At 68.6% G+C, this 44,106-nt stretch carries 39 protein-coding genes (1 of these 39 running past the window's edge); 7 read left to right on the plus strand and 32 right to left on the minus strand.

The genetic code is table 11. From position 1 onward, the window contains the following. The 6 genes from ABJF88_08495 to ABJF88_08520 all read right to left on the minus strand — a co-directional run. Nucleotides 1-295, minus strand: partial view of a mechanosensitive ion channel family protein gene (locus tag ABJF88_08495; GenBank protein MEP0546957.1) — the 5' portion only. The gene continues 878 nt to the left of window position 1, outside the view; 295 of the gene's 1,173 nt are visible here — the first part of the coding sequence; its start codon is at nt 293-295; the stop codon falls past the left edge of the window. Between the two features lie 67 nt (nt 296-362). Continuing rightward, complete coding sequence (gene uraH / locus ABJF88_08500; GenBank protein MEP0546958.1) at nt 363-803, minus strand: hydroxyisourate hydrolase; 441 nt, start codon at nt 801-803, stop codon at nt 363-365. Nucleotides 804-891: 88 nt separating this feature from the next. After that, nucleotides 892-1,665 carry a glucose 1-dehydrogenase gene (locus tag ABJF88_08505; protein ID MEP0546959.1) on the minus strand — a complete coding sequence of 258 codons (774 nt, stop codon included), beginning with the start codon at nt 1,663-1,665 and terminating at the stop codon, nt 892-894. Nucleotides 1,666-1,667: 2 nt separating this feature from the next. After that, nucleotides 1,668-2,939, minus strand: coding sequence for a serine hydrolase (locus ABJF88_08510; GenBank protein MEP0546960.1), 1,272 nt, complete (start codon nt 2,937-2,939; stop codon nt 1,668-1,670). A 95-nt stretch (nt 2,940-3,034) separates the two neighbouring features. Continuing rightward, nucleotides 3,035-3,640 (minus strand): MliC family protein, encoded by a 606-nt coding sequence (locus tag ABJF88_08515; protein ID MEP0546961.1) that lies wholly within the window; start codon nt 3,638-3,640, stop codon nt 3,035-3,037. Between the two features lie 21 nt (nt 3,641-3,661). Next, entirely contained in the window at nt 3,662-4,774 is a 1,113-nt protein-coding gene (locus tag ABJF88_08520) for an META domain-containing protein (protein MEP0546962.1), read from the minus strand. A 120-nt stretch (nt 4,775-4,894) separates the two neighbouring features. On the opposite strand from ABJF88_08520, the gene ABJF88_08525 reads away from it, so the two are divergent. Further along, nucleotides 4,895-5,776 (plus strand): LysR family transcriptional regulator, encoded by an 882-nt coding sequence (locus tag ABJF88_08525; protein MEP0546963.1) that lies wholly within the window; start codon nt 4,895-4,897, stop codon nt 5,774-5,776. Between the two features lie 165 nt (nt 5,777-5,941). Beyond that, nucleotides 5,942-8,968, plus strand: a complete 3,027-nt coding sequence (locus ABJF88_08530) for a hypothetical protein (protein MEP0546964.1) — start codon at nt 5,942-5,944, stop codon at nt 8,966-8,968. Nucleotides 8,969-9,032: 64 nt separating this feature from the next. On the opposite strand, the gene ABJF88_08535 is transcribed toward ABJF88_08530, so the two are convergent. From ABJF88_08535 to ABJF88_08570, 8 genes are all read right to left on the minus strand, one after another. After that, nucleotides 9,033-9,698 (minus strand): phosphatase PAP2 family protein, encoded by a 666-nt coding sequence (locus ABJF88_08535; GenBank protein MEP0546965.1) that lies wholly within the window; start codon nt 9,696-9,698, stop codon nt 9,033-9,035. A gap of 167 nt (nt 9,699-9,865) precedes the next feature. Beyond that, on the minus strand, nt 9,866-10,915 hold the full coding sequence (locus ABJF88_08540; GenBank protein ID MEP0546966.1) for a hypothetical protein: 1,050 nt from the start codon (nt 10,913-10,915) through the stop codon (nt 9,866-9,868). Continuing rightward, a complete protein-coding gene (locus ABJF88_08545; GenBank protein ID MEP0546967.1) occupies nt 10,912-11,352 on the minus strand; it encodes an NUDIX hydrolase in 441 nt (146 codons plus the stop codon). Before ABJF88_08545 ends, ABJF88_08540 begins: the two co-directional genes overlap by 4 nt. A 20-nt stretch (nt 11,353-11,372) precedes the next feature. After that, complete coding sequence (locus tag ABJF88_08550) at nt 11,373-12,263, minus strand: SdiA-regulated domain-containing protein (protein MEP0546968.1); 891 nt, start codon at nt 12,261-12,263, stop codon at nt 11,373-11,375. Nucleotides 12,264-12,380: 117 nt separating this feature from the next. After that, on the minus strand, nt 12,381-12,785 hold the full coding sequence (locus ABJF88_08555) for a PepSY domain-containing protein (protein ID MEP0546969.1): 405 nt from the start codon (nt 12,783-12,785) through the stop codon (nt 12,381-12,383). A 118-nt stretch (nt 12,786-12,903) separates the two neighbouring features. Next, nucleotides 12,904-14,400, minus strand: a complete 1,497-nt coding sequence (locus tag ABJF88_08560; protein MEP0546970.1) for a HAMP domain-containing sensor histidine kinase — start codon at nt 14,398-14,400, stop codon at nt 12,904-12,906. Further along, nucleotides 14,381-15,055: a response regulator transcription factor gene (locus ABJF88_08565; GenBank protein MEP0546971.1), complete on the minus strand. Its 675-nt coding sequence runs from the start codon at nt 15,053-15,055 to the stop codon at nt 14,381-14,383. Before ABJF88_08565 ends, ABJF88_08560 begins: the two co-directional genes overlap by 20 nt. Nucleotides 15,056-15,345: 290 nt before the next feature. Beyond that, complete coding sequence (locus ABJF88_08570; GenBank protein ID MEP0546972.1) at nt 15,346-16,722, minus strand: replication initiation protein; 1,377 nt, start codon at nt 16,720-16,722, stop codon at nt 15,346-15,348. A gap of 757 nt (nt 16,723-17,479) precedes the next feature. Here ABJF88_08570 and ABJF88_08575 point away from each other — a divergent pair. From ABJF88_08575 to ABJF88_08585, 3 genes are all read left to right on the plus strand, one after another. Next, on the plus strand, nt 17,480-17,761 hold the full coding sequence (locus ABJF88_08575) for a helix-turn-helix transcriptional regulator (GenBank protein ID MEP0546973.1): 282 nt from the start codon (nt 17,480-17,482) through the stop codon (nt 17,759-17,761). Between the two features lie 64 nt (nt 17,762-17,825). Next, on the plus strand, nt 17,826-18,146 hold the full coding sequence (locus ABJF88_08580; GenBank protein ID MEP0546974.1) for a HipA N-terminal domain-containing protein: 321 nt from the start codon (nt 17,826-17,828) through the stop codon (nt 18,144-18,146). Continuing rightward, nucleotides 18,146-19,096: a HipA domain-containing protein gene (locus ABJF88_08585; GenBank protein ID MEP0546975.1), complete on the plus strand. Its 951-nt coding sequence runs from the start codon at nt 18,146-18,148 to the stop codon at nt 19,094-19,096. The genes ABJF88_08580 and ABJF88_08585 overlap by 1 nt, the downstream gene beginning before the upstream one ends. Before the next feature lie 26 nt (nt 19,097-19,122). Here ABJF88_08585 and ABJF88_08590 read toward each other — a convergent pair whose 3' ends face one another. The 14 genes from ABJF88_08590 to ABJF88_08655 form a co-directional block, all read right to left on the minus strand. Further along, nucleotides 19,123-21,129 (minus strand): type IV secretory system conjugative DNA transfer family protein, encoded by a 2,007-nt coding sequence (locus ABJF88_08590; GenBank protein MEP0546976.1) that lies wholly within the window; start codon nt 21,127-21,129, stop codon nt 19,123-19,125. 269 nt (nt 21,130-21,398) lie between these two features. Continuing rightward, complete coding sequence (locus ABJF88_08595; GenBank protein MEP0546977.1) at nt 21,399-23,051, minus strand: TrbI/VirB10 family protein; 1,653 nt, start codon at nt 23,049-23,051, stop codon at nt 21,399-21,401. A 48-nt stretch (nt 23,052-23,099) separates the two neighbouring features. After that, nucleotides 23,100-24,242, minus strand: a complete 1,143-nt coding sequence (locus ABJF88_08600; GenBank protein ID MEP0546978.1) for a TrbG/VirB9 family P-type conjugative transfer protein — start codon at nt 24,240-24,242, stop codon at nt 23,100-23,102. Nucleotides 24,243-24,286: 44 nt separating this feature from the next. After that, nucleotides 24,287-25,189, minus strand: coding sequence for a type IV secretion system protein (locus ABJF88_08605; protein MEP0546979.1), 903 nt, complete (start codon nt 25,187-25,189; stop codon nt 24,287-24,289). Nucleotides 25,190-25,234: 45 nt separating this feature from the next. Next, nucleotides 25,235-26,095, minus strand: coding sequence for a P-type conjugative transfer protein TrbL (trbL, locus tag ABJF88_08610; GenBank protein MEP0546980.1), 861 nt, complete (start codon nt 26,093-26,095; stop codon nt 25,235-25,237). A gap of 174 nt (nt 26,096-26,269) precedes the next feature. After that, nucleotides 26,270-26,677 (minus strand): hypothetical protein, encoded by a 408-nt coding sequence (locus ABJF88_08615; protein MEP0546981.1) that lies wholly within the window; start codon nt 26,675-26,677, stop codon nt 26,270-26,272. Nucleotides 26,678-26,706: 29 nt separating this feature from the next. After that, entirely contained in the window at nt 26,707-27,408 is a 702-nt protein-coding gene (locus tag ABJF88_08620; protein ID MEP0546982.1) for a hypothetical protein, read from the minus strand. A 112-nt stretch (nt 27,409-27,520) separates the two neighbouring features. Next, complete coding sequence (locus ABJF88_08625; protein ID MEP0546983.1) at nt 27,521-30,178, minus strand: hypothetical protein; 2,658 nt, start codon at nt 30,176-30,178, stop codon at nt 27,521-27,523. Nucleotides 30,179-30,220: 42 nt separating this feature from the next. Continuing rightward, nucleotides 30,221-30,517: a VirB3 family type IV secretion system protein gene (locus ABJF88_08630; GenBank protein MEP0546984.1), complete on the minus strand. Its 297-nt coding sequence runs from the start codon at nt 30,515-30,517 to the stop codon at nt 30,221-30,223. Nucleotides 30,518-30,594: 77 nt separating this feature from the next. Further along, nucleotides 30,595-30,954: a TrbC/VirB2 family protein gene (locus ABJF88_08635; GenBank protein ID MEP0546985.1), complete on the minus strand. Its 360-nt coding sequence runs from the start codon at nt 30,952-30,954 to the stop codon at nt 30,595-30,597. A 160-nt stretch (nt 30,955-31,114) separates the two neighbouring features. Further along, nucleotides 31,115-32,098 carry a P-type conjugative transfer ATPase TrbB gene (trbB, locus tag ABJF88_08640; protein MEP0546986.1) on the minus strand — a complete coding sequence of 328 codons (984 nt, stop codon included), beginning with the start codon at nt 32,096-32,098 and terminating at the stop codon, nt 31,115-31,117. A 352-nt stretch (nt 32,099-32,450) separates the two neighbouring features. Further along, nucleotides 32,451-32,984 carry a conjugative transfer signal peptidase TraF gene (traF, locus tag ABJF88_08645; GenBank protein ID MEP0546987.1) on the minus strand — a complete coding sequence of 178 codons (534 nt, stop codon included), beginning with the start codon at nt 32,982-32,984 and terminating at the stop codon, nt 32,451-32,453. Nucleotides 32,985-33,038: 54 nt separating this feature from the next. Further along, nucleotides 33,039-33,452 carry a hypothetical protein gene (locus ABJF88_08650; protein ID MEP0546988.1) on the minus strand — a complete coding sequence of 138 codons (414 nt, stop codon included), beginning with the start codon at nt 33,450-33,452 and terminating at the stop codon, nt 33,039-33,041. 32 nt (nt 33,453-33,484) lie between these two features. Further along, nucleotides 33,485-34,336, minus strand: coding sequence for a ParA family protein (locus tag ABJF88_08655; protein MEP0546989.1), 852 nt, complete (start codon nt 34,334-34,336; stop codon nt 33,485-33,487). Between the two features lie 387 nt (nt 34,337-34,723). On the opposite strand from ABJF88_08655, the gene ABJF88_08660 reads away from it, so the two are divergent. Both ABJF88_08660 and ABJF88_08665 read left to right on the plus strand, forming a co-directional pair. Further along, complete coding sequence (locus tag ABJF88_08660; protein MEP0546990.1) at nt 34,724-39,073, plus strand: strawberry notch-like NTP hydrolase domain-containing protein; 4,350 nt, start codon at nt 34,724-34,726, stop codon at nt 39,071-39,073. A gap of 774 nt (nt 39,074-39,847) precedes the next feature. Then, nucleotides 39,848-40,279 carry a DUF6166 domain-containing protein gene (locus ABJF88_08665; protein ID MEP0546991.1) on the plus strand — a complete coding sequence of 144 codons (432 nt, stop codon included), beginning with the start codon at nt 39,848-39,850 and terminating at the stop codon, nt 40,277-40,279. A gap of 214 nt (nt 40,280-40,493) precedes the next feature. On the opposite strand, the gene ABJF88_08670 is transcribed toward ABJF88_08665, so the two are convergent. The 4 genes from ABJF88_08670 to ABJF88_08685 form a co-directional block, all read right to left on the minus strand. Beyond that, nucleotides 40,494-41,402 carry a nucleotidyl transferase AbiEii/AbiGii toxin family protein gene (locus ABJF88_08670; protein MEP0546992.1) on the minus strand — a complete coding sequence of 303 codons (909 nt, stop codon included), beginning with the start codon at nt 41,400-41,402 and terminating at the stop codon, nt 40,494-40,496. Next, entirely contained in the window at nt 41,399-41,995 is a 597-nt protein-coding gene (locus ABJF88_08675) for a type IV toxin-antitoxin system AbiEi family antitoxin domain-containing protein (protein MEP0546993.1), read from the minus strand. The genes ABJF88_08670 and ABJF88_08675 overlap by 4 nt, the downstream gene beginning before the upstream one ends. A gap of 401 nt (nt 41,996-42,396) precedes the next feature. Next, entirely contained in the window at nt 42,397-43,116 is a 720-nt protein-coding gene (locus ABJF88_08680; protein MEP0546994.1) for a hypothetical protein, read from the minus strand. Next, nucleotides 43,113-43,559 carry a helix-turn-helix transcriptional regulator gene (locus ABJF88_08685; protein ID MEP0546995.1) on the minus strand — a complete coding sequence of 149 codons (447 nt, stop codon included), beginning with the start codon at nt 43,557-43,559 and terminating at the stop codon, nt 43,113-43,115. Before ABJF88_08685 ends, ABJF88_08680 begins: the two co-directional genes overlap by 4 nt. Nucleotides 43,560-44,106: the final 547 nt, after the last annotated feature.

Consider the following 44,106-nt stretch of genomic DNA (forward strand, 5'->3'; position numbering starts at 1 on the left):
ACGCCAGCCCGCGCTCGTCCCATCCGGTAATGCGGGCGGCGAGGTAGAGCGCGAGCGCGAAGAGGAAATACCCCCGCGTGCGCACCAAGACGTTCGTGATGACCTGCTCGACCCAGAGCGTCTCGCGGTCAGACGTGCGGCGGATGCGCCAGTGGATCAGCGCCCGTGCCCCGAGCATCAGGAGTGCCGTGACGACGAGCGCGGCGACGAGCAGCAGCCACTCCTCGACCGTCGCGCCGAGCACGGAGCGGGCGAGGAGTTCGTCGTCGAGGTATCGGTGCAGGAGCGCGCGCATGGGGTGACCGACGCAAAGGCGGGTGCTGATGAGAGCGAAGGGTTACCGGACAGCTTAGGCCGCCGTCTCAGTTCCCGCGGTACGTGCTGTACCCGTACGGGCTCACCACGACGGGCACGTGGGTGTGCACCGAGGGGTCGTCCAGACGAAACACGACGACGATCTCGGGGAAGAACGGCAGGGCCGGACCCGCGGAGTCCTCCGGGGCCTCGGACGCGAAGGATGACCAGTAGCCCTCCATGTCGAACGTGAGCCGGTACCACCCCGCGCTAGGCGCGCCGGGCGCCGACGGCGTGCGGTCGAACGACTCGACGCGCCCGTTTTCGGCCGATACGGCGCGGCCGATCTCGGTCCAGGCATCGCCCTGCTTGACCTCGAGCATGACGGGGACGCCGCTGCCGCCGACACCTCGGGCGAGGTCGAGCACGTGCGTGGAGAGGTCTTGCGAGGACGCGAGTGGTGCGGTGAGGAGGGCGCAGAGGGCAGCGAGGAATAGACGGATGGACATGGCGCGTACGGTTGGTTTGGGATCTGAAAGGGGAACCCTTCTGAAAGGGAATTACTTTGGGGAGACGGGGTAGCGGCTCATCGAGCGGTCAATCCAGCGTCTGCACGCCGCCGCCGTTGACGAAGAGCACCTGCCCGCTCACCCACGACGAGATCGGGGCGGCGAAGTAGAGCACGGCCCCAGCGATGTCCTCGACCTCGCCGAGCCGCTCCAGCGGCGTGTGCGCCAGCATCCGGCGCTCGATCTCGGGCGTGAGGACGGAGGCGAGCGCATCGGTCCGCACCGCGCCGGGGGCGACGGCGTTGACGCGGACCGTGGGGCCGTAGTCGAAGGCGAGGTTCGCCGTCATGTGGTTGACGGCAGCCTTCGACGAGGCGTAGGCGCTGATGGCCGGGCTGTGGTTGACCGACGCCATCGAGGAGATGTTGACGATGGAGCCGGTCCCCGCCCGCTTCATGTGGGGCGCACAGAGCTGCGCCAGCCGCCACCCGCTGAACACGTTGAGCGCGAAGACCGAGGCGAACTGCTCGACCGAAATATCCGTCGGGCTCTCGCGTCCCGCTCCCCCGCCACCCGCGTTGTTGACGAGGACGTGGACGCCACCGAACTCGGCGACGGCCCGTTCCACCAGACCCGTCCGGTCCGCATCGTCGGTCACGTCGCAGCGGACGGCCAGGGCTCGGCCTCCATCCCCCCGAATCCCCTCAGCCACGGCTTCGGCATCGGACAGGTCGAGGTCGGCCACGGCGACGGCGGCCCCGTAGTCGGCCAGCATCCGGCAGCAGGCGCGGCCGATCCCGTTGCCGCCGCCGGTTACGATGGCGACATGGTCTTTCAGGTTGAAGTGCTCAGTCGGTTTCATCGTCACTCTTCGTCTTGGGCCATGAGGTACTCGGCGATGGCGTGGTAGGCGGGCAGCGAGGTCGCATCGTTCGCAGCGTTCCCGGCAACGGGATGCGAGGCGAAGCGGACGATCACCATTTCGGCTGTCGGGTCGATGTAGATCGTTTGCCCGTGGACGCCTCGTGCGGCGAACGCTCCTTGCTCGTTGTGGGTGATCCACCACATGTTGCGGTAGGACCAGCCTGGGAGGGCCGGGTGATCCGAGGCCGCGAACGCCTCTTTACTTCCGCCCTGCCGGATGTCGGCGATCGCGAGGCGGGGCAGTACCTGCTCGCCGCGCCACATCCCTTCGTTCCGAACGAGCTCGCCGAAGCGGCCCATGTCCCGGAGCCCGGCGCTGAATCCGCCCCCAGCCACAGGCGTGCCCTGAGCGTCCACCTGGAAGTAGGCCGACTGCTCCATCCCGAGACGGCTCCATGCCCGCTCTGAGAGGAGATCGGCCACGGACTTCCCGGAGGCGCGCTTGACGATCCACCCGAGCGCGTCCGCGTTGGGCGTCTTGTAGGCGAAGACTCGACCGGGCTCCCCGTGTGGCTCGAGGGTCTGGAGGTAACTCAGGGTCCCGACCGGACCCGTGTACCCGGCGGGTTGGGGAAGCGGGTTGCTGGCGACGGCGTACTGCCAGACTTCGGCGTTGGGGTCTGCGTAATCCTCGCTGTAGTCGAGCGCCGTGGTCATATCCATGACCTCGCGGACCGTGGCCTCGCCGAACGCCGAGCCTTCGAGTTCGGGAACGTAGGCGGTCACCGGCTCGGACGGATCGAGGATGCCCTCGGCGGCGAGCGTGGCCGCCATCATTCCGGTGAGCGACTTCGTGACAGACATCGCCGCGTGCTGTCCTTCCGCTGTGAGCGCGGCGAAGTACCGCTCGTAGACGATCCGCCCCCGGTGGAGGACCAGGATGCCGTCGGTGTAGTTCTCCCACAGCGAGGCCTCCCACGTCATCGGCTCGTCAGCCCCCCAGGGCATGAACGTGACGGCGTCGATGCTACCGTCGAGGGCGTACGCTAGGGGGACCGGCGCACCCAGCCCTCGCGACACGTCGACGGTGGGCAGGAACTGCCGCATGTGGGCTACGCTCCACCGCAGTGCCGGGAACTCGAAGAACGACCCGTCGGCCGCGCTCAGAAGCTTGTCGGCGGGCGGAGGGGAACCCTGCATCCACCCCATCTCCAGCGGATCGCTGTCACGGGCGGAGAGGGGCGCGTCTTGGGCACGGGTGGACGTGGACATGGCGAGGAGGGCCAGGAGGAAGAGGAGTTGTTTCATGATAGGCTCGGGAATCGTGAGAGGTGGAGCGGGGAAGCGGGTGCCCTCAGTCCAGTGAGTCAGCGCAGCGAGCGTCCGCAGCCGCGGAACGTCTCACCATCGAGCTCGACCACGACGGTCGCTAGGAGGCGCTCGCCGCTCATCGTGTCGGTGCACGGATCGGTGGTGATGGTGACGGTGAGGTCGTGCGCCTCGGTCTCGGCGTGGTAGACGGTCGCATCGCTCGTCCGCTCCGGTTCCGGCGCAGGCATGATGGCGCTGCGGTCGCCATAGGCGTAGACGAACGTGATGCGTTCGCCTTCGCGGATTTCGAGGTGCCAGCCCGGCTCCTGCCCGATGGCGCGGAAGTCCACGCCGAGGCGCTCCGCCTCCACCCACGGCTCACGCTGCGCGTTGCGACGGCAGCTCAGGAATTCCTCCCCGTCGACTTCGAGCAGGGCCTCATCAAGCCCCTTCGTCCAGACCGTCACAGGACCGTCCTGGTACTTCACGCCGCTCGCCGCGCGGACCTGGCCGAGCACGCGGTACGTCCCGCGGGGGCCCTCGAAGCGCTCCGGCAGCCAGATCGCGATCTCCCCCGGCCCGGTGCGGATGCGGAAGGTGAAGGGGCCGTCGGGGCTGTCGCAGCGGTAGGTGTAGTCGCGGAGGGTCTCCTGGGGTGGCATCTCGCCCACGTCCTGAGCCCTTCACTGGAACACGAGCGCGCCGCCCTCGGGGCTGCTGAGCGTCAGACGCCCGTCGGCCAGGGTGTAGCGGCTCGCGCTGTTGAAGACGCCGAAGAAGTCCTGCGAGACGGACGGGTTGGGGCACGCGGCGAGCGTCGAGAGTCCCTGGGAGAGGCGGAGCGTCCCCCCGGGCGTGGCCTCGAACGTGCCGCCGTACTGGTTGCAGTCGGCTTGCCCGTTGTACCGGCCGTCGGCCCCGAAGGAGAGCGTGAACGGGGCCTCACCCTCGTACGAGATCGTGACGCCGCTCGGCTCCCGGATCTCGGCGAGCCGCCACGTCCGGCTGACGAGCCCGCCGATGTCCGCCTCGGTCACCTGGGTCAGCACAATCTCAATTTCGCTCTTGGGCGCGCCCTGGGTCACGACGGGGTACGCCGTGTCGGTCGTCCAGAGGAGCACGCCGTCGGCGTCGAAGATCTCCGCCCTCACGACGTAGCGGTTGCGTGGATGGACATCGGCCGAATCGTAGTCGAGCGAGAACGGGAGGGGGACCTGGCTCCCGGCCGTCTCGAGGCGCTCCTCGGCGAGCGTGACCGACGGCGCGTCGGCGCGGCTGACGTCGAGCAGGCGTACGGAGAGGACGGCATTGGAGGGAAGCGCGATGCGGGGGCGGTAGGTGACCGTCCCGCTGAGCGTGGCGTCGGCGGTTTCGCTGGGCATGGATTGGAAGGTGAGTTGGGGGCCACCGCTCGCTGTGAGCATGAGCCGGTCACCCTCGACCACGACGCGCTCGGCCCCGTTCAGGGCGTCGAGAAAGCGGGTCTCCTGCGTCATCTCGGCCGGCGGGCAGGCCATCCGCGTCGAGCCGACGTTCGAGAGCGCGAGCGCGCCGCTCGGGGCCAGTTCGTAGGTGCCGAAGTAGCGGTTGCAGCCGGTCGTTCCGAAGACGCGGCCGTCGGAGTCAAAGGTGAGGGTGGCCTCGGCCCCGGCGGCGTCCGTACCGAGCGTGACGAGCTGCCACGTCGGGCCGACGGCCCGGTCCGGCGCGTCTCCGAGGGACCCGGATGGGGCACAGCCAGCGGCTAGCAGGCCAAAGAAAAGCAGGGCGAGAGCAGGAACGAGGGGCGCGCGCATGGTCAGAAGGGATGAGGTGGGCAGGAAGGGACTCAATGAAAATCAAACGGCGCGGCCGTCGATAGGTTTGATGGATATTTTGTATCAATCCAGTAGTCTCAACCTATCACGACCTCTGCTATGGAACTCCGCCACCTCCGCTACTTCGTCGCCGTCGCTGAGGAACTGCACTTCGGCCGGGCCGCAGAGCGGTCGTGCGTCGCCCAGCCCACGCTGAGCCAGCAGATCCGGACATTCGAGGACGAAATCGGCGCTCGCCTGTTCGAGCGGTCGCGGCGGAATGTCGCGCTCACACCCGTCGGAGAAGTCCTTCTCCCCCACGCCCGCCGTGTGCTGGCCGAGGCCACGCGCGCCGAGGCGGCGGTCCGGGCGGTGGCCGAGGGGCGGGCGGGCTCGCTCCGAATCGGCTACGAGGCCCCGATCATGCGCGACGGGCTGGCCGAGGCGATCCGGACGTTCCGGGCTGACGTGCCCGGCGTGACCCTGAACTTCTGGGAGACTGGGAGCCGAGAGCAGACCGAGGCCGTGCGCGAGGGGCAGGCCGATGTTGGGCTCGTGCTCCTACCCATCGACGAGCGGGGCGTCGAGGTCCGAATGCTGGGCGAGGCTCCGATTCTGGTGGTGCTTCCCGAGGACCACCGCTTGGCAGGCTGCGATACGGTGGCGCTGGCCGAGTTGGCCGACGAGCCGCAGATCGCGTGGGCGCGGGCACCGGCCCCCGAGGTCTACGACGCCTATCTCCGAGCGAGCCAGGAGGCCGGCTTCGTGCCGCACGTGGTCCAGGAGATCCGGCACGTCGAGAGCCTGCTCGGGCTCGTGGCCGCAGGCGTCGGTGTCGGCACGATGCACGCGGCCCGTGTCCAGCCGGGGTATCCGGGGGTGGTGTACGCCCGACTCGTCGAGCCCACGCTCACGATTGAGACCGGCGTCGTGTGGCGTCGGGGCGACGAGTCGCCGCTGCTCGCACGCTTCCTGAGCGCGGTCGAGGAGGTCGCGGAGTAGGACGGTTTGTCCCGCTGAACCCTGCGCGGCGGACGCTCCACCTCCAGGAGTGTGATAGATCGGGCCTACTGTAGTGATACAGAGTATCCATGTAGTGATACAGAGTATCCATCGAGTCTGCCACAGGATTATGCCATCTTACCCCTCCTATCTGAAACCGTGATTATGCGCTTCCTCGCCCTGGCTACCGCGCTTCTCCTATCGTCCACCGCTTTCGCGCAGAACGTGCATCTGGACACGACGCAGGCCCCCGTCCGCATCACGTCGATGGGGCAGCCGCCCGTCTTCAAGCCCTACGTGGTGGGCGCGGCGAGTTGGGATCGTGAGGCGGAGGCGGTGGGGCCGGACCTCACGGGTGGGGTGTACAGGGACCTCGTCAACCCCATCGTCGGCCTCGGGGTCGCGCTCGAAGGGTACGTCGGCTGGGCGGACGGGGTCGAGGGCGGCGTCCGTCTGCTCGGGAGCGCGCGGTCCCTCGCGTTCCAACTAGGCGTGGAGCACCAGTTCGGCGAGGGCGGGGTGGACTTAGTCGTCTCGGCGCTGCCCCCGCTCCAGCGCGGCGGTCCGTTCGGGCAGGGCGGTGCGCTCCGCATCGACTGGGTGCCGACGCGGGGTCACTCGCTCCGGCTCGGCCTGACGATGCCCATCGCGCAGCGCTGGCTGGGCGAGGCCCGCCCGCCGAGCGCGACCGCACTGCTGCCTACCAGCCCTGACCCCGGCCCAGCCCCCGAGCCGCTCGGAGCGGACGTCGAGCAGGCGCTGCGCGAGGCCGCCGAGGGGGCCTTCTGGCTCAGCGTCTTCAGCTACGCCTTCCTCGACAACAGCGGCAGAGACGACGAGGCCAAGACGCTCGAAGCGTTCGAGACGAAGGTCCTCGCCTGGCGCGACTCGCTCACCCGGCGGGGGTCGGTGGGCGGCGGCTTCCCCACGTTCGCCCAGGCGGAAGAAGACTACCACGCTGGCCTGGAGCGGGCCTTCGCCCAGACCGTAGGCGCAGCGTCGGCCGAAAGCCTAGCCGACGCCGCACGGGCATCACTCCTCGACGAGGTGCTCTTGCCCTACGACCGCCTCATCGGCCAACCCAAGCGCACCGAGTCACTGCGGGGGCTATTCCCGGCGGCTCGCGCTCGCTTCGGACAGTGGCTGGGCGCGTCGATGTTCAGCGCCGAGGCGCAGCGGCGTGCGAAGGGCGCGTTCGATGGTCTGCTCGACATCGCCGAGGCGAACCGGGCTTGGATCCAGGGACAGTGGGCGGGGGACTCGCGCCCGGTCTGGCTCCCGCTCCAGCTCGGCCTGCGGCCCGACCAGCACGACTCGCAGGAGGAGTTGAATGCGCTCGTCGGCCGCGCCGTCAGGCGTCCCTTCACGCAGGGCAACGTCGTCCTGCCGATCAACAACACCTGGTTCTTCCGCGATCTCACCACCTCGCTCCACGCCGCCGAGGAGTACCACGTCCTGTGGGTCCACGACTACAGCGGGCGCGACCCCATCGGGCAGCCCGACACCGTGGCCTACCGGGTGACGACGGGCGGCTATCTCGACGCGCTCACCCAGGCCGTGCGGCGCTACGACGAGACGGGGACGCTGCCGGCCTTCTTCGTCTTCCTCGACGAGAAGAGCTACGCCGCGACCGAGGGGAAAATCTGGATGGACGTGCTCGAAGACCCGCTCGGCCATCGCTTCGGTCTGGCGGGGCACCCCGAGATGGAGGCCGGCGTCCGGCAGGCGCAGGAGGCACTCCGCATGGCCGTGGCCGGGTCCGAGCGGCTCCAGCGCGAGGCGGCCGAGCACGGCGAGGGCTGGCTACGAGATGTCGTCAAGGTCCACGTCAACATCACCTTCCCGTCGGACTTCTCGTTCCGCTCGTCGGAGCTGGTCTCGTGGTGGCCGGGGTGGTCCGACCTGCTCCCCGACGAGCTGATGCGCGACCACCGCAAGCTCGCCTTCTACGACGTGACCGAGCGCGATCCCCGGCGCGGTCGGGCGCTCTTCGTCGGTACCGGGGTTGGCGAGCAGTACGCCTCACCGACGTGGGAGGACCGGGGCGTGCTCACCGTCGGTCCGGCCCTCGTCGCGCTCAAGGACGCGGCGCGGGAGCTGCTGCTCGTGCAGGGCTTCGAGGCCGCCGAGATTCCGCCGCCGCTCCGGGCGGAGACAAGCCCCCCGAACTACGACGATCTCGTGGCCGAGTGGAACGAGGCCGGGGCCGACGCCGACGCGCTCAACGTGCACAACGAGGTGGGCTTTGCGCCGAAAGAGGCGACGCTCACGCAAGCCATCCTCTACACGCTGATGCCGAGCGGCTGCGTCATCTACGCCCCGGACTCGCTCTGGCTCAGCGCTTTCTGGGCGGGGCAACTCGTCGGGGCCGCCTTCCGCGGCTGCTCCGTCCGCGTGATCGCCCCGGCGCTCGCCAACGCGCCCTCGGCTTCCAGTCCGGTGATGGCGAGGAGCCGCGCCCTTGTCGCCCGGCTGCTCGCCGTCCAGACTCTGATGAGCGACGTGTTCGCTCAAGCCGGCGGGGACTTCCGCGTCGGGCTCTACACCCGGACCTCGCCCGTGGACGACCTGCCGGCGGTACTGGCGGAGGCGGCGGAGAACTTCGGCCCCGGCTCGTTCATGCGCGAGGAGATCCCGTTCTCCGACGAGGTCTACGACCTACTCGCGCGCGCCCCCGATATGCTCACCGAGGGCGGGTTCGAGGCAGACCCCCTCGTGACCGACGCGGTGGAGCGGTTGCCGCAGCTTCACCGCAAGACGCAGTTCCTCGCTATGCGGCCCGTGATGCGGGAGATCGCGCGTGAGATGGACGTCGCCACAGTTCGCGAGGGCCTCGCAAGCGCGGCCCGAGGGATGGCGCTCGCCGACAGCGTCCAGGGTACGATCGCCTCCCGCGCCGCCGTGGCGCACCCGATGGTCGCCCGCGTGGACCAGCTACCCCCGGAGCTCCGCGACAGCACCGTGTTCTTCGCCCTCGTCGGCTCGATGAACAAGGACGCCCGCAGCATGATGCTCGACGGCGAGACGCTCCACGTCGTGGCCGGCCCGTGGAGCATGGTCCACTACCCCGACTTCGCGCTCCTGCTCGGGCGCACGACGTGGGTCGAAGAACAGCGGCAGATCGACGAGCTGATCCCGCCGTACAGCGCACTCAACCGCTGGCTGTCGCGTATCCTCCGCGACGTGTTGTGATGCGGCACGGGCTCTCTTTCGTACTAACCGCAGGGCGCGCTCGAAGGGACCGCTAACTCCGGCGTCAGACGAGCGTACTGCCCCGCTCGATCCACCCGCGCCGCCGGAAGTACCGCTCGACGAGCCATGCCGCGAGGGCCCACGCCGCGCCTATCGTCCAGCCTGCCAGCACGTCCGTCGGCCAGTGGACGCCGAGATAGATGCGGCTGATCCCGATGGCGAGCGTCACCACGACGGCCGTCGCCACGACGTACACCTTCAGCCGCCGCCGCGGGAGCGCCCGCGCCAGAAGGGCTCCGAGCGTGAGGTAGACCACGGCCGCCGTCGCCGAGTGCCCGCTCGGGAAGCTCGCCGAGAGCGCCTCCATCTGGTGCGCGACGAGGTCTGGACGCGGCCGGTCGAACCCCGACTTGAGCGCGAACGTCACGGCCACGCCGCTGAGGACGGACGCGACGAGAAATCCGGCGGCGCGCGGACGCCCGTCGAGGAGGAAGTACCCCACGGCGAGGAGTGTGACGAGCGACGTCAGGAGGACGCCGCCGAGCGCAGTGAGGTCGCGGACAGCCTCCTCGACCGCGACACCCCCGATGGGGTCGGCCAGGTCGTCGGCGTGGCGGAAGAGGAGGAGGAGCCGCTCGTCCACGGTCTGCGCGTCACCCTCAGTGACGACCTCGGCGAGGTGGGCGAAGCCGTAGGCCCCGGCTCCGAGCACGACAAGGGCTAGGAGCAAGGCGAGATCGCGGCGGCGGCGAAGGGCGTGGAACAGCTCGCCAGCTTTGTCGACGAGCGCGCATAGCCAGTCGGGGGCGGATGCCGGGAGCAGCCTGGAGAGCGGATCCGGTTCGGGCCTTCTCCGCTGTCGCGCCGAAAGCGGTCGGGGTGTGTCTGGCTGGTCGGTCATCGTACCGTCTCACTCGGCCACGCCGATGAGGTTCGTTCAGTCAGGCTGGGAATAGGGCTGCGATAGTCCGAAGCGGTAGCGCCGTTGAGGAGCAGCGGGCGGACCACGCCACCGTAGTCTTCGTCGTCCGTGCCCACGATGAGGACTGTGCCTCCACCGGCATCGGCTCCGGTGGTTGAGGGCTGGAGCGTGAGGCTCTCGACCTTCATCCCGTCGAGCGTCGCGAGGTGTTCCGGGGTTTCTGTCAGAATGAGGGCTGCGTGCTCCTCCCCATCCGGTTTAATCACTCCCACGCGCCAGACGGCGCTACGGAAGGGGCCGCCGTCGTGGTCGGGATCGTAGGCCGAGGCCGCATAGATGTGCCCTTCTTCGTCTACATCGAGAGCAGAGATATGCCGGACGCCGGGTCCACTCGGGTCCGGGCTCTGGAAGGGGACGCGCTCGATGCCCTCCAGGGTGAGCGGGTCCAGCGTGAGCCTGGCCCACGCGATCTCCGTCCCCGGCTTGCCGTCGGCCCGCTCGGCGAAGAGGAAGTAGAGGGTGCCCCCGACGCGGGTGACGGCGGTACCCTCGACGTCGTAGACCGGCACCGGCCAATCGGCGGCCTCGCGGATCTCCAGCGTGTCGCTTGCGGGGCCACGCACGAGGTCGGCCACGAAGATCCGCTCGAAGGCGGAGCCGTGGTTGCCGCTCTCGGCGAGGAGGTAGGTGTCGGTGCCGGGGACGCGGGCGATGCTTTCGAGGTCGTGGCTCGGCGCACCGCCCGGCCAGGTCACGGCGAGAGGCGTCCATCGGAGAGGCTCGCCAGCGTGCGGTAGCTCGATGAGGCTGACGCGGGAGAGCGCGGCCTCATCCGGCACCTTCGCGTCGTGGACGGCGAGGAACGTTCTGCCCTCGACCCATGCCAGCCCGCTGAGGTCTGGCAGCGCGCCGAGGTCCGGCAGCCCAGCCGTCTGCGGCACGGCGATCACTTTCTCGCGTCCGAGTGCGCCGACGGCGAGGACGAGCATCAGAATGAGGAAGAGCGTGCGTCTGGAGTGCGTCATGGCGAAGTCGAGGTCGTGCCGGGGGAGGCTTCGAGGTGAGCGGCGACCCGGTGCAGGAGGGGGCGGAGGCCCTCGACGTCCACGCGCTCGGCAGCTACGCGCAGGGGGAGCCACCGTCGCGCACGCTCTCCGTCCTCGGGCCACTCATCCAGCTCCGTATGAACCCGGAGGAGGTACGCCTCCACGAACGGGGCGTCGGGTTCGTCGTCGTGACGGTACCGGCCGATGGGAGCCGGTGCCACCGCACCGTCTACGCCGCCCTCTTCGAAGGCTTCGAGGCGGGCGGTGCCCCGAGGTCCCACATCGACCTCGACGTTCCCCTTCGGCACGATCCACCGCCCATTCGTCCGGCTCGTGACGAGGAGCACCTCGACGCTGCCGCCTCGGCATCGGTACGGGATGGCCGCGACCTGCTCGACGCCCGCTCGGGTACGCATCGCTCTGTTCTTCGTCTCGCTCATCGGGTTCCCTCGTGGGCGAGACCCTCGTACGAGAACCGCACCAGCACGGGCGGCCCGTCGTCCCCCTCGCTGGCGACGAAGAGGTCGCCGTTCGGGAGGAACGCGAGCGCCTCGGGCTGCTCGAACCCGGCGGCCTCGATGCTCCAGACGTCCGCCACGGTGCCGCCGGGTGTGAGAGCGACGAGCGCCTTCCGCTTCGAGGAGAGCACGACGGTCTCACCCGTGACGGGGTGGACGGCCACGGCGGACGGCTTCAGTTTCTTCCTGCCGGGCACGGCGTCAGGGTCGATCACGAAGGCCGGTTCGGGCGTGAACGTGTCTCTCGTGAGGTCGAAGGCGTAGACCGCTTTCTGGTCACCGATACCGTCTTCCTTGCAGGCGATGAGGAGACGAGCACGGGCCGCGTCGTAGCCCAGCCCCTCAGCGTCGCAGTCCGGCCCGAGGCCGGTGGCGTGCGTGCGGAGCCGGGTGTCGCCTCCCTCCCACCCCTCGACCTCGAAGAGCGTGCCGTCGGAGCGGAGGACGAAGAGGCGGCCCGAAGCCAGCTCCACCCCCTCGTAGTCGCCCGGCGACCCGAAGGGCATGACGGCCGCGATCTCGCCCGTCCCCACGTCCAGCAGGTAGAGCGTGCCCGTCTCGTCTTCGACCGCGCCGAGGTGGCGTCCGTCGAGCACGGTGAGGGCGGAGATCTCCCGGAGGTCGGGGGGCAGGGTGAAGACGGCGGCGGGCTGGTCGAACCGGTAGGGCGCGGGGCGCGAGGTCCCGGCGTCGGAGATGGTCTGGGCAGGCGATGCCGCTGTGCGCGGCGATGCTGCGGGGTCGCTCGGCTGACACGCGCCGAACGGCACGGACAGGATCAGCGCGAACACGATGAGGGGCGCTTTCATGGGGTTGGCTTCAAGGGGGGCGTGTTCGATGGCTCGAACGGGCGCGGTGAGTATGAGCGGCCCCGGCGGGGGACATCCCTGCCGGGGCCGGTCACGCATCGGACGGGGGCGTCCCGGTTAGTCCTGCTCGGTGCAGAGCACCTCGCCGCTGCCGGCGTCGACGGTGACTTCGTGCTCGACGCGGTCGCGCTCGAGGTCCACCTCGTAGACGAGGTAGCCGTCCTCCTCGTCGAGGTCGACATCCATGACGTTGTCGGCACTCATGCCGGAGATGGCGGCGAGGGCGGCGTCGCGGGCCTGCGCCTCGGTGACGCGGGCGAGCTCCATCATCGTTGCGCGCGGCGCGTCGTCGGCGACCTCGATTGTGCCGGTGATGGGGCCGCAGTCGTCGGCTCCGTCTATGAGCTGTTGCCCGTAGACGACGGTAGCAGGGATGAGGATGAGGGCCGCGAGCACGAGGAGGAGCGCGCCGCGCTTCCGTACGGTCTCGATGGTCGGCTTCTTCTGGGATTCGTTCTGCATGGGATTGGCGGATGGGTTCTTGGGAGAGGGGCGCTCGTGATGGAGCGCCTGCTCGTGTACCCATCCAACGGACGGCCCCTTACGAGCGGCTTACCGTTCCCTTACAGTCTCGCAAGGTTCAGGCAGCGCTTCCGCCGGGGAGGCAGACCACGAACGCGGAGCCTTCGCCCGGACGGCTCTGCACCTCCACGCGTCCCCCGTGCGACTCGACGACGGCGCGGACCAGGCTGAGCCCGAGGCCGAGCCCTCGCTCGTGCCGCGCGCCCTCGCCCCGGTAGTGCCGCTCCCAAATCCGTTCTGCGTCCTCGTCCGGGATGCCGGGGCCGGTGTCGCGCACGGCGATGCGGACCTCCTCGCTCTCTCGCCCGACCTCGACGCGCTCGGCCTCGACGGTGACGTGCCCGCCCGGCGGCGTGTACTTCACGGCGTTGTCGATGAGGTTGGCGAGGGCCTGCCGCATTCGGCTCCGGTCTACGGTCACCGTCACCGCCTGGTCCAGCCGTGTTTCCAGACGCACGCCCTTCTCCTCGGCCGCGAGGTCGTAGAAGCCCACGACGTCGTGGACGAGCTCCGACACGGGTACCGGTTCGAGGTCGAGCCGCATCGCCCCGGACTCGGCCTCGGCTACGTCCATGATGGCGTCGAGCGTGGCCGAGGCGGTTTCGGTCGCGGCCAGCACCTGCGCGAGCGCCTCGCGGTAGGCGCCACCGCCGCGCTCGCGCTGGAGGGCGAGGTCGGCCGCAGAGCGCACCCGGGTCAGCGGCGTGCGGAGGTCGTGGGCCACGTCGTCGAGCGTGCCCCGCAGGCGGCCGACGAGCGCCTCGATCCGGTCGAGCATCCGGTTGAAGAGGCGGAAGAGGTCGGCGAACTCCCCCTGCTCGGCCGGGGCCGGGGCGCGCTCCCGCACGTCGCCCGTGGCGACGATCGCGTCGAGCGTGGTGACGAGGCGACGGATGGGCCGGAGCGCGCGGTGCGCCATGAACGCGCCGCCGAGGAGGGCGAAGAGCAGGAGCGGAATCGTGATGATGAGGAACACGCGGGGGAACGACTCCAGCACGTCGTCGCGCTCGTCGGAACTGATGCCTACTTGCAGGAATCCTCCGAGGAGATCGCTAGCCGAGCCGCCCCCAACGAGCAGGCGCGTGACGACCTCGACCTCTTGCTCCTCCTCGTCGCTCCACAGCCGGATGCGCTCGCCGGGCACGGGCTGGAGCCGCTCCAGCTCTACGAGGTCCGCCGGCTCCCACTCGTCCGGCGGCACGAGCAGCAGCGTGCGGTTCTCGCTGTCGGCGATGCGGAAGAGGAGCTCCTCGCCGCGGTCGTCGCCCCGAAGCGATGCAGCGATGCGGCGGACGCCGGCCAGCCCGTCGCGGGCGTAGGCCTGCTCGGCTGCGCGGAGCTGTGTCTCCACGAGCGCGTCGTCCTGCTGACGGAGGATGCTCCCGAGCAGGGCGTAGGTGAGCCCGAAAAGGACGGCGGCGCTGAGCGCGAAGAGGAGCGCGTAGCCGAGCGTGAGTCGGAGGCCGAGCGCGTTCCGCCGCCCTGCCTGCCGTGCCCGGTCGATCCAGCGTGGCCGGTTCGGGCGGGCCTGTTCGTCAGGACGTGCGGAGGACATAGCCCACCCCCCGAACGGTGTGGATCAGCTTCGGCTCGAAACTGTGGTCCACTTTCTGGCGGAGCCGGTGGACGAGCACCTCCTCGACGTTCGTCTGCGGGTCGAAGTCGAAGTCCCAGACGTGCTGCCGGATGGCCGTCTTCGAGACGGGGCGTTCGGCGTTGCGCATGAGGTATTCGAGGAGGGCGAACTCGTTCGGCTGGAGGTCGATCGGCTCGCCCGTGCGCGTGACCTCGCGCGTGAGGAGGTCGAGGTGGAGCGGCCCGGCGGTGAGGTGCGTCGGCTCCGTCGCCCCCGTGCTCCGGCGGATAAGGGCCTGGAGGCGGGCGAGGAGCTCGGCGAAGGCGAACGGCTTCGTGAGGTAGTCGTCGCCGCCGGCCTGGAGCCCACGCACGCGGTCGTCGACGGTGCGTTTCGCGCTGAGGATGAGGAACGGCGTGGCGACGCCGCGCCCCCGGAGCCCCTCGATGAGGCTGAGCCCGTCACGCTGCGGCAGCATGAGATCGACGACGGCGGCGTCGTAGGGCTCGTTCATGGCGAGGGCGAACGCCTCCTTCCCGTCGGCGGCGTGGTCGACGGCGTAGCCCGCTTCGCGCAGGCCCTCCTGCACGAACTCGGCGATGTGTCGGTCGTCCTCGACGACGAGGATGCGCATGGTACGAAGCGGGCTAGATCAGTGGTGTTCGCGGTCGACGGGGATACGAGGCGCAGCGGGGGACAGGTCCGATAAAGAACGTGGAAGGCTGTTATTGCATGAAGAAACCTTCTCTGTCCTACACCCCACCGTCCTGCCCAACCCAGCCCCGCTTTCCCTCTCCCTCTTCTCCAACCCATCACCGCGCGCGTCGGCCCGAGAAGCATCTTGCAACTTGCAATAACGGAAGATCTCGCTGCAGAAAGCCAGCCTCTGAGCAGACTCATGCTAAGCACCGCGCACGAGGTGCCTCAACTCCCTGGATCGGCCTCGACCACAGCGGCACCGCGCTCCTCCAGCGCGTCGTAGCGGTAGCCCTTCAGCGTGCTCTCGACGACGATCGACATCGCCCCCTCCTCCTTCCCCGCTGATCTCTCCTGCTCATACATCCGATAGACGAACGGGAGCTCTTCGCGCAAGCGCACGAGCGCCCGCTTGCGGATGACTTCTTGCTCCTCACAAGGGAGCGCCTCCCACTCCGCGCCTAGACGCTCGCTCCGCTCAGACTCTCGACGCCGGGTCTCCTCTTCGGATCTGAGCCGCCGCTCCTGCACCTCAGCCGCTTTGCGGTCGGCCTCGGCCTTCCGTTTCTCCTCAGCCGTCTGCTTCGCTCGCTTCCGCTTCGCTACGACCTCCGCGACCTCGACCTCGCGTGGGCGGAAGTCCTCGCGGATGGCGGCGAGCGTGAACGCCGGAACGTTCTTGACCGCCCGCCCCCGTTCGAGTTCGGCCTCCACGTAGTCGAGGTTGCCCGCGATCCGCGCGGCGTCGAACTCCGTCGAGACGTCGAAGGCTTGGGCCTCGGTGAGACCGAACGCCATCAGCCGCCGCTGGAGCGGGCCGAGAAGCCGGTCCGGTCCTGGGGCTACCTCGCGCGGGTCGGGGAACGTCTTCCCCTCCAGTGCCTCGGCTGCGTTCCCGTGCCCCCGCCCCTCCAGATCGAGCCGGAGTTGGGGGTTCTCCCCCACGGTGAACTTGAGCGCGACAATCCGTCGCTTCTCGCGCTTCGTCTCCTGCTTGACCTGGATGTCGCTGAAGCGGTTGACCTCACGGACGGCCGGCTTGAGCACGTCGCGGTTGAGGTACTTGAACTGCTCGTACTGCCCCTCCTCGACGCCGAGGAGGTCGCGCCAGCGCTCCAGTTTGATCCACCCCGTCGTGCCGACTTTCCGGAAGCGGACGCAGTTCTCGTAGAGCGCCAGGGCGTACCCGCTCCCGAACCGCTCCTGCACCGAGAGGTTGATCCGGGCGTAGATCTCGGGGTTGTAGAGCTTGCGCCGGAGGTCGGGGGCGTAGGCGTACCGGCACACCCCCTTCTTCGTCACGGCCTGGGCGAGGAACGTGCTCACCCCCCATTCCTCTGCCCCGTCGGCGTCGAGGATGTTCCACTTGATCTTAACATCGACGAGCGCTTCTAGCGACTCGCGGAGCGTCTGCACGTCGTTCGAGTCGAAGCCCGAAGCCTGCGCGAGGGTCCCCAGCCGGATCTGGTGCTCGAAGATCTCCGAGTCCGGGAGTTCGTCGTAGGCGTTGAGCAGGAGGACGTTCGAAATCTTGCGCTGCAAGAGCGTCAGCGGCCCTTTCACGTGGACTGCGCCGACGTGCTTCTTCAGTTCACCGTGTGACATCCGTTCCGGTAGCGGAGATTCCATGACGTGATTCCCTCAAGGGGGAATGGGAGAAGTCGAGCAGTAGGGCAACGACGGCAGCCCTCCGCTCGGGTGGGCGCACCTGCTACTGAGAGCACCTGCTGCACCCGTCGTAAGGATACGGCGAGAGGTGACCCAGCAGCAACGACGAAGTATCACCTATCTCGCCTGACTCCATGATCCCGTAGAGTATCACCTTTCGCTATCCCGTAGGCTATCACCTTTCGTCTCGGAGGCTGTGGATAACCCGGCAAAGGTGATAGCCTACGGGAGAAATCTCCGTCCCGTAGAGTATCACCTTTCATCCCGTAAACGGTCACCTTACGTCCCGTAGAGTATCACCTTTCATCCCGTAAACGGTCACCTTACCCTATCTTAAGTCTTTGCTAGGCAAGAGCCTACGACGACGTAAACGTTTTTAAACCTTATTAAACCTTTCTAAACGACAACGAGTCCCGTAAACGGTCACCTTTCATCTGCTCGTCGTCGTCGTAAGGTGATGGGATACGGGATTGGAGTTTGACGCTTCCACTCATGACCCAGCACTGCTGCCAGCTTGCGAGGCCTGTTCCCGTCACGCGCCCACCCCCGCTTGCCCTCACGTCACTGCGTAAAACGACGCAGCGCAGAATTACGAAACGTATATACTTTGCCGCCCTAAAAGCAAATAGCATATCTTAGCTCTGGACACTCTCTGTTAATGTTTCCCAATTGCCGCTATGGCGGCAAACTTGCCGTGCAACCCGACGAACTAGGTGACGCCCTCCGGTACCACCGGGAAAGAGCCCGTCTCTCCCGCCGCCAGCTCTCGGCCCTCTCCGGCATCAGCGAGACCGCCATCTACGACGTCGAGCACGGCAAGGAGACGGTCAAGCTCCAGACCCTCTTGCCCCTCCTCGACACGCTCAATCTCTCCCTCCGCCTCGACGGCCCGCTCATGGACGAGTTCACGAGCGCACGCGGGCATCCACGAGACCACGCCGCTGGCGGAGGTACCGATGTCCACCCCCAACCCTAGCACAGGTACTCCTCGCCCAGGTACACCTCCTACGGCGGACCCACGACGAACCGCCGTCGTCCGCATGCACGGCGTCGAGGCCGGTCGTCTGGAGGATCACCCGGCCGAGCGGTACGTCTTCGTCTACGAGTCAGGCTACGCCGGGCCACCCGTCTCACTCACGATGCCGGTTCGCCCCGAGCCCTACACGTTCGAGGGTTTCCCCCCCTTCTTCGACGGGCTCCTCCCCGAGGGCTGGCAGCTCGAAGCCCTCCTCCGCCAAGCCAAGCTCGACCGGGGCGACCTGTTTGGCCAGCTCCTCGCCGTCGGGGCCGACACCGTCGGGGCGGTGACTGTGGAGCCTATCGATCCTGAGGACGCGGCACGCGTTCAGACGTCATCGTGATGAACGCAATGCCACCGAAGCGCTGCCCCATCACGTATGAGTCGCTGGACAGTGGGGAGACTCTGTATTCGGTCGCCGGTCTCCACCAGCTTTCCCGGTACCTCGACCACCTGGACCCGCTCCTGCTCACCTCGGCCGAGTTGGTCCGCGAGGCCGCCGCCCGCGCCGACCGGATGTCGATCGGAGGCGTCCAGCCGAAGGTCAGCGCCGTGCTCCGAGCCTCCCAAGGCCGGTTTGAGATCGTGACCGTCGGCGGGCGGTGGATCCTCAAACCCGACAACCCGGCCTACCCCGAGATCCCCGCCAACGAGGATCTCACCATGCGTCTGGCTAGCGCAGCCGGTATCCAGACGCCCACCCACGCCCTCGTCTATGCCCGGGACGGTGAGCTCGTCTACGCCGTCCAGCGCTTCGACCGTGTGGGACAGCAGAGCAAACTCGCGGTCGAGGACTTCGCCCAACTCCTTGGCCTCGACCGCGAGACGAAGTACGACTCGTCGATGGAGCGCGTCGCCGGCGTCGTCGAGCGGTTCTGCACGTTCCCCGCTGTCGAGAAGGTCGAGCTCTTCCGCCGCGTGCTGGTCGCCTTCCTCACCGGGAACGAGGACCTCCACCTCAAGAACCTCTCGGTGCTCACCGACCGCGATGGGCTGCGGAGGCTCTCCCCGGCCTACGACCTCGTCTCGTCCGGAACCGTGCTCCGCGACCCTGCCGAGCTGGCGCTTCCCATCGCGGGCAAGCGTTCCAACTTGAGGCGCGAGCACGTCGTCGATTACTACGGCCGCGAGCGGCTCGGGCTCACCGACCGTGTCGTCGCGGATGTGCTCGGGGAAGTCGAACGGGCTCAGCCCGCGTGGGACGACCTCCTCGCTCGGTCCTTCCTCTCCGCAGAGCTCCGGGAGCGCTACGCTGCGGTCCTCGCTCAGCGGCGGCATGCACTCGAGCTCTGAGGTCCCTCAACCAGCTAAGGGGTCGATCAGGGTGTTCGTGGCGGGTCTCGCAGGAAGTCCGGGAGATCCTCCTCCTCGAACACCCACTCCGCGTTCTCCCAAGGCACCTCGGCGGGTTCAACTGAGCAACCGACCACTCCGTTCTCAACCCTCCGTTTCACTACCGGCCGCACGTTCTCCCGCACCTCGCCGGCGACGTGCATCGGGTTCTCGTCGAAGAGCGGTCGGCCGCGGCGGCAAGCAAATTCTGGGTCTGTGAGGTAGTGGGCCTTCCGCGCCCGGATCGGCCGCGTTCCTTTGACGAAGAGAAGCTGCTCCTCGCGGGGCAGTCGGCGCACTTCGTCGGGCGTGAGAAGCCGTCGGCCGCGCTCGGCGAAGGACTGGCTCGCGCCCTGGCTCCGCGAGGCATGCTTGCCTCGGCTCCGCGACAGGCTCTCTCCCGACGTCGGTGCCCACACCGTGGCCTCGCCCGTAAGCTCAGAGAGGTAGCGCGCCGTCTCGTGGTCGTTCGTCCCGAAGGCCTGGAGCACATCGGCATTCGCGAGAAACGTGCCCCACCGGTCGGGGTAGGTGCCCTTGAGCTGCGAGAGATCCTGGAGGAACGCCCACACCTGGACGCCGAACCCCGCCATGAGCCCGAACGCCCGGAGCACCGGGTTCATCCGGCCGAGGTGCGCGAACTCGTCGAGGAGGAAGAGCACCCGGTGCGGCCGTCCGTCCACGGTCGGCTTCCCCGGCGACCGCGCGAGTTCGTGGAGGGAGCAGGCCACGACGAGGCGTAGCCAGCGAGCGTAGGTGTCGAGGTGGTGGGCCGGGAGGACGAGGTAGACGCTGACGCCCTCGCTTCGGAGCCGCCGGAGGTCGAGGCTGGAGGAGGCCATAGCGCTTGCCATCCGGGGCGAGTCGAGGAAGTGCGTGTGGCTCTGCGCCGTCGAGACGACGCCCGAGCGCTCGCGGTCTTCCTTCTGCGTGTGCCGGGCCGCCGCGCGCCGGACGAGGCCACCGCAGAGCTCCGAACGGAGCATCTCGTCCAAGAGCACCTTGAACTCCCGCTGGGGCAGCGTGAGCAACTCGCGCACGCGGGCGAGTGTCCGTCGCTCGGTCGGGCGGAGATCCTCGTCGAGCTCGGCCGCAGCGACGTAGAGGATCAGCCCCGAGAGGAGCCCCTTCGCCTCTTCGTTCCAGAACGCCTCCTCGCCTTTCCCCCCACTCGGCAGCACGAGCATCTCCGCCAGGAGGGCTGCCGACTCCAGCCAGTCCTCGCCGTAGGGATCGATGAGGTCCATCGGGTTGTACGTCGCCCGCACGACCTCGAGCGGCTCCCGCCCGGCTGCTTCCATCTGGCGCGAGAGCGCGCCGAGTTGGTCGAACGGGTCGAGCGCGCGGACAGCCTGGCCCATCCGGGCGCGGCGACGGGCCGTGACGGCGTAGTTCTCCCCCTTCGGGTCGGTCACGACGACGGAGCCGGGATAGGTGAGGAGATTCGGGATGACGGCCCCGGTCCCCTTCCCGCTCCGTGTCGGGGCGACGGTGATCAGGTGCCCCTCGCCGGCGTAGCGGAGCGCGTCAGCACGAAGGGCGTTGCCCGAAGCGCCTGAGCGCTTAGACGCCTTCCGCTTCCATGACTTCTTACGTTGGCCAAGTCGACGGCCGATCAGCACGCCTCTACCCTCTCCGTCTGCATCAAGCTCTTCGCCTTCCGACCACCCGGCCGTTCCCTGGCTCCCGGTGTTCTCCAGTGGCCCTGACGGACGCCGCACCGCCAAGAGCGCCACGGCTGCCGCACCGAGCGTGCCTCCGAAGACGAGAAGCCCGCGCGTGAACGTGACGAAGTAGGGCGAGGTCTCGCCGAACCCGCCGTAGGCAAGCCCCCACCCGATGAACCGGAATGGTGAGTAGACGCCGACACCCTCCTCTCCGCTAGCGGTCTCTGACAGCCCGAGACCTCCGGCCAGCGCGCAGAGGAAGAGCACGAGCGGCACAAGCCGCCACGTCCACCGGAGACGCCGGAACGAGAGGCTTAGCACGGCCATCGCCACTGCGCACACGGCCAAGACCGTCGCTCCATCCCGTAAACCCTCACCTGAGCCTGGCGGGAGCACGAGCGTGGGCGGCCCGAGGTTCGGGTGGAATCCGAACGTCCACGCCACGTACTGAGCCGCCGCACCGAGTGCGACGATCGCACACCCGGCGAGGGCGAAAAGGAGTCCGTAGGCGCTAGACGGATGGCTCGGCCTGGGCGACGGGCCAGGGACGTAGACCGTTTCGGTCGTGGACGATTCGTTCACTGTCCCCTCCCCCGCTACCGACCACTCAGGAACCCATCGGCCGCTGCATAAGGCTCCAGCGCGAGATCACCCGAGACGAAGACGGAGAACCGGGTGCCCGCCGGAATCGTGATCGTCGGCCGCCGGTTGACGTTGCCGCGCAGCATCTCGGTGGCAACGCGCGAGAGCTCCGTCGCCACGCTCCCGGCCATGACCTCGCCCGGCGAGGGGTAGCCGAACGTGCCACCCGGCCCCTGCGACTGCGACGTGGCGTAGGAGAGGCTCCCGCCGACGAGCGCGAGCATCGCCGCGTTGCCGAAGGCCCGGAAGAAGTGTCGGTTGACACGGCCGGGGACGCCGCCCATCCCGTCGTTGCCCGTCGAGCCGAGGCCGGGGAGCGCCACGCTCCGCCCGTCGGGAAAGACCATTCGTGTCCAAGCCACGAGCAACCGGCTCTGGTCGAGCGCGACGGCGTTGTCGTAGGTCCCCACGAGCCGGGTCCCACGTGGGATGAGGACCACCTGCTGCGTCTCGGAGTCGAAGACGTTCCGCGCCACCTGGGCCACGACGTCGCCGGGAAGGTCGGAGTGGACGCCGGTGACGAGGTACGCCTCGACGAGCGTACCCTCGCGGATCTCGTACGGGCTGACGGGCCGCTGGACACTCGTGGCGAGATAGCGTCCGTCTACGCGCCCCGTCTCCCGAGAAGCGACGGCCCCTTGCACGAACTGCCGAGCGCGGTCGGCCGGATGCATCCCGCCTCCGGCAGCGCCCGGCGAAACGACGAGGCCGCTCGCTGCCAGCGACATGCCCGCCGACCCCATCCCATTCACAGCACCGGGCGGTGGCTGTGCGTTCGCCGTCATCCCCTGGAGTGCTTGTAGGTACGCGAGGTCGTAGGCGTCGGAAGCGCCGACGACCCCTCCCGCTGTCGGCCCTACCGCTGCCGGCGGCGCGGGACCGGCCCCGCCGGAGATGCCACCCACCCCCTGTGGAGCGAGCGCCGAACGCTTGGCCCGGTCGAGCGCCTGCACGCGCGGCGAAGGCTGCGGCGGACGTTGCGAGCCCGGCGCGCCGCTGTCTCCGTAGCCGCCCGACTGGTACGCCCCCGACGTTCCGTAGGGGGACGGACCCGCCGGGCTACCGTGGGGAGGCCGACCGTAGGGTGGTGGGATGAGCGCGCCGTCCTCTTGCACAAGCGTTCCCGACTCCGATACGTCGAATCCGGCTGTGGCGAGTTCGGCCATCGCCATCTCCTCCTCCGAGAGACCTGTGACCGGGTCCACGGCCGAGTAGAGCGTGTCGCCGCGGAGAGGGCGGTCGTAGAATGTCCCCTGCCGCCCACCCTGGCGGACGCGGCTCGACGTGGCGTCGCGCTCGCGGGCCTGGGCGTCTTCGTCGCCCGATCCCCCTACGGCGAAAGCGATCACGAGGAGCATCACGCTCACCACAGCCGCCGCCATCGTCACCGCGAGCCGGTTGAGCCGTGTGGCCGACGGCGGATCGGGAAAGCTCAGGTCATCGGGCCGGCGTGGGCGCTCAGGTGAGTGGTCATCCCGTAAACGATCACCTTTCCCGTTCAGGGTGGGTTCATCTGGGCGTGGCCCGGCAAGGGCGGCCACCGCCGGGGCCAGCTCTTCCGTGCCCTCGTTGGGCTCGTCGGTGGATGGGTGAACGTCGTGGTTCATGCTCCTTCGCAGTTGGGGGATCCGTTTCGATCTCAGGACCGGTCTCGGCTAGGACCGCGTGCGGTCCATGTTGACGATCGTGAGGGTCTCCTCGCCGTGGCGCGACTGCCCGAGCCAGTTCTTCCGGCGCTGTCCGAGGACCAGGATGCCCCGTCCGATCACCCGGTCGGTGATGAAGAAGAGCGCGCCGTCGCCCGCCTCGCGGACGGCGTAGTTGACGAGCGTCCGCTCGCCGCCCTCGACGACGAAGAGGACCGGGGCCGCCTCGTTCGCGGCCGAGGCTGGGACCTTGACGTAGGTGTGCGCCCCGTCGTCGAAGACCTGCTCGGGCTCGAACGGGAAGCGGTCGGAGCCCTGCCAGTCGTAGTTGAAGTTGAGGTTCTCCAGGCGGAAGTCCGGCCCCATCGGAATCATGTTGGCTGCGGCCTGCTCGCGCGCCTCGGCCTCAGCCTGCTCGGCGGCCACCTGCGCGTCGAACGTGCGGATCATGTCGTCGGGGTAGTAGAACCGGATGCGACGGGTGTAGAGACCCTGTGGGTTCTCCTCGGACGAGCTGCGCCGGCCACGGCGCGGTGCCGGCGGTGCGTCGAGCGTGAGCTCGTAGATCCGCCGGTCGGTCGTGACGAGAAGGTTCGTCGTGAGGTCGTGGTCCGTCGGCTTGACGACGACGAGAGGCGTCCTGCCGCCGGGACCGGCGAGGGTCTGCCCGATAATCCACCGCTCGGTGTCGCCCGAGACGAGGCCGAGGACGGCTTCGCCCGGCTCAAGCTCGATCACGCACGCCCGGAGCGGCGCGCACGTCAGCGTGGGCTGGGAGTGGCCGTAGGGGTAGGCGACGTAAGCACTCTGCTGGATCGTCCGGGCCTCGCCCGTCCGCCGGTACTCCTCGACGGCGTTGACGATGGGGTTGGGCGTCTCGCCACCGCGGACGACGACAGCCCCGCGCGGGCTCTCCTCGCGGTAGCGTGGGGCTCCGCCCGGTACCATCTCGGCGAGGCGGCGGGTCTCGCCGTCGTCATCGGCCGAGGTCCTCCCCTCCCCTGCTGCCGAGCCGCCACCGGGGGCGGTCGAAACGAAGAGGCCGGAGGCCTGCGGTGTGGTGGAAGATTGGGCCGCTGCGAAGGGCGCGGCGACGAACGTGAGCGCCGCCAAGAGGGCGACACGAATGAAACGCTTACGGGCGTCGGTCATGATGATTTGAGGTTGGGGTTCAGAAACAAGGTTGGGAATCGGAATCAGCGAGGTGTGCCCGCCGAGACGCGGGACCAGTTGACGGCGGTGACGTAGAGGCCGAGCGGGTTCTCGGGGCGCACGGCCTCGGGCACCTGCTCGACGGTGAAGTAGCCCTCCCACGCGGCGCGCCGCTGCGTGTCGGTGCCCGTCGGCGTCTCGACCTCGACCCACGTCACCTTCCAGCTCTCCATCTCGCCCAGCCCGGCTTCCTCTGGGGATCGTTCCGATCCTGGGACGCGGAGCACGCTCTTGACCTCGACGCGGCGCGCGAGCCGCCGCATCACGAGGCGCGGGTCGTGCTCGGGGTCGGAGAAGTAGCCGTTGAGCCACTCCTGCACGCTCGCGTCGGCGAAGGCGTAGGCCGAGACGATGAGGTCGCGCTGTGCGGCGGGGTCGGAGTAGACCGTGCGGAGGTTGCGGACGAAGTGCCGGAGCGTGGCGTCCGTGACGGCCTCGCGGGCGCTGTAGACGTTCTCGACCTCGCGGAACCCGCGCACCTGGCCGAGCTCGTCCACCTCGACCACGAACGGCTGCACGCGCACGCTCGTGGCGAGCCCGATGTAGGCCACGGTCACGACGCCGAGGAGGGCGAGCGCGGCAAACGCCACAAGCTGCCAGTTCCGCTTCCCCTTCGCGAGGTTCGTGAACTGGTCCGCGAACTCGCGGCGGCCGAGAAGGTAGTTCGGCACCGAGCGGACCTTCGTGCCCGTCGGCAGGCCCGGTGGCGGCGGGATCGGAGGCTCCTCCCCCGCTACGACGGAGGGGACAGCGACGTCTTGCGTGGCTCCGTCACCCGAGGTGGCTGACGCTCCTGTACGGAGCGTCCCAGGCGCGAGCACGACAGCGTCCTGCTCGGGCGGACGGTGGCCGTGGCGGAGTCGGTAGAAGAGGGCGCTGAGGTCCATGGGGCGTTTAGGCGCTTAAAGCTTTCAGGTGATCGTTTCCGGGGGCTACCGCATCTTGACGGCTTCGGCGAGGCCGAACGAGGCCCCATCGAGGAGGTAGCGGGCCGTCCGGTTCGGGATGACGACGGCGACGAGGGCGAAGACGAGCGCGCCCATCACGACGCGGAAGGCGGCGAAGTAGTCGAGCGCGCCGAGGTCCCCGAGGTAAGCCGCCCACGTCTCGGCCACGCCCATCCCGATCCCGATGATGAGGTAGATCAGGAAGAGCCGGACGCCCACGCCGACGGCCCACACGAGGTAGCGGTCGGTGAACGAGGCCGTCCCCCGGAAGGCGGCGAAGCCGAGGAAGAACACCCCGGCCGTGACGGCGATGTAACTCTCGATGAGGAGGATGACGAGCTGGGCTGCGATCACGCCGAACGCGATGAGGATCGTGATCCCGCCCCACACGGCAGCGAACGTGGCGGCAGGCTCCAGGAGCATCCCAAGCCCCATCACCTGCTCCATCATCGCCCCGTAAAGGTCGAGGCCGAGCTCAAGGACTTCGGTCGGGTTCAGCTCGGACACGCCCGCCGCCGTCTGCCCTGCCGTGACGAAGGAGGTCACGATCGCGGGGATCCACGTGTCGAAGAACGTCAGCAGCATGAACAGGAACGAGATGAGGGCGCACTTCAGGAAGAACTGCCCGAGCGCGCCGTCGAACGTCTCGCGCCTCAGCCCCCAGACGGCTGCACTCACGGCAAACTCGATCCCGGCCAGGAGGGCGAACGTCCGCTGGGCGAGCGGGCGCAGCCGCCCCACCCAGTCCCCTGCCGCGAGGCGGAACTCGTTCGTGAGATCGCCGGCGACCTCCTGAGCCGCTGCAGTCTCGGCCAGCACGAGGGCGACCACGAGGCCGCCCAGCACGGCGAGTCCCCACCGCGCGACGTGCGCGAGGCGCGAAGAGCCTCTCTGTGGCCTCTGGCGAGGCCGTGGATGCGATGTCGTCCCGTAAACGGTCACCTTTCGTCGGAATCCTGCTGTATTGCCGTGATGCTGCGGTCTGTTGTGATCCTGCTACCTTGCCGAAATCCTGCGGTGCTACCGCGATTCTGCCGTATCTGCCGGGATCCCGCCCCCTGCCGCGTCCTCGCTCAGGATGCCGGTAAACCCCCTCCCCTGCGGTCTCGGTCGCTCTCGCGACTCGGCGAACCGAGCCGCCGCGATGACGGGACCGCAGTTCGGACGCTCCGACAGATGCTCGGCGTCCTGCTCCCCTCGGCAGTAGGTCACCGCCTCGTCGAAGAGCGAGCGGTCCTCGTCGCGCTTGAGAAGCCAGTAGCGGCCGTCGTAGCGCTCTGAGGCCACGCCAACGGCGAGTGCGGCGAGCGGGTCGTCCCCCTCGGCCACGTCCTCGGCCGAGGGCGCGCACCCCGTGACGAGCGCGCCGAAAACAGCCATCAAAAGGGCCAGGCAGGCAAAGGTGATCGTTTGCGGGATGTAGATCATCGTTTTCTCTTCTATGAGTTGCGTCGGGTTCAATTGCCGTCGTCGTCGAGGACGCCGGTGAAGCCTCGACCCGTCGGGTGTTCGTAGTCGGCCATCCCGCGGACGCGCTCTTCAAGCGCCGCCGCGCGCTGCGCCTCGTCGTTGATCCGCTGCGCGGCGGCGACGGCCTGTGCGTTCGCCTGGACCGCGATGAGCTGGCGGAGCAGCACGAGCTCCTCGGCCGCGAACGCGTCGATCGTGTTGCCGAGTTCGGTGGCGCTCGTCTGCCCCGAGGCGCGCATCGCTTTGATCCGGTCGAGTTCGGCCTGCGAGAGGGCGATCTGCCGCCCCTGCTGCTGGAGGCCCATCAGCGAGTTGGCGAGTGTCTGGAGCGAGCGGTCGAACTGCGCCCGCCGCTCGGCCGACCAGTCGGCGTAGTTGCGGAAGCCGGGAAACGTGACACCGAACTCGTCGAGGAGCCCGTCCATCGAGAAGGCGAGGGCCTCGCCGGCGCGCATGACCTCTTCGAGTTCGTCTACGCGGGCGCGGATCTCGCGCCACGGCGGCTCCGGCAACCGGCGCAGCATCTCGACCTCGTTGCGGATTTGGTTGGCCTGGTTCCGCACCTGCTCGACGATCCGTCGCCCGTTCCAGACGGTCTTGGCGATGTGGGCCGGGTCAACGACCGTCCACTGCGCGTTCGCCTCAGGCGCTGTGAGGCCACTCAGGAGCGCGAGGGTTGCCAGGGGCATCAGGAAGCGACCGAGGGGTTTGCGCGCGTCCTGCGCGCGCTCAGGGCGTCGTGGTGGACTGATCGGGGGCGGGGTGAGAGGACGATCCATGGCGGTGCGTGTTGAGGTGGGTTCAGGAGGTGGCGTGAGCGAGGTCGAGCGAAGACCGCTCAGGGCTACCGGCCTCGTTTTCTCGGAGCCGCTCGAAGTCGGCCGCGAGGTCAGGGTGACCGCGGCGCTGGAGGAGCTCAGCGGGCCACGCCTCGCCGTGCTCGGCCGCGAGCCAGTCGGCCTCGCGGACGGCCTCGCCCTGGCCCTGTCCGGTGCCGGGCGCGAGGAACGAGAGCGCCGCCGGGCCGAGCCCGAGCGAAAACAGACGGCTCCCTGCCGGGCTGGCGACGTAGTAGTCGCGCTTGCGGCGGGCGTGGGCGACGATCTCGACCTCGGCTGCATTGAGTCCGAGCCCCTCATAGTGCCGTGCCGCCTCGGGTTCGAGGGCGTCGGCGTTTGGAAGGAAGATGCGCGTCGGGCAGCTCTCGACGAGGAGGTGCCTGTTCTCGAGCGCCGCGACCTGCGCGGCCGAGTGCGCGACGAGGACGACGGCGGCGTTCTGCTTCCTGAGCGTGAGGAGCCACTGCCGGATCCGGTCGGCGAACAGGCTCTGCATCAGCGCTGCCCACGCCTCCTCGATGACGATGAGCGTCGGGCGGTCGGCGGCGAGCCGCTGCTCGACGCGGCGGAAGAGGTAGAGCAGCACGGGGACGAGCACACGGTCGGAGAGGTCCACGAGGTGCTTCATCTCGAAGACGTGGTAGCGCTCGTGGATCGGCAACGGTCCCTCGGGCCGTGACCCCTCCCCTACCCCGCCGTCCGCGAGCGAACCGCTGAGACCGAGGCCGTCGGCGTTCGCGTCGAGCAGGTGGCCGAGGTTGCCGTCGACGGTGTAGGGGCGGAGTGCCGCCTTTAGCTCGCGGCTCTGGAGTTGGACGGAGAGCTCGGTCAGCGTCCGGTGCTCCGGCGGACTCTCGGCGACGAGGGCAAGCGCCCGGTCTACGGTCTCGCGCAGCGCCGGCGTCGCCCCCACGCCTTGGAGTTCGAAGAGGGTTTCGAGCCACTCGGCGGCCCACGCCCGCTCTCCGGCCTCGTCCACGCGGGCGAGTGGCTGGAGCCGCACGGCGTCAGGACGCCCGGCGGCGAGGTCGTAGTGCCGCGCCCCCGCCGCCTTCGCCAGCACGTAGCCCGAATAGCCGAGGTCGAACAGGAACGCCTGCGAGGCTGGATACCGCATCCACTGCGCGACGAGGGCGTTCACGAGCACGCTCTTCCCCGCGCCCGTCGCGCCGACCACGAGCGTGTGTCCGACGTCGTCGGTGTGGAGGTTGAGCCGGAATGGGGTCGTCCCCTCGGTCTCGGCCCACATCAGCGCGGGCGCGCCCTCCGGCATGAGCGGCGACGGGCAGTGCTCCTCACCCGGCCAGACGGCCGTCGTCGGCAGGAGGTCGGCCACGTTGAGCGACGAGAGGACCGGCCGCCGGAGGTTCTGGTGGCCGTGGCCCGGCTGGCTCCCGAGGAAGGCTTCGAGTGCGTTCACGTCCTCGACGCGCGCCGTGAAGCCGCGGTCGTTGAGCGTCTTGACGAGCTCGGCGGCCACGAGGTCGGCCCGCTCGGCGTCCGGCTCCATCACGACGAGCGTGCTCGTGTAGTAGCAGAAGCGGACCTCACCTGTGGCGTTGAGCGACATCGCGGCGGCGGCGTCCTCGGCCATCCGCTGCGCGTCGCCGTCGGCGAAGAGGTCGTCGTCCTGCTCCTGCCGTGCCGTCTTCGTCTTCCCGGCACCGCCCGCCATGTCCTTCGCCAGCGCCGCCGCCCCCTTCCGCTTCTGGAACCACCCGAGCTGCTGTCGGCGGATTTCCTTCGCGGCCTCGCGGTAGCTCATCGGGAGGATCCGGTTCGACCACCGGAAGGCGTGCCCGAGCCCGCCGAGGGCGTCGAGCATCCCCGCGCTCGTTTCGTGCGGGAGCCCGTGGACGGCTACGCACCGGACGTGCTGCTCGCCGATCCGGGGCCGGAAGCCGCCGACGAGCGGGCGGTCCGCCAGGACGTGGGCGAGGTACGACCCGTGCGCCGGAGCTTGAACGGGGTGGCGGAGCCCGGTGAGGCATCCGTGGAGGTGCCGGCAGAGGGCGTCCGACGAGAGCCGGTCGAGGCGGAGCCGGCTCGACAACCGCCGCTCCAGTTCTGCGGCCGACGAGCGGAAGTTCTCCAGCGCGAGCGCCCAATCGGAACCCTCGATGGCCCCTTCGCCCTGCTTGACGAAGAGGGCACCGAGCTTCTGGTAGAGCGCTGGCGGTGGGAGGAACGTCGCCGTGAGGACGTGGTCGGTCTCGAAGTAGCGCCGCCCGCTCTCGTAGGCCGCCCGTCGCTCCTCGTCGATCAGCCGCGTGACAGGATCGGGGAATGCCCCCGGCGCTGCGTAGGCCGCGCTCGGGCGTCGGACGGCGTCGACGTGGAACATCCAGTTGTCGCCGTAGGGCCGGAGCGCGTCGGAGACGTGGCGGCTGAGGAGGTCGAGCTCGGACGCCGTGGACGAGGCGAGGTCGGGACCCCGGTAGCGCCACGCTGCGAGGAACGAGCCGTCTTTCTGGAGCACCACGCCGTCGGCAACGAGGAACGCCCACCCGAGGAGGTCGGCCAGTCCCGCGGGCCGCTCGCGGTGCTCGCGCAGGCGGCCCACGAGTCCGGCCGCGCCGGCTCCGGCTCCGAAGGCGAGGGTGGCAGTGAGGAGGTCCATCGAGAGAAGCGTGGGGAGTGAGTGTTTAGGCGCTTAAAGGTTCTAGCGCTTCGGGACGGAGGGCTTGGGCGAGGTTGGCTTCCGGCGGTGCGCTGCGTTCGGGGCGTAGTAGTCCTTCGCCGTGAGCGAGCGGATGTAGAGCGCCGGGAGCAGCGGGTCGCGCGCCGACACCCACGCCATGAGCGGGTGCAGCACGAGCACCCACACGGCCGCGGCGACGAACGTGACGAGGCGGAAGCCGACGACGAAGAACAGGAAGCCGACCGTCGAGACCTCGAAGAGCAGGAAGCCCTTCTCGACGCCCGCGTAGAGCGGCGTCCGGACGAGCGACTGGTGCACGCGATTCCGCGTGAGCCGACCGCTCCGCCCCTCTTGGTTCCTCCCTTCTCGGGTGTTCGTGTTCGCCATCGCCGGCTCTACATCACGCCGCCAGCGAAGGCGAGGGCGTCTACGATCTGGACCGCGCCGAACATCAGTGCGATGGCAACGATGGCCTGCCCGAATCGCTTCGCTCCCTCCTCGTTGCGCGTAAACCCCCAGACGATGCCTCCGACCACGAACATCGTCCCGGCAAGGATGCGGGCCGTCGAGCCGGTCATGTTGTCGAGGAGGTTCTGGAGGGGCGTGTTCCAGGGGAGGTCCACGCCACCGGTTCCGGCCATCGCTTCCCCAGGCAGAAGGAGGACGGTGAGCGCGAAGGCGGCGAAGAGAAGGGTTCTTCGATTGAGGATATGAGTGCTTAGACGCTTAAGCGCCCTGTATGCGATGGTTGTCATAATGCGTTCTCTGGACCCGAGAGCAGTGTCGGATGCGACGGCGCTCGGGGTCCACTCCGTTTGAGGGGTTGGCGGTTGTGGTGGTGAAGCGCTGCCGGTTGCTGGAGGTCGGACCCATCCCACGGGCCTCTCCCCTACTCCACCGGCGCGGTGGGACGTGTCAGGGCGGCTGCCCCGGGTGTTCTTCGTGGAGCAGGTGCTCCAGCTCGTAGGAGCCGTCGGAGCCGAGGCCCCTGACGCGCGCCAACTCGCGGACACGGCGGCCGTTGGAAGAGCCACCGGCTCCTCCGTGTCCCCCCTCGATCACGACGACGAGGTCCACGGCTTCGGCCACGAGCGCGGCCTGGCTCGGCACGTTCGCACGCTGGCAGAGCCGGTCGAGGCGCATGAGCGCGCTCTGGGCGTCCTGCGCGTGGAACGTTCCCAGCCCGCCGGGGTGGCCCGTGCTCCACGCGTCGAGGAGGTCGAGTGCCTCCGGTCCGCGCACCTCCCCCACCACGATGCGGTCGGGGAAGGCCCGGAGCGTCTGGCGCACGAGGTCGGCCAGCGCCTGGCCCGGTGTCGTGCGGAGGGCGAGGTGGTCCGGCGCAGCGCACTGGAGCTCGACGGTGTCCTCCAGGATCACGATCCGGTCGTGCGGGCAGCGGTCAGTGACCTCCTTCAGCACGGCGTTCGCGAGCGTGGTTTTCCCGCTCCCCGTCCCGCCGGCGACGAGCACGTTCCAGCGCTCTTCGACGGCGCGGCGGACGACATCGGCACCCTCGGCTGAGATGACCCCATTGTGCACGTAGTCGTCCAGCGGGTACACCACCGACGGTGGCTTCCGCACGACGAACGAGGCAGCGCTCGTGAGCGGAGGCCGGAACCCCTGCAGGCGTGCACCACGGAAGCGGTCCTGCGGAAGCTCCGCCTGGATCGCGGGCCGCTCGGCATCGAGCGTGAGGCCATGGAGGTCGGCGACGGCGTTGAGGAACTGCTCGACGCGCCCCGCCGGGATCGGGCACTCCGTGTCCACCTTCCCGCGGCTGCGGGTGTCGAGGCGGAGGTGGCCGTCCTGCGGGTTCACGTAGACCTCCGTCACGTCGTCGTCCTCGAAGGCCTCCATCACCCGCTCACCGAGGTAGCGCGCCATCATCTCGGCCATACGGACCGAGCGATCGGTGGCAGCTCCATCCTCTGAAGGCGGAGGCGGCTTTGCGAGCGTTTGTTCGACGGGAACGGGTGAGGGGAGCACGGGTGGAGGCAACTCAAGTGGTGTTGGGTGCTGGCTGCTCGCCGGAACTCATCCCAGTCCTTAGTGGACACGTCGCCGAGCAGCGAGCGGATGATCCCAACGTTTGGGAGCGTCATCAACCCCCCGAAGCCGCTTCCCACCACAAAGGCTCAGGATGGTGGCACCCGCTCAGTATCGCGGCAGAAGACGCGCCGATACTCTCTGGTTGGCCCGTTGTGTGGAGAAGCTTAAGCGCTCAGGCGCTTAAGCCCTTGTGTGACCCTCAGTCGAACGTCCACAGCGGCCGGAGCACCCCCCGCACGCTGCTCATCGGCACGGGGCCGAAATAGCGAGAGTCGAAACTCCGAGGATGATGCCCCGAGAACACGAAGAGTGAGTCCTCCCCTACGGCGTGCTCGCCGAAGCCGTAGTGCGGCAGCTCCCGCCCCACCATATCCTGCGCATAGACGGCGCTGTTCGGCACGGCGCGTCCGTTCACCACCATGCCCTCTTCGGTCAGTGTCACCGTGTCGCCCTCGGCCGCGAGCACGTACTTCCCGAGCGGCTCGACGCCGCCGGGGCAGTTGCCCCGGTGGAGGTAGCCCCGCTCCAGCGCGTAGGCGGCCACGTCCTCTGGTGGGCAGAACGTCACGAGCCGCCCAACGTCCACGGAATCGTCCGTCTGGACGTAGAAGCCGCGCGGTACGCTCGGTGTGAGCGTGAACCGGACGCCAAGGGCATAAGCGACGACGGCAGCGACGAGGAGTGCCACGCCAAGCCAGAGGAGGGGGAGGGCGAAGGATCGGAGACGGGGCACGGTGAGAGCGCCTGAGCGCTCAGGCGCTTAAGCGCATAAATGCTGACGAGGATCCTACTTCGGGTCGCGGTAGCCGTGCTGGTCGAGAAGCGACTGGATGATGTCGCTCATCGTCTTCCCGTTCGGGTCGTCCTTTGCTGCGGCCGCCATGCGGAGGGCACGGGCCTGGTCGGGGCGGACGTAGATCGACGGCTTCTCCATCACCCCATCGCCGCGGCGGTAGCGACCCTCGCCGAGGTAGCCCCCCGGGCCGGCGTCCTCCGTCACTTCAGGCTCTGCTGCCTTCTTCGACGGCTTAGGAGCCGTGGAGCGCTTGGATCCCTTGCTACGCCCTTTCTTCGCAGCCGGCTTGCGCGCAGTAGGGGAGGGGGGGGAGTCGCCGTTACCAGCAGCGTCAGAAGGTGCGTCGCGGACCTCTTTCGTGCCGAACAGCTTGTCGAGCGAGCGCTTTTTCGTGTTTTCGGACATGATTACGGGGGATAGAGAAGGACACCGAAAGTTTAAGCGCCTGAGCGCTTAGATGCTTTGCGCGTGGATTTGCTGATGCCCATCGCCGAGGCCAGGGTCTCGTAGAGCACTCGGTAGTCGGCGGCGGCGCGCCCCCGTCGGTCGTGCTCGAAGACGCTCCGGGCAAGGCCGAAGGCGCGGGGGAGGGCGGAGCTGTAGCGGATGGGGGCGAGCACCTTGCCGCCGCTTCCGGCGCGAGCCTTGCCGTCGTAGACCCCGAATCCTTCGTGGAGCGCGCCGAGCACCTCGTCGCTCTCCTTCACTCGGCCGTCGTAGACGGTGGGGAGGAGGAAGAGGCGCGGCTCGTGGTCGTCTTCCTCCTCGGCTCGCTCCAGAATCTCCAGCAGCCGCTTGAGCCCGTGGATCGAAGGGCTCTCCAGCTTCACCGGGCAGAGGACGACGTCGGCGGCGTAGAGCGCGTTGAGGCTGAGGAGCCCAATGTCGGGGCTGGAGTCGATCACGACGAGGTCGTAGTCGTCGGCCACGGCCGTGCTGCGCGGCTTGTTCAGCGCAGCGGCGAGGCGGTTCTTCGCACCGCTCGACTGGAGGAGGATCTCGACGCCGATGAGGCCGTCGCCGCCAGGGAGGAGGTCGAGTCGCGCGTCCGATTTCTCTTCGGACCGGACAGTGTAGATCGCGTCGCGGAGGCTGCTGCCTCCTTCGAGCACGTCGGAGGCGTCTTTGGCGAACGCCTCGTCGGTGAGGTGTTCGGTGGCCGAGGCCTGGGGCTCGAGGTCGACGAGAAGCACGCGGCGGCCAGCGGCGAACGCCGCTGCGGCGAGGTTCACCGCCGTGGCTGTCTTGCCGACGCCGCCTTTGAAGTTGAGGACGCCGATCGTCTTCATGGGGCAGGGGATAGGGGTCGGGATGGTTAAGCGCTTAAGCGCTGAAGCAACCAAAAGCCTGAGCGCTTAGGCACCCAGAGAATACGAAGGAGAGGGCCAGCAGGACAAGCGGGGGTGTTGCAAGGCGAGTGCCGGGTCCAGCCCATCCCTCGACGGGCCGTAGAGCGAGCCCGTCGAGGGATGGGCCTACCGCTTCGCTAACTCTCCGGCATCAGAACGATGGCGCATTCCATCTCCACCACCTCGTCTCCAGGCTACCTCGCCAGCCAGACGACCCAACTCAACCTGTTCGATCTCCTGGGTCTTCCGACGCCGCCTTCGAGCGGACGTCGAGAAGTCCCACCGAGAGACCTTACGGTTCTGCCTATTGCCCGACTCGCATTGGCCGTGGCTGAGCGCATCGATAGGGGAGAGGCGCTGTCGGCCGAGACGCTCTTCGCCCTTGCGGCCGACGCCTTCGGGGGCACCCTCGCCGAGGGAGCGTTCTCCGCCCGCGACGCCTACGACGCGGGCGAACTCGGGCTGCACCTCGTTCTCTACCGTGGCCTCGCCGGCGATGTCGCTAACAGCAGGGCAGGGGAGGCGATGGAGCGTCTCACTGAGATCGAGCGACTCGTGACGCTCCTGCCGAGCCAGACGCGGCGCTCCCAGGAACAGCAAGCATTCCAGCAGTTCTCGACGCCGGCACCCTACGCGTTCGCGTGCGTGTGGGCAGCAGCCCTCCAGCCCACCGACGTCGTGTTGGAGCCATCGGCGGGGACCGGGGCGCTCCTCACCTGGCCGCTCGCGGTCGCAAGGCGACTGGGCCTTCGGTGCTTCGCCAACGAGCTGTCCGATCGCCGGGCCGACCTCCTGCGGATTCTCCTGGAGGAGGCCGATCAGGACCCCGAGGGCGCGCTCTTCAGCGAGAATGCGGAGCACCTCCACGCCGTGCTCCCGGCGCACGTCCGCCCGAGCGTCGTGCTCATGAACCCGCCGTTCTCGCAGACGGCAGGGCGGCTCGGCAGCCGCCGCGTCCCGCAGACCGGAGTCGAACACGTAAAACAAGGGCTTAAGCGCTTAAAACCGTATGGGCGACTCGTCGCTATTGTGAGCGCGGCGGCCCGGCGTTCCTCGAAAGCGCAGGCTCCGTTCTTCGAATGGCTGCGAGGTGAGCCCTTCGCTCTCCGCGCCGATGTGGAGGTCTCGGGCAGCGTCTACCGGGCGTACGGCACCTCTGTCGAAACGCGCGTGCTGGTAATCGACGGGGTGAGGGAGGCCTCAGAGTCATGCATCACGGGCCGTGCAGAGACTGTACAGGAACTCGTAGAGCTGCTCGCGCCCGTCCGTGCCCTCCGCATGGCTGAGGTAGCGACGAAGCCGGAGCCAGTGGGGGAGGGGACGGTTTCTTCTTCGGGGGATGGTGCCGCTGACGATGTGGCGTCGCTCGCGCTCGTCCACCTGAGCAATGCATCATCATGGCCGCCGAAAGGCGTTGAGCCCTTGGAGGTATTCGCGGCGACGGCGGAGCACGGGCAGGACGAACTCACCGCGTGCATCTTCGACGCCTACGTCCCGCACGCCGAAGTTCCGGGGGCGAAGCCACACCCGACGAAGCTCGTCGAGTCAGCGGCGATGGCTGCGGCAGTGATGCCGCCTTGCCGGTATCGCCCGCATCTCCCGCGCCGAATCGTGGAGCAAGGGCTTCTCTCGGACGCCCAACTCGAAACCGTCTGCTACGCCGGGCAGGCGCACGGCGAGCGGCTTCCAAGCGACGGCGAGGCCGAGGGGGGAGCCTCCGGCTTCCGCCAGGGATTCTTCCTCGGCGATGGAACCGGAGTCGGCAAAGGCCGCCAGGTCGCTGGTGTCCTCCTAGATAATGTGATTCAGGGCCGCCGCCGAGCCGTCTGGATCAGCGAGAACCGGAGCCTCATGCGTGACGCCGTCCGTGACTGGACCGCACTCGGTGGTCCGGCCGACTTCCTGTTCGACCTCGGCGACGAGAAAGGACCGATCCAGCGGCGTGAGGGCATCCTCTTTGCCAGCTACGATACGCTCAAGGTCAAGCCGCGTGAGCGGAACGGCAAGACGACGGGGATCGACCGGCTGGAGCAGGTTGTGACGTGGCTCGCCGGCGACGGAGAGGAGGCCGGGTTCGACGGCGTGCTCATCTTCGATGAGGCGCATGCGATGTCGGCTGCTCTCGACACGCAGGGGAGCCGTGGGATCAAGAAGGCGTCGCAGCGAGCGCTCGTCGGCGTCGAGCTTCAGCGTCAGCTCCCGAATTCCCGCGTCGTCTACGCCAGCGCGACGGGCGCGACCGAGGTGGCGAACCTCGCCTACGCCGAGCGCCTTGGACTCTGGGGGCGTGGGACGCCCTTCCCGACCGTGCAGGCGTTCGTCGAGAAGGTCGCGGCGGGTGGCATCGCGGCGATGGAGCTCGTGGCGAAGGACCTGAAGGCGATGGGCCTCTACCTCGCCCGGAGCGTCTCCTACGACGGCGTGGACTACCGCACGCTCGTCCACGACCTCGCCCCGCACCAGGCCGAGACCTACGACCGCCTCGCCGAGGCGTGGCAGGTCATCCTCCGGGGGATGGAGCACGCCCTCGAAGTCACGCGCGCCGACAAGTGCGGATCGGCCAGGGCGGCGGCCTACAGCCAGTTCTGGGGGGCGCACCAGCGTTTCTTCCTTCACGTCCTCGTAGCGATGGCGGCACCCAGCCTGCTCCGCGACATCGAGCGGCGGCTGGAGGAGGGGAGGAGCTGCGTCGTCCAACTCGTCTCCACGATGGAGGCGGCCACCGAGCGCGCCTACGCGAAGGCGGTGGCCAACGGTGACGATCTACGGGATCTCGACGTGACGCCGCGCGACCAGCTTCTCCAGTTCGTCGAGGCCTCGTTCCCGACGACGCTCTACGAGGAGTACGAGGACGACGAGGGACGTATTCGTAGCCGACCCGTCAAGGACGCTGCGGGGGACTTCGTGGAGTGTCCTGAGGCGGTGGCCGCGCGCGAGCGGCTGATGCTGGAGGTGGGAGCGGTCTCAGTACCGCACGGCGTGCTCGACCAACTCTTGGGTCACTTCGGCACCGACGCCGTAGCCGAGGTCACGGGGCGGAGCCGCCGGTTCGTCCGCAAGACCGTGGACGGCGTAGAGCAGGTCGTGGAGGAGCGGCGGACCCGGCGGAAGTGCGACGCCGACGTCGAGGAGTTCATGGCGGGGAAGAAGCGGGTCCTCGTCTTCAGCCAGGCCGGCGGCACCGGCCGGAGCTACCACGCCGACCTCGCGGCCGAGAACCAGCAGCAGCGGGTGCTTTACTGCGTCGAGCCGGGGTGGAGCAGTGCGCGGTGCGTGCAGGGGATGGGCCGGGTCCACCGGGCCAACCAAGCCGTTCCACCCGAACTCGTCCTCGTGACGACGAACCTGAAAGCTCAGCGCCGCTTCCTGAGCACGATCGCGCGGCGGCTCGATCAGCTCGGAGCGCTGACAAAGGGGCAGCGGCAGACGGCGAGCCAGGGGCTCCTGTCGAGCGAGTTCAACCTGGAGACGCCGCTCTCGCGGGCGAGCCTGCACAACTGGTTCGTGGACCTCTACCGGGGCGAGGGGGCCGCCGCGAGTGCCGACGTCACGCCCAGCCTCGTCGAGGAGCAGATGGGCCTCCGCATCCTCGACCACGAGGGGCAGCTCAACGTGGACGCCATCCCCGATGTGCCGAAGTTCCTCAACCGGCTCCTCTCGCTCCGCACGGACGCGATGGACGCCGTCTTTGACTCGTGGTACGCCTACCTCTCGGATGCGCTGGAGGCGGCGCGCGAGGCGGGCACGCTCGACGTAGGCGTCGAGACGCTCCAGGCCGAGCGCACGCGCAAGACGGGCGAGGAGCACGTCTACACGCACCCGCGGACGGGGGCCAAGACGCACGTGGTCACGCTGGAGCTCACGCGCCGGACGGAGATCACGTCGTGGGCCGAGGTATGGGGGCGGGCACGTGAGGCGCAGGCGCTCGGGTTCTTCGCCGGGTTCGCCGTCAACCGCCGGAGCGAGCAGGTCTACGCCCTGTTCCGTGCCGGGAGCCGCACCACCGAGACGGGACGGGTCGTGGACCGCCTCCGCCGCGTCGGCGTCCGCTCGAACCGACTCTTCGACCAGTCGGAAGTCGACAGGCCACGGGAGGGGGGAGGCTACCGCCCGATCCATCCCGACGAAGCGAAGCAGCTCTGGGAGGCCGAGGTCTCAGCCGCACCCGAGTTCTACACCGAGGATGTCCACCTCGTCACCGGGACCATCCTCCCGATCTGGGACCGCATTGCTGGACACCCGCGCATCTACCGGGCGCAGACGACCGAGGCGTCAGCCTGCGGTGCCGAGGGCGAGCGCATGATTGGCCGCCTCATCATGCCTGACCATCTGAACGCCACGCTGAAGGCCCTCGGTGCCGAAGGTCGGCGTGTCGAGGTCACGCCGGACGAACTGGCCGAGCGACTGATGGCGGGGGCCGAAGCTGAACTCGCCAACGGCTGGGTGCTCCGTCGTCGCCGCGTCGCCGGCGAGCACCGGATCGAACTCGCGGGGCCGGACCTCGCCGCGATGCGCGAGCTGGAAGCAGACGGCGTCTTCTGTGAGATCCACCAGTTCCGCACCCGCTTCTTCGTCCCGACGGGGGAGAGGGCGGCTGGCGTCCTTCGGGCGGTGACAGAGCACCGGCCCGTCGTCGAGATCCGTGAGGGGGGAGCCTCTGGCGGAGGGGGGCGCTGACGCACAGACAGCGGACGATCCGCCGGGCCGGGGTCGCTCCCCTTTGGTGAGGAGCGGCCCCGGCTCTCTACGGAGGGCTAGGTCCTGTCCACGAGCGCCACTGGCGGCGCGAGGGCCTGGGAGAGACCCGGTAGGGAAGAACCCAGGCTCGAATCCGGCGACCGTGCTGGCCTACCTCGGCTGGCGCGGCACCGTCACCAAAGACCGGGGGCGGCCCCGACTACGATGACTCAACCTGCACACGCAACCACCGCCGTTCATTTCGACGATGGCGACATCCACACCGAGGCCGGGACGCGCATCCCGGCCGCCGAGGTTCGCGCCCGGCGGATCGCTCGTGAGGCCGAGGGCTGGCGCGCGTTCGCGGCCGAGCGGACCCGGATGCGGCCGGGCACCCTGACCGGCAAGGCCCTCGGTGCCTGTGCGTTCAGCGTCCACCACGGCACGCAGAGCTTGGCCGTGCCCTCCAAGCTCGTCGGCACGTCGCGGCACCAGGCGGTGCTCCGGGAGGTCGCCCGAGACGTCGGCGCTCCGTGGGAGCCGCTCGGCCTCGACGTGACGGCCGACGAAATCCGCGTGTTCTACCGCGGAGAGCTCGTCGGGGAGGTCCAGCCCAAGCACGCCGGGTGGGTCCGCCCACTCCTGCCGTTTGGGCTGGTGGTTCGCCTCACCCGTGTGACGGGAACGAGCGGAGGCGGGTACCGCCTCGGGTGCAACGTCGCGTTCACCGGCGTCGGAGAAGCCCTCAGCCGAAGGGCGGACGCCGCGAGCGGCATGAGTGGCGATTGTGCCCCGTCCACTTCGTCTGTAGACGCCCGGAGCCCCCTCCGGCTCGTTGTGGCGGACGAGGTCCGCCACGAGCCGGCTGCCGTTCTCACTGAGGTCCCTGTCCTGCCGGAGCGCGAGGCGCTGACGGGCGGCCCCGAGGACATCATCCTCTGGCGCACGCCCGAAGGGGAGGCACACGCTTCGGTCCCCCACGCCGTCAGACATAGTCCGTCGGGTATGGAATGGGGGTACGGCGGGTCTGGCCCGGCCGACCTCGCGCTCAGCGTGCTCCTCGCGCTCACCGACGAGCCGACGGCAAACGTGCTCTACCACCGATTCAAGCACGAGGTTGTGACTGCCATCCCCGAAGAGGGCGGCGTGCTCCGCGCCGCCGACATCCGGCGGTGGATCGAGCGGACGCAGCGCTACGCCTGCTGAGGCATCGGGCGGCATGAATAGCTCCGGCGAGGACCTGTCATAATACGGACTCGATCGGCGTGAACCCACGGAGCAGCAAAACCTGGGGAGGTTCCGACCATGCGACATGACGGCAGCGGTGGCAGTCAATGATCTCGCTAAGCGAGAAGGGCGAGTAGACCCCCGAGGTGGGGCCGAAGTAGAGGCCTCACCCCAGAACAGCTGGAGCTACGGTTTATGTCCACGGTCCGCCCTGCTTCCAGTGCGCAGCGAGAGGGGCGTCGCTGCGTGCGGCCTGGAGGACCGGGAGCAGGAACCGGCGGAGCGCGCCGATGACCTCCGCCAGCATAGCCGTCTCGCTCAGTCGGCCCCGGCGGACGAACGCCTGCCACTGCGCCTGCTTCCCGGCATCGGTGGCGAACTCGTCGGTGAGCGCGAGGGGTACGTCGACAGGGAGAGGCGTGGTGCGTCGGGTGAACGTGGCGCGGACGGCCTCGGTGAGCGTGGGGCCATCGAAGGCGTCGTGGCGGGCGAGGTGCCAGAGGTCGTAGAAGTCCTTCATCCGGCTGTTGAGGATGCCGAGCGTCACCATCGCCTGGAGCTTCTCAGCCACGACGGTCTCCTTCGGGTAGGCTCGGAGGACGGGCCGCGGCGCGTCAAGAAGCGAAGGGAACGTGGCCTCTGTCGCTTCGGGCGTGATGGCGTCGCCGAAACCCACGTCGATCTTGAGCCGGACGCGGGCGGTGCCCACGCGGGCCTCGGCCGTCACGCGGACACCCTCGTACTCCTGTTCCTCGCGGATGATATCGCCTCGAACCGTCTCGGGCGCGAACGTTACGCCGTCGTCCTCTACCTCGAAGGCAACGATCTCGCGGACAGCCTGCTCCACGTCAGGAATGGCGCTGGAGCCGAAGCCGAGGAGGTCGAGGTCTCGCGTCATCCGGTGGAGGTTGCCCTCCCACAGCACGAACAGCATCGCTCCCTTGACCACGAACCGCTCGCGGTGCTCCGACTGTCCGAGGCGGTAGAGGAAACGCTCGAGCACGTAGCGCGTGAGGAGCGCCTGGAAGTCCTCGCCCTCAGTCCGCGATCGGTTGAGGAGCCGCTGCCGGACTGACGCAGCCTTCTCTGGAGACGCGCTCATGCGATGGCCTCGAGGTAGGGGCGGATGACAGTCGAGACGCGGCAGACCTTCGCCGCCTGCCAGAGTGCGTCGGCGTCGAAGCCCTCGCTTCGCCGGTAGTCGCGGAGCGCCTCGATGGCGACGTCGAGGCCGACCCGGCTCCGGTACTTGAAGCAGTCGGCGACCGTCTTCGCCGGGCCATACACCCGGACCTCGATGCCCTCGACCTCGTGCGTTTCGACGCCGTGGGTGAAAGCGTCTCCCGACACGTACACGATGCGGAGCGGGACCGTGTCGGGCTCGGGTCGCCGGGCCTTGTTCTCGATGGCGAGCCACACGTCGAACGGGTCCTGCGTGGTGAGGTCGTGGAAGCGGAGCGCCGAGAGGAGGCAGACGACGCCGCGCGGGACCCGGCGAGCGGCCTCGGCGAGCGTGTGGTGCTCCGTCACGTCGGCATCCGCGAGGACGTAGAGGCCGCGCCCGACGCGGTCGAAGACGCCGCGGCGGTGAAGCCGCGCGAGCGTCTGGCGGGGGATGCCGAGCGGCGCGAGGTCCTTCGGGCGGAGGACGCCACGCTCCCGGGCAAGGTCGAGGAGGCGATCAGCGTGGTTCACGAATCGTCGGTACTTAGGTCTGACTACCGACGTAATGTAACACCTGCGGGGCGTTCGATTTCTCGGCTGGATGAAAGAAAACCCCCTGGCTGTTTGAAAGGTTGGGTGCTGGGTGCTGGTCCTTCGCTTGATGATCGACTCCGGGAAGGGAGAGTTGCTCCCATCTCTGTTACTAACAGGATTGGTACAATCCAGGCTTCGCCTATCGAGACACAGCGCGGAAGCTGCTGAAAGTCTCAGTGCGGCGGCACGGACGGCGGGATCGCGTCTGGCACCAGTTGGAGGCGAAGCGCGAGGTCCCATATCGTGCTTCGAGTTTGGGCTAAGCCAGGGTAGCAAGCAATGATCTCGCTTAGCCTGAACCGGAAAGCGTGCCGTTCTGCGTGTCGTGGAGGTCGGCGTTACCGCTCGTCGTGCCTCAGGTACGGCGGCATCTCGCCGTAGACGTCGCGGTAGGCCAGCACGACCTGGGGCGGCTCGTCCACGGCTCGCCGCTGTACCTCCTCGTTCCCCTCGCTGAGGTCGCGAAGCACGGCGTTCTCGTGGGCTTCATCCTCCTGCTCTCGAAGCCCGTCGAGGATGACCGCGCCTGGATCGTAGGCGGAGGGGTCTTCATCATCCCGGTCTTCGCCAGGAGAGTTAAACTGGAAGAGGTAGATCGCGGGCGGCGCATATCGCCACGTGCAACCGCGCGCCTTCAGGCGCTTGAAGATGTGGACATAGAGTGGCCGTAGGAGCTCGTCGGGACCGCCCACGAGGCCCATGTAGAAGTCGAGGTAGTTGAAGGGGCGGTCGGTCCGGGGGGAGGCACCGGCGAGGCCCTCATCGGCGAGACGTGCGTTGAGGAACCGGGCGATGAAGTCGCCGCCGCCTCGCCAGGAGCCGAGGTCGTAGGTGCGCCCGTCGGGGCTCACGACCTCGTTGTTGTCCGAGAACACCTTCCACAGCGCATTCCCCAGCAAGCCGTACCACTGCACGTCGGGGGCGTCGTCGGTGGGAAGGTCCAGCTCGACGCCCTCGTTCTGAAGCCGGAGACGGAGGGCCTTCTCGTCCTCCATCAGGAAGGACAGGAGGTCGGCCGCGGCGGCGTCCGGTATGCGGTCTGGTTCTTCTGGGATCATGGTATCGTCGAAGGATCGGCGGGAGGGCACGTAGCCTCGGCGCGGAAACGGACGCCGAGTACATCGAGGATGCGCTGTGCCCGCTCCACGGAGATCCCGCGGTAATCGTTCTGCTCGTCCCGTTCGACCTCTCGCTCAGACGAGCCGAGGAGGTCGGCCAGCTCCTGCCTCGACAGCCCCCGCGCAATACGTGCGCCGACGAGCCACTGGCCTACGCCGGTGAGGGTGTGGAGAGGACCAAGATCGCCTCGACGCATCCGCTCGAATGCTTCTACGTCCTCCCTCAGTCCCGCCGTGAAGGAGAGGGTGGGTTGGAGCGCCCGTTCCACCTGGTCCGCGGGGAGCCCCTCGTGCACGAGGATCTGCCGCTGCCGGTCGGCGTCCGCAGCGCGGTCCTTCAGGGCTTCGAGGGCGTGTCGATACTCGTCGGTCGTGCAGATCATCGTTCTTCTGGGGCGGCGGTTTCACTGTGGAAGGAGCATTCACCGTTCGGTGAAAGGGGACCTACGGGTGAAAGAGGGACGAGAGGCCGGAGCAGTCCGGCGCACACGAGAGGCACTCGACGTCCCTCATCCCAACCCTCGTGCCTGCGAATGCTAGCGGAGCGATGACGAATGTTAGCGGAGCGATTCCGCTGGTTCTACGCCGCGGTCGGCGAGGAGTTGACGAGGCAGAGGTTATGGCCCAGGCATCCCCTTCCGGTGGCCGCCTGCTCTTGCGAGCGGCCACCGGAAGACGAAGACCGTCGCGAGGGGAGAGGCCGCTCACTCTTCGACGGGTGCGAGCGGCGCGCCTGCATGGCAATCAGACTAGCAGCACGGCATGGTGAAGAAGCGGAAACAACCTCAGGAAGCGCAGATGGGGGCCGACTACGGCGAGACGAAGAACTTCACGCGGAAGGCCAAGCGGGAGCTCCGCAAGATCAAGCTCGTCTGGCCCGAGCTCGACTACGCCACGCCGCGCGGCCGGCTCGTCCTGAAGCCGTGCCCG

The organism is Rhodothermales bacterium (genome assembly GCA_039944855.1).
GTDB lineage: Bacteria > Bacteroidota > Rhodothermia > Rhodothermales > JANQRZ01 > JBBSMX01.

Coding starts and splice junctions, on each gene's coding strand:
- uraH (MEP0546958.1), bottom strand. CDS start 803: ATGTCCATCCGTCTATTCCTCGCTGCCCTCTGCGCCCTCCTCACCGCA.
- ABJF88_08650 (MEP0546988.1), bottom strand. CDS start 33,452: ATGTCCGAAAACACGAAAAAGCGCTCGCTCGACAAGCTGTTCGGCACG.
- ABJF88_08530 (MEP0546964.1), top strand. CDS start 5,942: ATGCGCTTCCTCGCCCTGGCTACCGCGCTTCTCCTATCGTCCACCGCT.
- ABJF88_08665 (MEP0546991.1), top strand. CDS start 39,848: ATGAGTGGCGATTGTGCCCCGTCCACTTCGTCTGTAGACGCCCGGAGC.
- ABJF88_08550 (MEP0546968.1), bottom strand. CDS start 12,263: ATGAAAGCGCCCCTCATCGTGTTCGCGCTGATCCTGTCCGTGCCGTTC.
- ABJF88_08510 (MEP0546960.1), bottom strand. CDS start 2,939: ATGTCCACGTCCACCCGTGCCCAAGACGCGCCCCTCTCCGCCCGTGAC.
- ABJF88_08600 (MEP0546978.1), bottom strand. CDS start 24,242: ATGACCGACGCCCGTAAGCGTTTCATTCGTGTCGCCCTCTTGGCGGCG.
- ABJF88_08590 (MEP0546976.1), bottom strand. CDS start 21,129: ATGGCCGTGCTAAGCCTCTCGTTCCGGCGTCTCCGGTGGACGTGGCGG.
- ABJF88_08570 (MEP0546972.1), bottom strand. CDS start 16,722: ATGTCACACGGTGAACTGAAGAAGCACGTCGGCGCAGTCCACGTGAAA.
- ABJF88_08560 (MEP0546970.1), bottom strand. CDS start 14,400: ATGTCCTCCGCACGTCCTGACGAACAGGCCCGCCCGAACCGGCCACGC.
- ABJF88_08685 (MEP0546995.1), bottom strand. CDS start 43,559: ATGATCTGCACGACCGACGAGTATCGACACGCCCTCGAAGCCCTGAAG.
- ABJF88_08545 (MEP0546967.1), bottom strand. CDS start 11,352: ATGCGTACCCGAGCGGGCGTCGAGCAGGTCGCGGCCATCCCGTACCGA.
- ABJF88_08515 (MEP0546961.1), bottom strand. CDS start 3,640: ATGCCACCCCAGGAGACCCTCCGCGACTACACCTACCGCTGCGACAGC.
- ABJF88_08615 (MEP0546981.1), bottom strand. CDS start 26,677: ATGATCTACATCCCGCAAACGATCACCTTTGCCTGCCTGGCCCTTTTG.
- ABJF88_08555 (MEP0546969.1), bottom strand. CDS start 12,785: ATGCAGAACGAATCCCAGAAGAAGCCGACCATCGAGACCGTACGGAAG.
- ABJF88_08585 (MEP0546975.1), top strand. CDS start 18,146: ATGAACGCAATGCCACCGAAGCGCTGCCCCATCACGTATGAGTCGCTG.
- ABJF88_08540 (MEP0546966.1), bottom strand. CDS start 10,915: ATGACGCACTCCAGACGCACGCTCTTCCTCATTCTGATGCTCGTCCTC.
- ABJF88_08580 (MEP0546974.1), top strand. CDS start 17,826: ATGCACGGCGTCGAGGCCGGTCGTCTGGAGGATCACCCGGCCGAGCGG.
- ABJF88_08635 (MEP0546985.1), bottom strand. CDS start 30,954: ATGACAACCATCGCATACAGGGCGCTTAAGCGTCTAAGCACTCATATC.
- ABJF88_08680 (MEP0546994.1), bottom strand. CDS start 43,116: ATGATCCCAGAAGAACCAGACCGCATACCGGACGCCGCCGCGGCCGAC.
- ABJF88_08525 (MEP0546963.1), top strand. CDS start 4,895: ATGGAACTCCGCCACCTCCGCTACTTCGTCGCCGTCGCTGAGGAACTG.
- ABJF88_08520 (MEP0546962.1), bottom strand. CDS start 4,774: ATGCGCGCGCCCCTCGTTCCTGCTCTCGCCCTGCTTTTCTTTGGCCTG.
- ABJF88_08505 (MEP0546959.1), bottom strand. CDS start 1,665: ATGAAACCGACTGAGCACTTCAACCTGAAAGACCATGTCGCCATCGTA.
- ABJF88_08565 (MEP0546971.1), bottom strand. CDS start 15,055: ATGCGCATCCTCGTCGTCGAGGACGACCGACACATCGCCGAGTTCGTG.
- ABJF88_08670 (MEP0546992.1), bottom strand. CDS start 41,402: ATGAGCGCGTCTCCAGAGAAGGCTGCGTCAGTCCGGCAGCGGCTCCTC.
- ABJF88_08625 (MEP0546983.1), bottom strand. CDS start 30,178: ATGGACCTCCTCACTGCCACCCTCGCCTTCGGAGCCGGAGCCGGCGCG.
- ABJF88_08595 (MEP0546977.1), bottom strand. CDS start 23,051: ATGAACCACGACGTTCACCCATCCACCGACGAGCCCAACGAGGGCACG.
- ABJF88_08655 (MEP0546989.1), bottom strand. CDS start 34,336: ATGAAGACGATCGGCGTCCTCAACTTCAAAGGCGGCGTCGGCAAGACA.
- ABJF88_08605 (MEP0546979.1), bottom strand. CDS start 25,189: ATGGACCTCAGCGCCCTCTTCTACCGACTCCGCCACGGCCACCGTCCG.
- ABJF88_08620 (MEP0546982.1), bottom strand. CDS start 27,408: ATGCCCCTGGCAACCCTCGCGCTCCTGAGTGGCCTCACAGCGCCTGAG.
- trbB (MEP0546986.1), bottom strand. CDS start 32,098: ATGGCCGAGATGATGGCGCGCTACCTCGGTGAGCGGGTGATGGAGGCC.